Genomic DNA, 57,671 nt, shown 5'->3' with positions numbered 1-57,671 from the left:
GGTCACCGCCAGGCTGTAGTAACCCAGCTCGCGCGTGCCGAGAAAGCGAAGAATGATGAGCCGATCGAGGCTGCGCATCACCAGCGCCGAGCCGAGAAAGAAGAACAGCGGGAAGCCCACGCGCAGGAGGTCGCCGTTTTCGGAGCCGATCAGTGGCCGGAGCGGCGCGAGTTTCCGAGCGTCCCACCGGGTCCAGGCGAACGACACCAGCGTTCCCAGCAGCCAGCCCCACAGCAGGCCCCAGGCTCCCTGCCATGGAATCAGGGCGAGGCCGAGTACCGCGCCCACCATGCCCTGGACGAAGAACCATCGGCTCACCGCGCCGATGTTGCCGTGCGAGCGGAGCAACGTCGTGTGGTAATTGGCCCAATTGATGAGGAGCACGACGGCCATCGCCACCAGCATGCCGGCCCCCGCCCAGAAGGACATGATCCTGCCGTTCGAGCGCGAGAGGTAGACGATGCCCGTCGCGCAGAACAACCCGGTAAGAAGGAGGATATTGGTGAAGCCGGCGCGCTTGATTCGGGCAAGACGCACCGGATCGCCGTCCACGATCGCGCGCGGCACGCGCTGATCGAGGCCCTGCTGAGTTCCGAGCGGGGCAAGAGTGCCGTAGTCCATCATCAGCTGGAGGGCATTCCACGCGCCATAGGCCTGAGGCCCCAGCCAGCGCGCGGCCAGCACCGTGCGCACGATCATCGCGGCGCGGACGATGAACTGCGAGGTGGCGTATCCGATCGAGTCGCGAACCAGCTTTCGGGGGTGCATGGCGCGCTCGGTCAGCGGGACGCGGCGGAAGGCGTTCGAGCCTTCGCCGCCGCGGCGGGCGCGCGCGCGCGCCGTCGCCGCTGGTGAGATTCCGAGCGCTCGCCTAGACTATTTGCCCTGATGCGAACCGGATCCCGAGCCTCGTGAAGACGGCACCGCCGGAGCCCCTGGCCTCGCAGGGAGGACGCCCGGTCCGGGAGCGCTTCCTGCCGCTCGCCATTCCGGCGATCGGGGAGCGCGAGAAGCAGCTGGTGCTCGAGACCCTCGATTCGGGCTGGATCACCACCGGCAAGAAGAGCATCGAGCTGGCCGAGCGGGTCGCGAAGCTCGCCGGTGCTCGACACGGCCTGGCGTTCAACTCGGCCACCGGGGCGCTGCACCTGTCGCTGGTGGCGCTCGGCGTCGGCCACGGGGACGAGGTGATCACCTCGACGTACACCTTCGCGGCGTGCGTGAACGTGATCGAGCACGTCGGCGCTCGCGCGGTGCTGGTGGACGTCGAACCCGACACGCTGTGCATGAACCCCGCGGCGCTCGAGGACGCGCTCACCCCACGTACGCGCGCGGTGCTGCCGGTGGACTACGCCGGGCATCCTTGCGACTACGACCGCATCCTGCCGCTCGCGGAGCGGATCGAGGCTCCGGTGGTGGAGGACGCCGCACACGCGCTGGGCGCGGCCTGGCGCGGAAAACCGATCGGCTCGCTTGCGACCGTCACTGCGTTCTCGTTCTACGCCACCAAGAATCTCACCACCGGCGAAGGCGGGGCGGCCGTGACCGACGACGACGAGCTGGCCGAGCGGCTCGGACTGCTCTCGCTCCACGGCATGAACCGCGACGCCTGGAAGCGTTACACCGACACCGGCTCGTGGTACTACGAGGTCACCGCACCCGGCTACAAGTACAACCTGAGCGATGTGCTGGCGGCGATCGGCCTCGGGCAGCTCGAGCGCTTCGACGAGCTCCAGCGCCTGCGCCGCGAACGGGTGGCGCGCTACGACACGCTGCTGTCGGAGCTGCCCGAGATCCGCCGCCCGGTCACGCGCCCGGGCGCCACGCACGCCTGGCATCTCTACCCGATCGGACTCGAACTGGAGCGGCTGCGCATCGATCGCGCGCGCTTCATCACCGAGCTGCGCGCCGAGAACATCGGCAGCTCGGTGCACTTCATCCCGATCCACCTCCACCCCCACTTCCGCGATTCGCTTGGGGTGCGCGAAGGACAGTTCCCGGTGGCCGAAGACGCCTACCGGCGCGCGATCTCGCTGCCGCTCTTCCCCACCATGACCGAGCGCGACGTCGACGACGTCGCGGCCGCGATTCGGAAGATCGTCGGACACTTCCGGGCGTGAAGCCGGGCTCACGCCGCCGCCTCCTGGGCTTGTCCCAGCGAGCGGAGCGAGAGCCCTTCACGCTGGAGGTAGAACAGCCCCACCCCGGTGACCGGCAGCCACTGGCTCGCCCAGTAGAACCATGAGAATGGCGCCGCCAGATCCTTGCTCACGCCAAACAGAGCGAGGCCGGCGATGCACGCCAGATTGAGCGTTCCGATGTATCCGGGTGCCGCCGGCACCATGATGCCAATGGCGGTGATCACCAGCATGATCAGCCCGGCGTACCAGGGGACCGACAGGCTGAGCGCCCACATGCACACGCTCAGCCCGAGCGCGAAGACGCCGAACATCAGGAACGACAGCGCGAACACCCAGGCCAGCCGCGGCAGATCGCGGAACAGCCCGAGTCCTTCGAAGAAATGGGTGAGCATGGCGCTCACGCGCCGCCGGACCGTCTCCGGCAACGGGCGGGTCAGCCAGTGCACCACCCCGTGCGCCAGGCGTGGCGACCACTCCAGCGCGATGACGAACGCGGTCAGCCCCACGCACATGAATACCAGCACGCCGGCGCCGGCCCGGGTCATCCGTCCGGCTTCGGTACGGGCCGACACCGAAGCGGGGTGCACCAGCAGCGAGATCCCGAGGATGCCGAGCAGGGTCAGCATGTCGACCGCGCGCTCCACCACCACGGTCGCCAGCAGCGTGGTCTTCGACAGCTTTTCTCGGCGGGCGAGCGCCCAGGGGCGAACGAACTCGCCGAGCCGGAAGGGCAGCACGTTGTTGGCCATGAAACCGATCATCGTGGCCGAGAACAGGCTATCGGTCGAGATCGGCCGCGGGGCGGCGATCAGCGAGCGCCAGCGCACCGCGCGAATCCAGAATCCCAGCAGGGTCAGGGCCATCACCGCGGCGAACCCGAGGTAATTGGCATGGCGCAGCGCGTTCCAGACTTCGCTCAATTTCACATCGTGCATCGACACCCAGACGCACACCACCGACACCGCGATGCCGATGATCAGCTTGAGTCGCTGGCTCACGCGTCCCCCGTCCGTTCCGGTGCGCCACGCCGCTCCAGCTCGTGACGCATCAACGCCAGTTCCTGCGTGAGCGCCTGATTCTGCTGCCCGAGCCGTGACATCTTGACCGAGAGGTACAGCAGCATCGCCATCGCGAACGCCAGACCGAAGGCGAACACCGTCGAGGCCGCGCCGAGGATGCCGAGCAGCTGGGTGACCCAGAGCAGCAGCGGCGTGCAGAATCCGAGGATCGCGATGATGCTGGAGGCGATCACCCACAGCAGCGAATACTCCTCGGACAGCCGGCGGCGCCGAACCAGATCGAGGACGTAGAGCGCCATCGCGACCGCTCCCAGAGCTGCGATCAGCTGAGTGCGCGACAGGAACAACATGGTTGCCTCCGATTCATCAGGCCGGGCGTTGCAGCCAGGCCATGAGTGACGCGAGCAGATTCTTGTACGGGTAGTACAATGACTTTCCCAGGGTGTAGAACGATTGTCCGGCGCGACGCTCGCGCATTTCGACCGGCACTTCCAGCAGCCGGAAATGCCGCAGCGCCAGCGCGATCAGGAGCGGCGCGTCCGGGAAATCCGTGGGGAAGTCGTGCTGGCACACCTCCATGACCCTGCGCCCATAGGCGCGAAATCCCGAAGTGGTATCGGCGATCCTCTGATGCAACACGAGACGCACGATTCCGGAGAACATGAGCATGCCGAGCCGGCGCGTCGCCGGAGCACGGTAGCCTGAACGGGCCACGTAGCGCGAGCCAATGCTCAGGTCGCAGCGACCGTCGGCCACCGGGGCGACCAGGTCACGCAGAAACGCGGGATCGTGCTGGCCGTCGGCATCGAGCTGGACTCCGATGTCGTAGCCATGGGCAACGGCATAGCGGAATCCGGTCTGGAGCGCCCCACCCACGCCCAGGTTGACGGCGTGCCGCACCACCGGTATCCCCGCCTCCCTGGCCACCGCCGAGGTGCGGTCGCGCGAGCCGTCATCCACCACCAGCACGTCGCACCAGTCCGCCCGCGCCCGGATCTCGGCCAGGGTCGCCGGCAGGCTGTCCGCCTCGTTGTGTGCGGGGACGATCACCAGTACACGCGGCGCACTCACAGCAGCCTCCGCGGCACCAGCGCGTTCGCGGTGCGCTGAGCGGCTGCGACCACCAGATCGCGCGTCCGCCTCATCCACGTCGATTCCAGCGGGAACGAACTGAGCCGCTCGAAGTCCGCCGGGCGCACCAGGCCGACCGCCAGCGTGAGCGCGAGCGTGGGCGGCACCAGGGCGAGTCGCGCGAGCGTCGAGCCGAGATGGCCGAAGTGATCGCCGATCACGAGACCGAGCAGCAGGAACGGAGCGAAGCAGGCGAGTCCAAGCCAGGTGGTGCGAGTGCGCTCGTCCCGTCCTTCGGGCACCAGTTGATCGAGAAGGATCATCGCCACGATGTAGGACACGATGGCGCCGGCCAGGTTCGCCCAGGCCGCCCCGGCGATGCCCACCGTGGGGACCAGCGCGAAGTAGCAGCCAAACTCGGTTACGAACTTGATGATCGCCAGCACCAGCACGGTTCCGGGCAGGCGCAGCGCCTGGAACAGCATGGTCAGCGGCTGCTGAGCGGTGCGCGCGATCGGGACCAGGGCCATGATGCGAAGCATCGGGATCGCGGGCTCGAACAGTGGGCTTCCGATCACCAGCGTGATCTCGCGTGCGAACACGGCCATGCCGCAGCTCAGCACCAGCGCCACCACCTGAATGATCCGCAACGATTGATCGAACACGAAGCGCAGCCGATCGCGCTCTTCCCGCGCCACCAGATGGGTGAGCGAGGGCAGCAATGACGAGGGAATCGCGAAGATCATCTCGACGAAGCGCTCCACGGTCTGATAGGCGAACGAGAAGAATCCGAGCAGGGTGGTGTCGAAGAGTTTGCCGAGCACGATCTTGCCGAGATTCTGCCCCGAGAGGAAGGTGACCCGTGCGCCGAGCAGCGGCAGGCAATAGCCCAGGATCGCGCGCGTGAGCGGTTTGCCGCTCAGTCCGGGCGGCGCGCCCTCGGGGTCGCGCGCGCGGCGCAGCATCCACATGGGAATCGCGGCGCTGACCGCGCCCTGCAGCACCGCCAGCGTGGTGAGCCCGATCGCGAGCGCCGGCAGACCCTGCTTGAGCCACCACAGGAGCCCCACCATGATGGTCTTCGCGATGTGGAACGCGAGCGCCACCACGCTCATCCAGCGGAACTGCTGGAGTCCGTACAGCGTCGCGCGCCCGGTGGACGCGAAGCCCTCGAGCAGCACCATCAGGCTCAGCATCGGCAGGAGGTAGGACAGCTCGGGGGTGTGGAATTGGACGGCGATGAAGGGCGCGCCAAGGACCAGGACCAGACTGGCCACCGCGCCGAGCGCCAGCTTGAGTCCCATGGCATGGAATTGCGCGCGGCGCAGCGTGCGCAGCCGGCCGTGCGCCTGGTACTCGGCGGCGTAGCGCTCGAGGAACACCTCGAAGTTCCCGTTCATCATGGTGGCTAGTCCGGCGAACGACAGTGCCAGCGTCATGATTCCGTACTTGGTCGGGCCGAGCCAGCGGAGCAGCAACGCGAAGTAGGCGACGCCCGAGAACAGCGCCGCGGCCTTCTCGAGGGTCAGGTAGAACGCGCCGCGTGAAACGGTGTGTGCGATCTCGCCGCGCCTCACGCCGAGGCCTCCAGCGCCTCGAGCTCCGATTCGAGGAACGCGCGCACATCGGTGAGATGCCGCACCGATTCGGGAATCGGCCGGTTCGACCACAGCAGCGCCGCCATGTCGGGATGGGCGGGATCGTAGCCGTGCATGGCCGCGAGTGGCCCGCGCCCCATGAATGACGGCACCATCAGCACGCCGGGATCGAGCAGGAACACGTCTTCGCCCCAGGCCCGGAAGTCCGGGGGAGTGCGTTGCGCTGCGCGCTCCTCGCGAGTGAGCCAGCGGCCGCCTCCCAGCGCATTCAGGGCGCGAACCACCGGCTCGCGCGCGGCGGGCGAGCGCCACCAGAACCGCGCCATGGTCGAGTCGAAGAACGCCAGGTAGTCCGCAGGCCATCGGACCGCGAGGCCTTGCAGCGCCCCCATCACATCGCGCGTCTCCCCCACGTCCACCATGCCATGGTCGGAGAGCAGGTAGAGCCAGAGCCGCTCACCTCGCGCCTCGGCTTTCTCGGCGAGACTGCTGAGCCAGCCGTCGTAACGCGCCATGCGCTCGCGAACCGCCCCGGCTCGCGAACCGTCCCGATGGAGCAGCGCATCGAGGTCGGCCGTGTAGCAGAACAGCAGCCGCTCGTCCCCCATCGCGGCGCGCGCGGCCAGCGCCTCGAGATTGCCACTTTCGGACGTGCGCCAATTCCAGCCGCGCCAGGAAATGCGACGGCGCTCAAGGGTGTCCCACAGCGAATCCATCGGCAGCGAACCGGGAGCGAAGATGTCTTCCCGCTCGGGCAGATCGAACCGCTCGAGCAGCTCGCGCGGCACCTCGTAAAGGTGGAAGTAACCATGCACCCCGCGCCGCTCGACCTCGCGCCTGAGCCAGCTTCCAAGCCGGTGGCTGCCGCGCAGCCGCGCGGGCAGCAGAGCCAGCGCGCCGAATCCCCGAAAGGGAGTCGAGCCGTTCGCCCGCCGGTACATGAGCCAGCGGCCGTGCTGATCGGGAGTACGGCCGGTGAACAGCGTGGGGAGCGCCCCCGAGGAAAATCCGAGGATGGTCTCGAGGCGCCGGCGATGAACGAGTCCGGTCGCGAATCCCGGGCTCTCGCTGGCGAGCCGCCAGCCGAGCGCGTCCACCAGCAGCACCACCATGCGCCCCTTCACGAGCCGGCTCCCGTTTCGCGCGGAACCTCGAGGATCCAGCTCTCCCAGGCGGCGATCAGCCCGCGTGCGGCGCGACCGACCTCGAGACCGGCCGGGACCACGCCGAGCCGCGCAAGGACGCGAGCCAGTCGCCGTTCGATCTCAGCTCGCCGCGCCGATGACGTATCGAGTTCCACCAGCGCCGCGAGCAGCGCCGCTGCCGAGGCATTCAGCCGATGCTGGGGTGTGCCCGGAACCGCAAAGCGCAGGCGGGACACCGCCGGGGCTCGGCGTCCGGCGCGCGGCCCGGGTCGCAGCGCGAGCCGAAGGCGGCGCCGCAAGCGGGCCCGCCGCGCCGCGCGAAGCGCGATCTCGTCGAACTCGAGCCCCTGCGCCGTCCCGACGGCGGTGGAGCGCCATTCCCGAACCCAGGCTCGCGAGGTCCGCCACCAGTCGCGTTCCGCTTCGTCGTCGTCGGGAACCACGCCTCGCCGCCAGGCGAGCGCCGAGTCCCACGGCGGTTCCTCGACCGCGCGAGACGCCAGATCCCGGGCGACTCGCACGCGCGCCTCGGCGCCGTCTTCCCAGCGACCCGAGCGCAGGTCCGCAACCGCGGCCAGATCGAGCGCCGTCTTGTAGACCGAATGCCGGCGGCGCAGGGCCGCGAAAGGATCATCGGAGCGCAGCGGCCAACGCGCCTTGAGCAGCTCGAACCCCCGATTCTCGAGCAGCAGCAGGATTTCCTCGGCGGGCACGTCGCCAGGCCGGTAGTCCGGCAGCCACTCGCGCGCGGACTCGTCGCCGTGGATCACCCGGCCATGGCGCCTGAGCTCCAGCGTCGCGGGCCGCGCGGGAAGACGTTCCCATTCGCTCCGCGTGTGCAACCCGAGTTCGAGCGGCCCGAGGAATCCAAGCTGCGCGAGCCGCAGCTCCAAGCCGGGCATCGCAGAGGCGGCACGATCGGCGCTGGCGGCCCGCTCCGGCTCGGCGGCGAACACCGCGTAGAGATCGATGTCCGAGAGGCACACCTCGCCCCTGACGGTACGAATCCAGACCGCCTCGCCCGAGGCGTGGCTCCCGCCCAATACCATGGCCAAGGAATCCGGAAGCCAGGACGCGGCATGTTCCAGCGCTTCGGCCAGCCGGCCGTCGATTGCCATCGATGCGGAAAGGGCAGCCGAGTTCCCCGCTCGCCGGCGGACGGTCGTCGGCATGAGCGATTAGATCCGGCGGTAGATGAAGTCCGGAATCTCCAGACGCCGGCGATTGAGCACCGTGCCCACCACGTTGGCGCCGGAGCGGCGAAGCAGATCGGTGGCCCGCACCAGCACCGGGCGCTTGGTCCTGCCCGCCTGCACCACCACCACCACCGCGTCGAACTGTGCTGCGAGCGGCGCGGTGTCCGGCGATTCGAGCAGGGCCGGCGAATCCACCAGTACCCAGTCGTAGCCGGCGCTCACGGTCTCGAGCAGGTCGCGGATCGCGGCCACATTCATTGGCCCGAAACGACGCACGCAATCCGAGAGCGAGAGGAGGTCCATCGCGGCCCGGCCGCGTCCCTCGCCGGCCCGCATCGCGTCAATGGCCGCCTCGTAGAAGGGTGAACGCAAGCGCGGGTTGGCGTCGAGGATGAGGACGCGGTGCGCGGCCTCGGCGACCAGGGTCTGTGCGAACTGAAGCGTGACCGTGGTCGTGCCCTCCCCCGCCTGAGAACTGGTGAGCATGACCGAGCGGGGAAGGCGCTCGGTGAGCGAGCTCTCGAGGATGACGCGGAGCGTGGACATCTCGCGCGCGACGGTCTCGTCCATCGGCGCGACCGGTCCGATGGGTATCAGGTCCGCGCGGTCGAATGAGTGGCGTGCCGCCGAGACGGCGGCCGCACCGCGATTCATGACGGCGTGGATCGAGGAGGAATGTGCGGGCGCGGCCGGCGGCATGACCTCGGTCGGGGCGCCTCCGCCGCGAGCCTTCTTGAGGGCGTCGAAGATCCGGGTCATGCGGCGGGCGTCTCCAGAGTGAGTTCGCGAGAGCCGCGGCGCCGGCGCTTTCGTTCGGTCAGCGTCGCGAGCACCGGCAGATCGATCGCCTCCTCGGCATGGTTCGGGGTGCGGACCGTCAGATCGAGGCCGTCGACGAAGAAGGCGAGTCCGACTCCGACGACGACGCTGAACACGGGCGCCAGCGCGAGGCGCACGTAGTCGCGCGCGTTCCGTGGCGTGGCGGGGCCGGCGTCGCTGAGCAGGACGACGCTTCTGGATGGCGTCGTGTTCTGGGTGATGAGCGCCTCATCGCTGTTGGTGGACATCTCGCTGTAGCGTGCCTTGAGCATGTCGATCTTGTGATCCATCTCGGCAAGGGTGCGTTCCTTGTCGGGCATCTCCGCAAGCATGCGGTCAATTTCATTGATGTCGCGCTGGACCACCGCGAGTCGCGCATTCAGCACGTCCACTCGCGCCTTGCTCATGGCCACGCGCGCGTCCACCTCGCGCCGCATCATGGTGCGCAGGGTGTCGAGCGTGGTCATGGCCGCCAGCACCTCGGGCGAATCGTCGCGGAGGGTCTCGCGAAGCTTGGCCACGACCAACTCCTGGTCCACCACGCGTTTCTTGATGTCCACGAGCGCCGTTTCGTTGCTGTACAGCGAGGTGAAGGTGGGAAGGTCGATGTTCTGGCGGTCGCGCAGCTCCGTGGTCTTCTGCAACATCATGTTGGCTTCGGCGAGATCGGCTTCGACCTCGTCCTTGCGCTGCCGGAGCACGCCCTGCTGGTCGATATAGCTGCTCTTCTGATGCTCGAGGTCTACGACTCCCGAGGTGTTCGAGAAGCTGCGGCGCATTTCGATCCAGTAGTCGAGGTCCTTCTGCGCCTGCTTCATCTCGCCTTCGAAGAAGTTGGACGGGTAGACGAGTCGATAGTCGGCCTCGCGGAACTCCACATAGGCACGCACCACCGCGCTGCACACCTGCCGTGCCACCTCCGGATCACGATCCACGTAGCCGATCGCCACGACGTTCGTGCGTCCCGTCACCTCGACGTCGACACTCTTCAGATCCACTCTTGGCGACGACCGGCCCGCCCCAGCCTCCTGCTTGAGAATCTCCGTCGCGCGCTGGAGCACCGGGTGGCTCTTCACCACCTCGACCTCGCTTCCCATGTCCTCTTCCCAGTCGCCGGTCATGCGGGTGGAGGGCGAGAGCAGGCTCTCCTTGGCCCCCCGCTTGACCAGAACGCGGCCCGCCGAGATGAATTCGGTGGGCGTGGTCAGCGCCAAGACCAGGACGGTCGCGGTGGTGATCGAGAACAGCCCGAGAATCAGCGCGCGGCGCCGGAAGAGAATGGCGACGAATTCGCGCGCGGTGGATTGCCGCGGGGCGGAGATCGGAGCTTCCTGAATCGGAGCATTCATCAGTGACTCGTATTGCCGATGAAGAAGACGCGGTCGAGGTGGAAGAGTTCCCAGCCCAGGATCGAGGTGTTGAACGCGACGCCAGCGTCACCGAAGAACTGACGCAGGAAGATGTCGATGTTGCCGATCGCCGAGCGCGGCACGATCACGAGGTCGAACCGGGAGAGCTGGAGATCCTCGCCGAAGGCGGCCTGGCGGATGATGCGATCCATGCGGATGCGCGCCACCAGCACGGTATGCGCTCCATCGCGATGCACCAGCAGGATGCTGTTGCGTGCCGCGTCATCCGCGAATCCCCCGGCGGCGGCGATCGCCTGGCTGACCGTCATGAAGGGCTGCACCGGATAGGAGCCCGGCGACTTGACCTGTCCCATCACATGGACCTTGTTGCCGGCGACGTCGGCCAGCTCGATCGACACCCGCGGGTTCTTGTACTCGGCCGCCATCATGTTGAGGACCGCGGTCTGCAGCTCCTGCACGGTGCGGCCCGCGGCCAGCACCTCGCCCACCGGGTAGACCGAGATGCGCCCGTCGGGCCGGACCCGGGCCTCGCGAAGGAGATCCTGATAGTTGAACAGCAACGGTCCGAAATTGAAGCGCAGCAGGTCGCCGGGAACGATGCGGTACTCGGGCACGCGGCTCCAGTCCATCGAAGTGGAGTCGGCCGAGCCGAGGTCCGCAAGCGCGGGCGCCGCCAAGGAGAGGACGAGCACCAGCGGTAGGAACGAACGCGAGATGAATCTGGAGATCAAGTCGACTCCCGAACGCTTGCGGCCCGTCGTGCTTCGCGAGGGAACGACCGAGCCCGCCCTGTCGAGGGACGGGTCGAAGCGGTCACCGGACGCGAAGCCTGGGGGCGTGTTACCCACCCAGAGGAAGGGTCAAATCACTCAGAACCCGTCCCAGGAAGTAGCAAATGGCGTCTCGGGAGACCTCCGACCGCAATCGGGAACTGCCGTAAATCGAGGGAATTGCAGGCGGAAGTATAGGTCGGGCCTCTCGGGACTGTCAATGCTCGATGGGCGTTGGGGGCTCGGCACGCCCTGAGTTCGCAAGCCATGTGCCGGGCGCGCCCTGGGATGGGCAAATCAAGGCTGCGGGGCCGCCAGTGCGTCCAGAACCGCAGCCGAGAACAGCGGCACCAGGATCTCGTGATGGCCGGTCAGAGCGATCCCCCGGCTCCCCTCGCCCCGGGTCGGGCGTTCGACCACGTTGACGCGTGGGCGGTAGTGCTGGATCTGGTCGAAGTTGACGGTGGTGAGACCGGAGAGGTCTGCGCCCAGATTGCGAGCCACCGCCAGAGCCTTGAGATAGACCTCGGGCAGGATCACCGCCGAGCCGATATTGAGCGCCACCGATCCGCGGGCTTCGGCGAGCGAGGCGGCGAGAATGCGAAAGTCGCGAAGCGAACCTTCCCCGAGCGCCGCGCCGTCGGCCCTGGGGTGATGGTGAATCGTGTCGGTCCCGATCGCGACGTGGACGGTGACCGGCACGCCGAGCTGCCAGGCGCGCCCGAGCAGGCTGGCGCGCAGATGGGGTGCCGAGGCTTCGACCAGCGCCCGCCCCCAGCATTCGCCGAGGCCCTCCCGGCGCGAGCGCCCTTCGAGCGCCGCGGCATTCATGAAGTCGCCGGTCTCGTCCACCATGCCAAAGGTGCCGGAGTGCAGATGCGCCTCGACGTCCTCCGAGGTCGCGCCGTCCCGGGCGATCTCCACATCGTGGATCGCCGCGGCGCCGTTGAGTGCGAGGTGGGTGACCACGCGGCGCTCCATCAGCTCGATGAGGCAGGGCGAAACCCCGACCTTGACCACGTGCCCACCGCACATCGCCAGCACCGGCCGGGCGGCGCGATGCGCAGCGACCATGCGTTCAACCGCCTCGCGCAGGGCGCGCGCCGCCAGCTGATCGGGCAACGCCGCGAGCAGCGCGGCCGCGGCGCCGCTCGGCAACGGCTTCGCGAATTGTTCGACTTTCACGCGCGTCGGCCGTTGTCGGACCGAGCCGACCTTGAGGCGCGAGAGATCGGCCTCCGGATAGCGGCTCATCCGGATCCGTTCCGGATTTCCTGGAGCACGACGCTGATCGAGCCCATCAGCACGCGGCTCTTCATCAGCACCGGCATGCGGCGTTCATCGTCGGTGAGCCAGATCACGAGGCGGCCCTTGTTCTTGAAGATGCCGCCGGCGCGCAGCAGCGGTTCGACCATCACGCATTCGAAAGTGCCGGCCGGCGTGTCCACTCGGTCGCGCCCGATGACGCGGACTTCGAGCGGTTGACTCTTGTGGCTCGCATGATAGTCGAACACGACGCTGCCGCCGAGCGGGAGCGGCTGATAACGCGTGAAGTAGAACGCCGAGAGCGCGTCCTGGACGTTGGGCGGGATCGGCAGCGTGTCGCCGTTGGAGTAGATGGCCTCGTGCCGGTTGGGATCGAAGCGGATTTCGGTCCTGGTCTTGTACTTCCCTTCGTGGCGATCTTCGCTGTAGCGCCAGCTGAACCGGCCATCGCGATCCCACAGCGACTCGATCCGATTCCGGACCTTGTAGAAATGACTGAAGAACGAGTTCGACTCGGCGCGCGCCGTGAGCTGGAATCCCGGCCGCCCGTCGGGCATGGTCGCGCTCGCGACCTCCAGCCACGCCGATCCGGCGTGGATGATGCCGTACTGGACCGAGAATCGCAGCGATTCCCCGGCTCGGAACGGCTGGCTCACCGCCGGAAGGACCTGTCCCGAGTCGGGCGAGGTCAGCACCACGCTCGGCAGAGCGTCGATGGTGTCGGGAGCGACGCCGAGCGAATCCTCGTCGGCAAAGGTGGGACATGCGGCCAGCAGGAACAGGCCGCCCAACGCGATCAGCGCTAGCTTCGCCGGTCGCGATCGCAACATTGGTGGGTGGGCGGGCAGTGGCTTACAATCAACGGACATCCGCATGAATTGGGTCTTGCTCCGAAGATTGCGGTTGGCCAGCGGAAGTCCATGCCATTCCGTCGGTTTCGGCAACGACCGCCGAGAACCCGGGCACGGCCTTGTGGCCTAAAGCGCAGCCACCCCCCAGCTGCAATCTTCGGAGCACCACCCATGATTGAACAGCGTTCACGCAATTCCGATGCCGCGCGGAGGACTCGCGGCCGGAGGCAATATGTCGGCGAGCCAATCCCCTGTCAACGCTCTGCTTGCACCGTCGGACCGCTTGCTGAACGTGCCGCCCTACGCGCTCGCCAAGGTGTTCCAGGATCGCGACGCCAAGATCCGCCAGGGCGTCGACGTGATCGACCTGGGGGTCGGCAACCCCGACCTGCGCCCGCCGCAGCGCGCGATCGACGCCCTGATCGAGGCGCTCAACGACCCACGGGTCCAGAACCACCGCTATCCATCGTTCAACGGGCTGCCGGAGTTCCGCGCCGGCGTGTCGCAGTGGTATCGCACGCGATTCGGCGTGCCGGTCGATCCCGAGCGCGAGACCCTGGCGTTGGTGGGCTCCAAGGAAGGCATCGCCAAGTTCATGTTCGCTCACGTGAACCCGGGCGACACGTTGCTGCTCTGCACGCCCTGCTATCCCGCGTACCTGGGAGTGGCGGCGCTCACCCAGGCCGATCTGGTCGAGGTGCCGCTGCTCGAGAGCCGGCAGTTCCTTCCCGATCTCACCGCGATTCCGACCGACAAGGCGCGGCGCGCGAAGATCCTGTGCGTGAATTTCCCGAACAATCCGACCGGTGCGGTCGAGACCGACGCGTTCTATCACGACCTGCTCCGCTTCGCGCGCGACTTCGACCTGTTCGTGGTTTCGGACATCGCCTACTGCGATCTGTCCCTCGATCCTTCCTATCGGGCGAAATCCTTCCTCAACTTCGACAAGGAGAAGGAGCGCACGATCGAGTTCCATTCCTTCTCGAAGTCCTACTCGATGCAGGGCTGGCGCATAGGCTTCGCCTCGGGCAACGCCGAGGCGGTGGCGCGGTTGACGCAGATCAAGTCCAACATGGATTTCGGGGTGTTCATGGCGATCCAGCGTGCGGCGCTCGCGGTGCTCACCGGCCCCCAGGACTACTGTAGCGAAGCGGCGGCGACCTACCGCCGCCGCCGTGACAGTTTCCTCGAAGGCATGCGGGCCCTGGGCTATCCGGTGCACACCCCGAAGGCCACCCTCTACGTGTGGCTGCCCATTCCGCGGCGATTCTCCAATTCGCTCGAATTCACCGCCGAGCTGCTGGACAAGACCGGCGTGGTGGTCTCTCCGGGCAGCGGCTTCGGGCAGGCCGGCGAAGGCTACGTTCGCGTCGCGCTCTGCGTTTCGGAGGATCGCCTGCGCGAAGCCGCGAGGCGGATGAATGAAGCCGGGATGAGCTACTAGGCGGCGTCGATCCGCCAGTCCTGTTCGCTGAGCGGCGCCCCCGCGGCCGGACCGAGCGCGGTCAGCGCGAATCCGCCCGGCGGCAGAAATCGAGCCGCCACGGCGCGCACCTGGGCCGGCGTCACGGCGCGGATCCTCGCCACCTGCTCTTCGGGCGGCGTGTAGTGCCCGCGGTAGATCTCCTCGTGCGCCAGGTGATACATCCGGTTCGACACGCTCTCCTGCCCCATCAGCACGCTTCCGCAGAGCTGGGCGATCGCGGCGTCCACTTCCTCTTCGGTCGGCCCGTCGCTCACCAGCGCGGTCAGCTCGTGGCGAACCCGCGCCAGCGCTTCACGGCCGCGATCGGGGGCCACCCCGAGCTGGATGCCGAACAAACCGCCATCGCGGTGGAAGTCCACCGTCGAATACACGGAGTAGGCGAGCCCGGCCTCCTCACGCACGCTCTGGAACAGTCGCGAGCTCATGCCGCCGCCGAGCAGCGCGTTGAGGGCGACCAGCGGATAGCGCTCGGCATCGGTGTAGGCGAGCCCGCGCGTCCCGAGCGTCAGATAGAGCTGCTGCAAGTCGTCGCGCACTTCGTGCCGCACCGAGGCCGAGAACCCGAGCGGCGGCGGCGAGAGCGGCAGGGGTTCCCCTTCGGGCGGATCGAAGTGTTTCGTGATCAGCTCGAGCAACTGATCGTGCTGAATCGCGCCGGTTGCGGTGATCACCAGATGATCGGCCCGGTAGCGGCGCTGGAAGTAGTCGCTGAGCGCCGGCCGCGTCAGCGCGTCGACGGTCTCGACGCGGCCGAGGATCGGGCGGCCGAGCGGGTGATCTCCCCAGATCTGCTCGGCGTGGAGATCGTTGACCTTGTCTTCGGGATTGTCCTCGCATGAGAAGATCTCTTCGCGCACCACCGACTTCTCACGCTCGAGCTCGTGCTCGGCGAAGCGCGAGTGGCAGACGATGTCGGCCAGCACGTCCACCGCGGTCGGCAGGTGCTCGACCAGGCAGCGCGCGTAGTAGCACACCTGCTCGCGCCCGGTGAACGCGTCGAGGTGGCCGCCCACCGATTCGAGGCTGCGGGCGATGGCCCGGGCGTCGCGACGGGCGGTGCCCTTGAACATCATGTGTTCGAGGAAATGCGTGATGCCGAGGCGCTCGACGGGCTCGTCGCGCGCGCCGGTGCGCAACCACACGCCGATCGCGACCGACCGCCGGTGCGGCATGGTTTCGCTGACCAGGGTGAGCCCTGAGGTCATGCGACTCTTGCGATAGCTCTCTTCCAGAATCCGCTCCCTCGCGGCTCCAAACGGCGAGTGGCAGGTCGCCCTGCCACCCGGATGTCGCTGAGACGATGTTCCGCAGCGCGGCCTTCGGTCAGCGGCGGCCGCGCGGGTTCACCGCCGCCGGCCGCGGTCGCGATCCCGATCGCGCCCTCGATCCCGGTCGCGGTCCCGGCCCCGATCGTGGTGCTCGCGATCACCGGCCCCGACCGTCACGCCCTCGGGAACCGGCAACAGCGCCTTGCGCGACAGGCGAATCTTGCCGTCGCGATCCACGTCGATGACCTTGACCATCACCAGATCGCCGACGTTCAGCACGTCTTCGGTCTTGGCGACGCGATGATGATCGATCTCCGAGATGTGTAGCAGGCCGTCGCGGCCCGGGACGATCTCGACGAAGGCCCCGAACGTGACCACGCTGCGCACCCGGCCCTGATAGACGCGACCAACCTCGGGATCCTCGGTGATGTTGCGGATCATTTCCTCGGCGCGACGGCCACCTTCGCCGTTCACCGCCGCGATCCGCACCTCGCCGCTGTCCTCGATGTCGATCTGAGTGCCGGTCTCTTCGGTGATGCGCTTGATGATCTTGCCGCCCGGCCCGATGACCTCGCGGATCTTGTCGGGATGGATGTGCATGATGATGATGCGCGGCGCGAACGGCGACATCTCGGCGCGCGGCGCCGGCAGCGTCGCCTCCATCTTGCCGAGGATGTGGAGCCGCCCCTGCCGCGCGCGCTCGAGGGCGTCGGTCATCACCTGGAACGAGATGCCGCCGATCTTGGTGTCCATCTGGAAGGCGGTGACGCCGTCGTGCGTGCCGGTCACCTTGAAGTCCATGTCGCCGAGGTGGTCCTCGACGCCCAGGATGTCGGTGAGCACCGCGATCTTCTCGCCCTCCTTGATCAGCCCCATCGCGATGCCGGCGACCGGCGCCTTGATCGGCACGCCGGCGTCCATCAGCGCCATCGAGCCGCCGCACACCGACGCCATCGACGATGACCCGTTGGACTCGAGGATGTCGCTGACCACGCGGATGGTGTAGGGGAAGTTGGCATCGGTCGGGATCACCGGCTCGATCGAGCGCTCGGCCAGCGCGCCGTGGCCGATTTCGCGCCGGCCGGGGCCGCGGATCGGACGCACCTCGCCGACGCTGAAGGGCGGGAAGTTGTAATGCAGCATGTACGACTTCCATGACTGGCCTTCGAGCTCCTCGATGCGCTGTTCGTCGCTCTTGGTGCCGAGCGTGGTCACCACCAACGCCTGGGTCTCGCCGCGCGTGAACAGGCAGGAGCCGTGGGTGCGGGGCAGCACCCCGACCTCGATCGTGATCGGGCGGATCTGGTCCGGCCCGCGGCCGTCGGCACGCACCCCTTCGTCGAGGATCATGGCGCGCAGCAGGTCGCGCTCGAGGTCGTGCAGGATCTTGCCGATGAAGACCGCCTGGTCACCGTATTTCTCGGTGAGGCTGGCCGTGGCCTCGGTGCCGATCGTGTCGATCTCCTCCTGGCGCATTTCCTTGCCCGGGATGCGGATCGCCGCCTTCAGCCGCTCGTTGTAGCGCGACTTGAGCTCGCTCTCCAGCTCGGAGACGTCGACCTTCTCGACCAGCGGCCGCTTCGCCTTGGCGCGCCCGGCCAGCAGCTGGTGCTGCAGGTTGACGATGTCGCGAATGTGCTTCATCGCAAACTGGAGCGCCTCGACCAGCACGCTCTCGGGGATCTCGCGGCATCCGCCCTCGACCATGATGATGTTGTCGGCGGTGCCGGCCACCACCATGTCGAGGTCGCTCTCGCCCAGCTGCGAGAAGGTGGGATTGACGGTCAGCTCGCCATTGACGCGGCCGACCCGCACGCCCGCCAGGGGCTCTGGAAAGGGAATGTCGGAGAGCGTCAGCGCGGCCGAGGCGCCGATCAGCGCCAGTACGTCGGCGTCATTCTCCTGATCCGACGAGACCACCGTCGCCATGATCTGGGTCTCGTAGGGAAACTGCTTCGAGAAGAGCGGCCGGACCGGCCGGTCGATCAGGCGCGAGCTGAGCGTCTCCTTCTCGGTGGGGCGGCCTTCGCGCTTGAAAAATCCCCCGGGGATCTTGCCGGCGGCATAGGTGCGCTCGCGGTAGTCCACGGTCAGGGGTACGAAATCCAATCCGGGCTTGGCGTTCTTGGCCGCGCTCGCGGCCACCAGCACCACGGTGCCTCCGAGCTGCACGACGGCCGAGCCGCCGGCCAGCTTCGCCCACTTTCCAGTGCTGAGGGTGAGCGTCTGCCCGCCCAGTTCCAACGAAACTCGCTGTTCCATTCGAAGTGTCCTGTCCTCTCGCCTTCAGGCCCGGCACCCGCCGGACCCACTCCGCGCACGCCGGCCAAGCGAAGGGCCGGTGGGCGGCTGCGGGAACGCACGATCCCGCGCGCTGGAGCGCGACGCCCCCCGTGTGGGGGCTTCCCTGGCGCTCCTCATCGCGGACCGCGCCTAGCGGCGCAGTCCGAGTTCCTTGACGACCTTGCGGTACCGATCGACCTTGGTGGCCTTCAGGTAATCCAGCAGCCTCCGGCGCTGGCCCACCATCCTCAGCAGACCGCGACGCGAAGCGTGATCGCGCTTGTGAACCTTGAAGTGCTCGGTGAGGTAGTGAATTTTCTCGGTGAGCAGCGCGATCTGGACTTCCGGGGAACCCGAATCCCCCTCGTGAATCTTGTACTTACCGATGATCCCCTGCTTCTGCTCCTTGGAGAGCGTCACAGAAGTCACCTCCTGCATGGTGGGTCAACTGCGGGCCCGGGCCACCGAGTGCAAGCTCTCGGGTGGCGGAGCGTGATCAGGTGCACCCATGTTCAGGGCGAGCCGGCACTGTAACACCCGACGACGATGCCCGACAAGCGGGCCAGCCGGACCGGTCCGTTCAGCGCCGTGAGGTCTGGGCATCGAGCAGCCGGCGAGTCGCGGCGACGTCGCGCGCCATCGCTTCCGACAGGGCCGCGGGCGAGTCGAACCGCTGCTCGGGCCTCAGCCAGTGGGCGAACTCCACGTCCAGGTCGCGGCCCCCGAGGTCGCCATCCCAGTCGAGCAGGAACACCTCGAGCGTCCGCTCGCTTTCGCCGAACGTCGGGCGAACGCCGATGCTCATCGCGCCCATCGACGGCTCGCGCTCGCCCTCGGGGCGCGCCCACACCGCATAGATCCCATGAGCGGGAACGAGCTTCTCGGCGTGGAGCTGCAGGTTGGCGGTGGGAAAGCCGAGCGTTCGTCCCACCGAGCGGCCCTTCACCACGCGTCCGGACAGCGAATAGCGGCGTCCCAGCAACCGGGCGGCGTCCGCGACGCGCCCTTCGGCCAGCAGGCCGCGAATGCGCGTGCTGGTGACCGGCGCTCCTTCCAGTTCGAGCAACGGCACGGCTTCGACCTCGAAGCCCTCGCGCGCGCCATGCTCGCGCAGCCAGCCGACGTTGCCGGCGCGGCCCTTGCCGAGCGCGAAGTTCTCCCCCACCACCAGCGCGCGCATTCCGTGAGGCGAGATCAGGTATTCGGCGACGAAGCGCTCGGGCGGCAGCGCCGCCAGCTCGCGGGTGAAGGGGATGACGTCGAGCGTATCCACGCCCATGGCGTTCAGCCGGGCGCGCTTCTCCGCCAGCGGTGTCAGGGGCGGCTCGGCATGGAAGTGTTTGGAGAGCACCAGATCGGGATGCGGATCGAAGCTCACCACCACGCAGCGATCGCCACGCCGTCGCGCCAGGGCCCGCTCAAGGATCTGGCGATGCCCGAGATGAAGGCCATCGAACACGCCGACGGTCACGACGGCGCTCACGCGCGTCCCGCCTTCGGAGGTCCCTCCCGCACCGCCCAGGGAAAGACCAGGTCGGGCTGCACCCAGCCGAGTCGGGAGTCGTGGGGATCGGAGCGTGCGGCGGCCAGCGCCAGCGGCATGCCGGAGGCGTCGCAGAGCAAGAGGCTCAGGCGTTCTCCGGGCTCGGCGATGGCGATCCCGGGACGGAGAACTGGATTGCCATGTCCGACTCGCGTCGCTTCCTCGGCGGTGAGCGAGAGCGAGGGCAAGTGCGCGAGCGACTCGGTGAGCGGAATGCCGGCGCGTTCCCAGATGGCCTGAGTGTCGAGCGAGCGCAGCTCGTCGATCGTCACCGCTCGAGACAAGTCGAACGGCTCGCTCGCGAGCCGGCGAAGAGCCGCGATCGCCGCGCCGCAGCCGAGCTTCTGGCCGAGATCGTGCGCCAGCGTCCTCACGTAGGTGCCGCCCGAGCAGCGAATGCGGCAGCGCGCGGTGGCGGCCGAGAATTCGAGCCAGCTCCAATCCTCCACGCGGACCCGGCGCGCGCGCCGCTCGGCAGTGCGCCCCTCGCGGGCCAGCTCGTGCAGCCGGCGGCCGCCCACCTTGACCGCCGAGACCATCGGCGGCAGCTGCTCCAGGTCGCCCACGAACTCGCGTGAGGCCGCGCGGATCGCGGCCTCGTCGGGAATCGATCCGCCGCGCGCGATCACCTCGCCGCCGAGATCCTGGGTCGAGGTCTCGAGCCCGAAGCGGATCGCCGCCTCGTAGGTCTTGAGCCCGCGCTGCCAGACCGGCACGCAGCGGGTCGCCGCCCCGACCGCCACCAGCAGCAGGCCGGTGGCGGCGGGATCGAGCGTGCCGACGTGCCCCGCCCCCGGCGCGCGCAGGCGCCGGCGCACCAGCTCCACTACATCGTGCGAGGTCGGTCCGGCGGGCTTGTCCACCACCAGCAGTCCCGAGGTCAGGGGGCTCGCCGAGCGATCGGCGGCCGGGACTCGCGGCGCCGCCACGGTCACGACTCCTCCTCCTCGTCCTGGATGTTCTCACCCTTCGACAGGCGCCGCAGCAGATCCTCCACGCGCGCGCCGCGCTCACTCGAGGTATCGAGCAGGAATCGAAGTTCGGGCACTTCGCGCAATCCGAGTCGCGGCGCCAGCTCGCGCCGGACGAACCCCGCGGCGTTCTGCAGGCCCTCGAGCACTCGGTCGCGCTGCTGATCCTGCGGCAGGATGCTCACGAAAACGCGCGCGAACGAGAGGTCGGGGGTGACCTCGACGTCGGTCACGCTCACCATCGCGCCGAGCCGCGGATCGCGGAGCTTGTTCGCCAGGATGTCGGCGATCTCGCGCTGCATCATGTGACCGACGCGTTCGGGTCGAATTCTCATGCTTCCTGCTCCTGCCACTCGATCAACTCTGCGCCGTGGGTGGCTTCCACCAATCGCCGCACGGAGTCGAGCAACTCGTGAAGGTGATGCGCATCGCCCGACACGACCGCGACGCCGAGCGCCGCGCGCTGCCAGAGATCCTGATGGTCCACCTCGGCCACCGCAGCCGAGACGCGCGAACGAATCCGGTCCTTGAGCCCCCGCACGATCGAACGCTTGTCCTTGAGCGACTGGCTGCCGGGGAGGTGCAGTTCGATTCGGACGATGCCGACGTACATGGCGACGACGGGGACGGAGCCGGGCCGAACGGGGCCGACCACCTCGAGGGGGATCAGCCGAGCGTCCGGGCCATCTCCTCGATGGTGAACGCCTCGATCACGTCGCCCACCTTGAGATCCTGCCAGCCCTCGAGGGTGATGCCACACTCGAAGCCGCTGGACACCTCGCGCACGTCGTCCTTGAAGCGGCGCAATGCCTGAATACGGCCGGTCCACACCGTTTCGCCGCCGCGGATCAGCCGGACCTTTCCGGTGCGCGGAATCGTGCCCGAAGTCACCATCGAGCCGGCCACGGTGCCGGACTTGGACAGCTTGAACACCTGGCGCACCTCGGCCGCTCCCAGCACGACTTCCTTGAGTTCGGGCTTGAGCAGGCCTTCGAGCGCCTGCTTCACCTCGTCCACGGCCTTGTAGATGATGTCGTAGAACCGGATCTCGACGCGTTCGCGCTCGGCGAGCTCGCGCGCCCGCGCGTCGGGCCGCGTATGGAAGCCGACGATGATCGCCGACGAGGCGGCGGCCAGCAGCACGTCCGATTCGCTGATCTGCCCGACTGCCTGGCGGATGATGCGCACCGAGACCTCGGAGGTGCTGAGGCGGGTGAGCGCCTCGGACAGCGCCTCGACCGAGCCGTCCACGTCGCCCTTGATCACCAGCTTGAGCTCGTTGGTCTCGCCCTGGGCCATGCGCGAGTGGAATTCCGTCAGCGAAATCGCCTTGGCCGCGCGGAACTCCTGCTCGCGATGCAGCGCCTGTCGTTTGGCGGCGATTTCGCGCGCCTCGCGCTCGTCGAGGAAGGCCACGAACGTGTCGCCGGCCGCGGGCGTCCCGCTCCAGCCCAGCACCTCGACCGGCGTCGAGGGCCCCGCCTGCTTCACCGTGCGGCCGCGCTCGTCGAACATCGCGCGCACGCGACCGGAGTGCTGGCCGGCGACGAAGGCGTCGCCGACGCGCAGCGTTCCCTGCTGCACCAGCACGCTGGTCACCACGCCGCGGCCCTGTTCGACCCGGGCCTCGAGCACCACGCCCTTCGCCCGCCGCACGGGATCGGCCTTGAGATCGAGCAGCTCGGCCTGCAGCAGGATCAGCTCGAGCAGCTTGTCCACGTTGGTGCCGCGCTTGGCGGAGATGTCGGCGGCCACGGTCTTGCCGCCATAGGCTTCGACCACCACGCCGTGGGTCGCCAGCTCCTGCCTCACCAGATCGGGCTTGGCGGTCGGCAGATCGATCTTGTTGATCGCCACCACGATCGGAACGTTGGCGGCCTTGGCATGATCGATGGCCTCGATGGTCTGCGGCATCACGCGATCGTCGGCCGCCACCACCAGCACCACCACGTCGGTCACCTGCGCGCCGCGTGCGCGCATCGCGGTGAACGCCTCGTGGCCGGGCGTGTCGAGGAAGGTGATCTTGTGGCCATCCTGGAGCTCGACCTCGTAGGCGCCGATGTGCTGGGTGATGCCGCCGGCCTCGCCCGCGATCACGTTGGTCTTGCGGATGTAGTCGAGCAGCGAGGTCTTGCCGTGATCCACGTGGCCCATGATCGTGACCACCGGCGCCCGGGGCAGCCGCTCGCCCTCTTCGACCTCGGCGGGCGCTTCGGATTCGACCGTGCCGTACTCGGCCTCGAACTCGACACCGTAGCCGAACTCATCGGCCACCGCTTCGATGGTGTCTTTGTCGAGCCGCTTGTTCATGGTGGCCATCACGCCCATCCGCATGGCGGTGGTGATGACTTCCTGCGGCTTCACTTCCATCAGGTTCGCGAGCTCGGCCACGGTGATGAACTCGGTGGCGTGGATGACGCGCGCCGCCTCGGCGCCGGCTCCCTCGCCTTCCTCGTCACGACGGCGATGACGCCGGCGCGCCTGTCCGGTATCGAGGCTGGCGAGGGTCTTGCGAACGCTCTCGATGACGAGCTTCTCGTCGACCACTTTCTTCTTCTTGCGATCGCGCCGGCGAAAGCCGCGGGGCTCGAGCGGCCGCGGCGCGGGACCGGTGGGTCGCGCGGGCAGGGTCGGCGCCGGCCGGAGCGGAGCCGGGCGCGCCGGCGCGGCGGGCGCGGCGGCCGCCTGCGCGGCGACGGCGGCGGCGGCCTGCGCGGCGGCGCGGGCACGCTCCTCGCGGGCGCGCTGCAGCTCCTGCTCGTGCTTGCGCGCCTGCTCTTCGCGCACCGCGGTGCGTTCGTGAGCCATCTCCGCCTGCACCTTCTCGACCGCCTCGGTGCTGAGCGTGCTCATGTGATTCTTCACCTCGACGCCCATGCGCCGCACGATCTGCAGTACGGCCTCGCTGGACATGCCGAGGTCTTTGGCGACTTCGTAGACCCGCTGCTTCTTGGGAGGGGTGGCGCTAGGCACTCGGTTCTCCGTGATTCAATCCGGCCGTCTCGGCCGCGGCCGCCTCTTCCGTGGTTGCCGGGGGGGCTGCATCGGGCGCCGCTTCCATCTCCGGCGTGAATTCCATGTCCTGCTTCGGCGCCTCCGGCGGTGCCGGCGGATGTGCGGCCAGATACTCCTGCGCGGTCGCGATCAGCTTTTCGGCGGTCTTCTCGCCAATGCCCGGAATCTCGACCAGCGTCTCGAGCGGTTTGGCGAGCAGCTCCTGGACCGTTTCGATGCCCGCCGAGATCAGCTTCTCGGTGGTGGCTTCGCCCAGCTCGAGCTTTTCGATCTCGACGCGACTCGCGCGTTCCAGCTCGAGCCGCTTCTTCTCCTCGCTCTTCGAGATCAGGTCGATCTTCCAGCCGGTGAGCCGCGCGGCCAGTCGAGCGTTCTGTCCGCCCTTGCCAATGGCGAGCGACAGCTGATCGTCGGCGACCACCACGATCATGCGCTTCTCGGCCTCGCGCACCTTGACGTCCATCACCTTGGCCGGCGCCAGCGCGCGCGACACGAACACCGCAGGATCCTGGGACCACGGCACGATGTCGATGCGCTCGCCGCCCAGCTCGCGCACGATGCTCTGAACGCGCGAACCCTTGAGCCCCACGCACGAACCGACCGCGTCCACTCGCGGATCGTGCGAATACACGGAGATCTTGGAACGGGCGCCGGCCTCCCGCGCCACCGCCTTGATCTCGACGATGGCGTCGGCGATCTCGGGCACCTCGGACTCGAACAGGCGGCGCAGGAAATCCGGCTGCGTGCGCGACAGGATCACCTGCGGACCTTTGGCCAGCTTGTCCACACTGTGCACCACCGCGCGCACGTAATCGCCCTGGCGGTGGTACGAGCGGGGAATCTGCTCGCGCGCCGGCAGGAACCCCTCGGAATGATCGAGCTTGACGATCACGTTGCCGCGGTCCACCTGCTGGACCACGCCGCGCACCAGCGTGCCGATCTTGTCGGAGTACTCGCGATACACGCGCTCGCGCTCGGCCTCGCGCACGCGCTGAATCAACACCTGCTTGGCGGCGAGAATCGCGTTGCGCCCGAACTCGGCGATCGGCAGAGGAATCACGATCACGTCGCCGACCGCGGCGGCAGGCCGATTGGCCCTTGCCTCCTCGAGCGTCATCTGCAGGGCCGGATCCTCGACGGTCTCGGCGACGGTCTTCTTGATCGCCACCGTGATCGAGCCGGTGTCATTCGAGAACTTGACCTCGACGTCGGCGGTCGCACCGTGCTTCTTGCGCACGGCGCTGGCCAGCCCGGCCTCGAGCGTCTCGATCAGAAGCGCCCGATCCACGCTCTTTTCGCGCGTGATCTGACTGAGCGCCTCAAGAATTTCGTTGTTCATCGGCGTCCCCTCTGCGAACGCTTGCCTTCCCAGGGATCCACCACCAGCCGGGCGGACTTCACGTCCGCCCATGCGAACCAGTGCTCGACTGCATCCTCGGTACGCACGCCCGCACGCCCGTCCTTCGCGACCAGCAACGCGCCATCCCAGTGGCGCCGTCCGTCGTGCGGCTCGTGCGTGGTCAGCGTGACGTGCCGTCCCGCGAATCGCGCCGCCGCCTCCAGCGTACGAATCGGCCGGTCGATTCCCGGGGAGCTCACCTCCAGGTGATAGCTCCCGGAAACGGTCTGGTTCATTTCCAGACTGTCACCGAGTCGGCGGCTGAACGCGGCACACTCCCCCACCGTGATGCCGCCTGGCTTGTCGAGCAGCACACGCAGCACTCTGGCTCGTCCGAGCACGAGCGCTTCGACGTCCACCAGCTCGTAGCCAAGCTCCTCGGCGAGGGGCTGACTCAACTGGCGAACTTCTTCTCGGACTTCCAATTCGGCTCCCGGGAGGGGAAAAAAACGGAGTGGTCGCGCCTGCCCCACTCCTCAGGCGGCACAGTAACTCATGGCCGCGGGATCGGCAAGCGGCCCCCTCGGGCGGGGATGGGAAGCCGGGCCAGCGTCTTGGTTGTGCGGCGCAGACTGTTGATGGGGGGAATCGGGCCGCTAAGTCCTTGAAAATTCGATCCGGCTTCTCCCGAGTTCGGGCCCGCGGCAGGCGATCAACATTCTCCGCCTCACAACCTAAGGTCCCGAGAGGGGGCTGCGATAGACGAGCCAGGCCGCCACCCGGGAAACCTCGGCCAGGCTGGCCGGGGCGACCTGATCGGGCAGGTCCAGGTGCGTGTGCCAGACCGGGTAGTCGAAGTCGATCAGGTCGACGGCCGGCAGCCCGGCGTCGAGAAGCGGCAGGTGGTCGTCGACGATCGTATAGCGAATTTCGTCGTGGAAAGCCCTGGAGCCGGTGGCCCGGGCGCCGTCCAGTACCAGCGCGACGAGATTGGCCGCGCGTTGATAGGAGTTGGATTCAACCGGGATGTCGAGATCACGATCGCCGACCATGTCGAAAAGAAAGGCGGCGACCGGCCGCCGCGGATCGCCGGTCGCAGGCAGGCGACGGGCGTACTCCTTCGCGCCGATCGAGAATTCATCCGGCCGAGTCGAGCGGCCCATGTCCTCGGCGTCGAAGAACACCAGATCCACCCCCACCGGCGCGCGTTCCCGCGACAGGCACTCGGCCACTTCGAACAGCACCGCCACCCCCGAGCCGCCGTCGTTGGCGCCCGGGCAGGGCAGCCGGCGCGAGGCCGTGTCGGGGTCCTCGTCGCTCCACGGCCGCGAATCCCAGTGCGCGCACAGCATCACGCGGCGGGTGACGCCGGGGTGGGCCGGCGGATAGCGGCCGATGACGTTGCAGAGCGACATCCGCTTGCCGAGCGTGGAATCGACGAAGGTCTGCTCCTCGACGTCGGCTCCGAGCCGGCGCAGCTCCGCCACCAGCCACGCGCGCATCGCCTGGTGGCCCGGGGTTCCGGGGATGCGCGGGCCGAACGCGACCTGCTTCGCGACGCGATCGTGCGCGCGTCCGCCGTCGATCGGGGGGGTGAAGCGGGCCGCGCACGAGAGCAGCGCGAGCGGCACCAGCATCGCCAGCACGCGCGGCCGGATCATCAGAAGGTGAAAGCGGCGCGCACTTCGACGCGAATGTTCTGAGAGATGATGTCGCGTTGAATGTCGCGGTTCAGGCCGTAGCCCAGGGTGAGATTGCCGGTCACGTTGTTGCTGAAGGAATACGAGCCGTTGCCGGTGAGCGACAGCCGGTCGCGGTCCACCGGCAGCTGGGGCTGGCTGTAACCCGCCTGGCGGGTCTCGCCGCTCTCTTTCGAGTAGACCATCGCCAGCGACAGGTTGACGTTGCTGCGCACCGTGCTCTCGCGGCCGAGCACCGAGATCTTCTGGCCCTTGCTGTAGGCGCGACTCAAGTTGAGATTGACGTCGGTGTTGCGACTGGTGGTGATGGAATTGACCAACTGGAAGTTCTCGCGCTCGCTCACGCGACGCTCGATTCTGAGTTCGGCTCGCGTCTGGTTCTTGAAGGTGCCGCTGACGCTGACCAGCGGCGACCACTGACTGCTGATGCTGCGCCCGGTCGGAATCGTCGAGATGCCGAGGAAGTCGGTCTGAACCGACCGGGTGTAGGACGTGCGCAGGGTGGGATTCTCCAGGAAGTGCGTCAAGTGGGTGATCTGGGCGAGCCGGCCGTAGTCCAGGTCGAAGTCCGGGAACTTGGTGGCGATCGACCGCGTGAGCAGCCCGTTCACGTTGTTCTTCGAGTTGTTGTACTCGGCGCGCACCGACATGTAGACATCGGCTCCCAGCGCCAGCCGGGTTCGTCCCGCCGTCCGCCAGTTGAACGATTGACTCGAGGAGTTGCCGAATTGAGGTGTCACCCCGTGCCCCGGCACCAGGCTGAATCCCGGCTGGCTGGTGATGCCGACCAGGTACGGAATGCTCGGGACGCCGGCGAGCCTCGAGTACGAGCTCGACTGGTTCACGCTCGCGTCGGCCGAGAAGCTCCCCAGTCTGGAGAGCAGGGACCCCACCGAGAAGCGCGGCCCTCGGTGCGTGCTGTCGGGAAGGGCGGACTGGCTTCGCCCCAGCCGATCGAAGGGCAGCGCCCAGCTTCCCGAGATCCCCTGGCCGTTGTTGATCGCGCGCACCGACATGTCCGGCGATAGATCCGGGCGATTGTCCTGGTTGTAGTTCGAGTTCCACGAGAAGCTCGGCGAGAGCCAGGGTCCGCGCGTCATGGCGTATCGCGAGTCGAAGCTCTGCCGCCACTGCGTCACGCGTCCCAGATTGATGAAGCCGATGCGCTCGAGGAGGTTGTCCGGCAGGGTCAGGCTTCGCACCGCGTCGAAATGGTGATGCAGGATGTCGAGCGGGCGCGTATCCGCGCCAAAGGTGATCGCGGCGCTGCGCGCGGCGATATTGGTCTGGGGCAGGACCGTCCCGTCGCGAAGCACGACAAAGCTCTGGCTGTTGGTGGTGGACACTCCGTAGTTCCAGAAGAGGTGCTCGGGCAGCGGGAACAGGTTGATCCGGGTGTGCGGAATCGGGAGCCGCAACAGGTTGCGCGGGCTGATGCCGTACGAGACGGTCGCGCTGCGGGTCTCTCCGTTGCTCAGCGAGGTCGGTCCGTGCCCGTCGCTGGTCGAATAGGTGTAGCTGCCGGTGATGCCACCGAGCGTGTAGCGAAGAAACGGGTTCGAACGGTCGCTCCACGACCGGCTGTAGCTGGCGCTCAGGCTCTTGGACTCGCTGCCGGTCTCGCTGTTGGCCTGCAGGGCGCCGGTGCGCACCACGTCATCGCCGGCCGTGAACATCGGCTGCGACGTATTGCGCGAATAGGTGCCGGAGAGCGGGATGACGATCCCGGTGCCCTCGAAGAAGCGATAGATGTCGAGCCCGCCCCCCAGCGTCAGGTCCGAGGTGCTGTTGCCCGAGCCGCGCGACTCGCCGACCGAGACGAAGTTGGCGTCGCGCGCGTTGTAGGCCAGGTTGTAGCGGAAGAGGTTCGCGAACTTGCCGTCCATCTGGAGGCGGCTCGCGTGGCCGACATCCTTGGCGACGTCGGTGGCGCGCAGCTCGTCGTACCAGAGCTGCCCCGAGTCATAGATCTTGTTCGAGGCGTTGACGAGTCCCACCGAGATGCGTCGCAATCGGGTGAACGAGGGCCGGCCGTTCACGATCAGCGAATCCCCCGGCTGGCTGCCGGCGGCCGAGTAATGGATGGGATCGTTGATCGGGAAATCCGGACGAAGCTTGAGATTCGAGAGATCGGTGAGCGGCAAGTGCACGGTCTGCCAGCCGCCCGAGGTGCCATTGTAGCGCGGCAGGCGCGTCCGGTACTCGTAATAGCTCTGGCCGAGCTCATCCGACGAGAAGCGGACGAAATAGTAGAGGGCGGTGTCGGTGGCGGCGCTGAAGCCGGAAACGTTGAAGCCGGTGGCGAACCAGTCGAGCGCCTTGTAGCGGCTGTAGTCCTCTTCGACCGAAAAGGTCTTGAACGCTTCCAGCGTCTGTCCGGGCATCAGCTGCGTGAACTCGAGCGACAGCGACTGCTCTCGCCGCGCAACGCTCTGGCTGCCGGCCAGCGTCTCGCCGGGATCGAACGGCGCGACGTAGTAGGGATTGTCGATGGTGTTGACACTGTTGAGCGTCAGGGTCGTGCCGTTCACCTGCGCGGCGCTGTCGAGGATCGCGGTCTGCCAGCGGCTGCCGACGATGTCGAGCCCACCCAGCACGATCAGCGGCCGCACCGGCTGCCCGCTGGACAGAGAATCCGCCGGCGGATCGGGGCGCATGATGCCCTCCATCCACAGCCGAAGATGCCGGGCCAGGGTGAGATCGGGGGAGCCGAACACCCGGCGCAGCGAGTCCGAGAGCGGAATGCGGTAGCGCCTCCAGCCATTGAGCGAGTCGGTGACCGCGCGGCCCGGATAGTCGCGCTGCACGTCCGTCACCAGGTACGGGTTGTTCCGCTGCCCCAGCTCGATCGTGTACTCGAAATAGTTCTCGCTGGTGTCGATGTTGTTGTTGAGATTCAGGTCTTCGGTGTCGGGGAATGGCAGCAGGTTCTTGTTGGCTTCGGTGCCGTTGGTGCCAAAGAAACGGCGGGTGTCGATCGGGTCCTTGTAATTCTCGTTGACGGTGTGGAAGTCGTCGCCTCCGGGGTCGGCCGCGCTCGCCGTCGTCAGGTCGCGCCAGAAATTCGGATCGGGATTGCCGAAGCCCGGCTCGTCCTTGTCCTTCAGGCCATCGACTCCGGTGTCTTCATCCTGTCCACCCGTGACGCTCAGCACGTTGTCGCGTGGCACCAGGTCCTCGGTGTCGAGCTTTCCGTTGGGTGGTTCGTCGGGGGAGCGCATCTGGTCCTCGCTCACCACACCCAGATCGAGATGCAACTTGACGTTCAGCCCCCGCACGCGTGGCTCCGCGTTCGGCCAGTTGTGATGATCGTTGAAATCGTTGACCCAGATGTCGATGAATTGGGCGCGGGACAGATCGAGCCCCACCTTGTCCAGCGAATAGGTGAGGCCGGCCCAGAGGGTGTCCGGCGACCCGAGCGAATTGTCGATGTTCCTGGTCGGCCGCCGCGGAATCGACAGCGCCAGCACCTGGCGCGAGTTGTCGGAGCCCTGCGCCTGGGTGAGGTCGGGATTCAATTCCTTCTCCTTCACCGCCGAGGGCGGCGAGTACCACTGGATCTCGGCGTTGTGCTGCTTGGCCAGCGCCAGGAGCGGCGTGCTGATCCCATTGACCAGACGGCTCGGCACGCTCGAGTGGAGCCAGTGCTCGGCGGTCATGGAGAGCGACACGGCGTCCTTCACGCCCTCCATGTCGTCGAGATAGACGACGTTCTTGGTGTTGGGATTGGGCAGCGACAGGCCCATTTCGGCCTGAACGTGGAAATCCGACTGGGTGGTCGTGCGGATGCCGGGCAGCCGATCCACCAGATGCGTGATCCAGTCCGGATGCAGCGTGAACTCGGTGTTCAAGTCGCCGATGATGCTGCGCGACGGCTCCTCGCCCAGACGCGGGCGGATGTCCTGGGCGCCGGTGCTTTCGTACATGAGCGCCGCGCCGACCCGCTTGTCACGGCCCTCGATGCGGAAGTCGCTGCCGATCAGCGTGCGTCCGGCCTGCGCGAACAGCGGGGCGTAGGAGTAGTTCACGTTGAGCTGGTCGGCGGGGCCGAGCTGGCGCTTGAGGGTGACGCGACCGATGTCGTAGTCGATCGAGTAGTCGCGGTCGCGCACCAGCTGGTCGCCGTTGATGGTGATGACCTCCGATCCCTCGAGGATGTTGCCGCGACCCAGCGAGATGTCGCCCACCGCCCGCGCCGCGGTGAAGTCCAGGTTGATGTAGTAGCGGACGTCGAGGTCCCGCCGCGGGTTGTACTTGTCGTAGATAAACGGGTTCGCCCCGTCCGCGCTGTCGGGATTGGCGGTTAGCGAATCGCGCCGAAACACGAAGTGACTGCTCACGAATTGCTCGAACGGCTTCGCGTCGGGGCCGGCCAGGCGCGGAGCGAACGGCCGGATGTCCGGGAAGAACAGGATGCCGTTCTCGTAGTCGATGAATGCCCGGCTGTCCGTGCTGACGAGCGAGCCGTCCACCTTGGCGTCGTGGCCGGGAAGCGGCTGGCCGGTGGTCTCATCGACGTTGTCGAGCCCGAGCGCCTCGATATAGGGAACCGGAGTGTGAGCGGCGTCCTTGAGGTTGAGGAACGTGACCGGCGGCTGGTCCACGCCCCGCTGGATGGCCATGGTGAAGGTCGTCGGATCGATCCGCTGGCCAGGGAGCTGGTAGAAATTGTGCAGCTCGAGGTCGCGCACGCGCGTGAATACGTTGGTGGTGTCGTAGTTGCCGGCGGCGTCCTGGCTCAGCTGGCTCTGGGGCGGGCGCAACAGCTTCATGCGCAACGCGTGCGCGGTGTCGGGTGCGGCGTCCACCTCGTACTCGCCGCCGATGTCCACCAGTGCGCCGCCCGGCGGATAGAGCTGGGAGCCGTCCTTGGCCAACGCTCGCGCCTGATAGGTGATGCCCAGCCGCTGCTCGCCGCTCACCTGCTTCACCAGGCGCAGGACCTTGAAGAACGGGCCGTAGACGTTGCGCAGGATCTCGTAGTCGGCATTCGCGCCCGGATTGAGCAGCGCGAACGACCCGCGCACCGCCGAAGAGTCCGCCACCGACGTGCCGCGATCCTCGGGATTGATTAGGGCCTTGCCGCGCACCACGTTGATGTCGTTGCCGTAGTTGTAGTCGTCGAGATAGACCTTGATCGAGGTCTCAGGAATGTCGATGCCCGCAAAATTGGGGTCCGCCGCCACGCTCGGCGGCAGCCAGCTCGGGAGCGTGTTGGGATCGTAGAGCAAGTAGAAGACACCACGGATGTAGTCCATGTCGGCGAGCGTGCCGGTCTGGTGCGAGGCCCCGCCGGTGTAGGTGGCGCGCTCGCTGCGGCCCTCCTGCTTGCTGGCCAGGAGGGTGAAGTCGGCGGGCCCGAAGCGCAGGGCCGACTTGATGCCGAACAGACCGTCGTTCTTGCCGCTGTAGGAGACGTATTGGGTGCCGGGCAGCGAGAGATCGGTGTTGCCGAGCGCCAGCTGCTGCACCATGTCGTCTTCTTCGCCCTTGTAGTTGATGTAGATCCGATTGGCGAGCGGCACCTGGTTGGCCGAGTTCTGCAACAGGTTGACCTTGATCCGATCCGAGAGCTGGCCTTCGAGTCGGATGTCGAGGTCCTGCTGCATGTCGAGCGAAGGGAACAGCGAGCGCTTCTGCCCCAGCGGTCCAATCTGTTGATTGGTCCAGTTGCTCTGGCCCGAAAAGCGGATGTTCTCCGAACCCGCCACGTTGATCGCCGGTCCGCCCGGACCGAGCAGGCTCTGGACCTGTTTGGGGAGCGGCGAGGGCAGCTTGAACGACAGCCCCCCGGTACCGGTGGTGGGCCCGGCTACCGCCGCTCGGGTGTTGATGGACTCGACGGATTTCTTGACCCACAAGCGCTGAAAATTGTCGCGCGACATCTGATCGGCATAGCTGTCGAAGGTCAGGCGCAGCGGCGGACCCACCGGAACCGTGTTCACCAGCGGCCCGGCGCTCACGGTGCCCGAATCGGGGTCGACGTTGACCCGCAGCGTGCGCGGGTCGAAGGTCAGCTTCAGCGCCACCCAGTTGTCCACGATCGGGGGCAGCGCGGCGGTCACGAAGTCGTTTTCGAGCGTCAGGCGGCTGACCGGTCGCCAGGGAGGCGGCAGGGTGTCCGCAGGGGCCGGCTTGGCCTTGTGAAGGCCAAACCCCGGGAAACCCTTGAGAGAGATTAGAAATGCCAGTGCTGGCAGGGTGGGCGCAATCGGCATTCATGCCCCGAAACACTCGCGCCACCTGCGGGGGAGGCGCAGCGGCGGACCGTCGCGACCGCGGCGAAATGGGCTAAGTCATGCCGCGGCAAATCCATTCGCTCCTCTTACGGCCCGTGGGGTAGGCTCCGCCCCCGTGGGTATCCTTCGTTCCTACATTCTCCGGCAGCACCTGGTTCCCTTTCTTCTCGGCTTCGGGGTCGTCACCTTCATCCTCGAGATGGACGCCCTGATCCAGTACATGGACCTGATCGTCAACCGGGGGGTCCCGGTACTGGTCGTCGGCCAGATCTTCGTGCTCTCCCTGGGCTTCGTGCTGGCCATGTCGTTGCCCTGCGCGGTCCTGGTGGCGGTCCTCATGACCTTCGGGCGGCTCTCGCAGGACAACGAGATCACCGCCATGAGGGCCGGCGGAGTGAACGTGGCCCAGGCCCTGGTCGCCCCGCTCGGGGCTTCGGTAGTCCTGGCCATCCTGATGACGCTGTTCAACAACCACGTGCTGCCCGACGCCAACCATGCATTTTTCAACCTCATGGTGGATATCGGCCGCATGCGGCCCACGGTCAAGCTGCAGGAGGGGGTGTTCATCACCGATTTCCCGGGCTACAACCTGCTGGTCCAGTCGGTGAACGGCCGAACCAACGAGATGAGCGGCGTGACGATCTACCAGCTGCGCGCCGGCGGACCTCCGACCACGATCTTCGCCAAGAAAGGCATGCTCTCCTACTCGCCCGACGGCCACACCGCGGTGCTGGAACTGAAGGACGGCGAGATCCACGACATTCCCCCCGACGAGGAGGGCGCGCGTCACTATCGCCGTCTGGTGTTCAAGACCCACACCATCAATATTCCCGGAGCCGGCGCGTTCCTCGAGCGCACGGTGCGCGATTCGCGCACCGATCGCGAGATGAGCGCGAAGGAGCTGATCGCCGTGCGTGACAGCATCACGCGTCAGTACCGGGACGCGGTGTTCGATCGCCGGCTGCGACTTCGCGGGCTCGGCGCCAGTCAGGCGGACCTCGCCGCGCTGACTCCCGAGCGCCAGCCGTGGCCCGCCCGGCTGACGGGCTGGCTGGCGCGCGTGATCCTCCACCGGCAGGAGTTCGAGGATGTCGCGCGGAACTCGCCGGTGGTGCGCGCCGAGTTCGACATGTGGAGACTGGAACGGGAGGCGCTGCTCAAGCGCATTGCCGGCCTGTCGGTCGAGATCCACAAGAAGTTCTCGCTGCCGACCGCCTGCGTGGTGTTCGTGCTGCTCGGCGCGCCGCTCGGCATGAGGGTGCGGCGCACCGGTCCGGCGGTCGCGTTCCTGTCGGTGCCGCTGTTCCTGTTCTATTACATGTGTCTGGTTGGCGGCGAAGAGCTGGCGGACCGGCTGCTGATCGCGCCGTGGCTGTCGATGTGGCTTCCGAATCTGGTGCTCGGACTCTGGGGAATCATCGCCACCTGGAAGGCCTGCGATCTGCCGTGGCCGACGATGCGATCGTCGGCGCAGCCGCGGGCCCGGCTGGCGCCCCGGAGCGCCGCGGCGTGAAGATTCTCGATCGCTACCTGCTGCGCGAATTCTCCGGTTATCTGGCGCTCGGCGTCACCGGCTTCGTGGTCATCCTGCTGGTGGTCGAGCTGTTCCAGCGCATCGACGTCTTCCTCGACCAGCACGCGCCGCCCCAGACCGTGGCGCGCTACCTGCTGCTCCAGGCCCCGCAGACCATCGTCCAGATCCTGCCGATTGCGATGCTACTGGCCACCTTTCTCGCGCTCGGCCAGCTGAACAAGTTCGGCGAGCTGGCCGCGATGCGCGCCGCCGGCCTCTCGCTGCTCCGCATCCTGCGCCCGATCATGGCGCTGTCGGTGCTGGTGACGCTCGGGGCGTTCCTGATCGACGAGCTGATCGTGCCGGGCGCGAACCGGGTGCGTGACGAGGTGCTCCACGAGCAGATCGAGCGCGTTCGCACCGAGCAGCCGACCGAGCGCGCCGACGTCACCTATCTCGGCGAGGGCGGGCGGATCTACATCATGCGGCTCTACCTGATCAAGGAGCGCCGCATGCACGAGGTCTCGCTGCAGGAATTCCACAACGGCGCGCTGGTGCGCCGCATCGACGCCGACGAGGCGAGCTGGAACGGCAGCGGCTGGACCTTCAGCTCGGGCGTGGTGCGCACCTTCGTGGGCGGGCAGGAGCAGGCACGCCCCTTCGATCGCATGACGGTGGGCGGGATTCGCGAGCGGCCCGAGGATTTCGCCCGCGAAACCCGCAATCCCGACGAGATGAGCTACGCTGAGCTGCGCAACTACGTCGAGCGTCTCCGCGCGAGCGGGGCGCGCGTGGCCGGCCATCTCGTCGATCTGCACCTCAAGCTGGCCCTGCCGCTGGTCAACCTGATCGTGATCATGATCGGCGCCTCGGTCGCGACCCGCCTGCGCTCGCAGAGCACCGCGCTCGGCTTCGGCCTGTCGATCGCGATCGCGATCGCCTACTACGCCTTCGTGCGGATGGGCCAGGCGTTCGGGCACAACGGTGCGCTGCCCCCCTACCTGGCGGCGTGGTCGGGGAATCTGGTGTTCGGCGGCGCAGGCGCCGTCATGCTCTGGCAGGCGCAGCAGCGCTAGGCGGTCGCTACACCTCGAACGCCGAGCCGATCGCGTCCACCCGGGCGCAGAATTCCACGTCGCGGGCGAAACCGGCGCCAAGGGAGCGCAGGTAACGGCCGTGCGAGCAACCTTCGAGCAGCGCGCGCACCGCGGCCGCATCCGGCGGCGCCAGCGCCTCCGCGATTCGCGCCCCGGGACCGGCGGCGTCGAATCCGCGCGCTCGCAGCGAACGCATCAGCCAGCCCGCGCATGCCGCGTCTTCGAGCGCAAAGCGCCCCAGCTTGCCGGCCGCCACCAGCCACACTTCTTCCGCGTTCGCCAGCCGCTCGGCGGTCGCGGTCACGTTGACGAACGCGGCGAGCAGGCGGCGATCGGCGCCCACCGCATGGCGCAGCGCCTGCGAACCGTTGGTGGAAGCGAACAGCAGAGTCCTGCCCGCGACGACCTCGCGCGAGTACTCGAACGGCGAGTTGCCGAGATCGAAGCCGGGCACTTTCTTTCCTTCTCGCTCGCCGCACAGCAGCGCGCCCGGATGCTGGTCGCGGAGCCGGAATCCTTCCGCGACGGTGCCGGCCGGGAGCACGCGCGCCGCGCCGTTCGAGAACGCCACCGAGAGCGAAGTGGTGGCGCGCAGCACGTCGATCGCGACCGCGACCGCGCCGCGGCCGGGCGCCGGACCGGGGGCAACCGCGCCAACGCTCCGCTCGAGCGGCAGGTGCAGATAATCGCGCGAGTCTCGCCGGGCCTCGACGTCGGCCGCCGCCGGGGCGGCGAGCACGACCCGCACGCGCTTCACGTCCGGCCCTTCGCCCGCTTCAGCGGGCGGCGACCGGCTCGCGATTCGCGAGCAGCTTCTCGACGAAGTGGGTGTCGAGGTCGCCGCGCCGGAACCGCTCGTCGCGCAGTGCGATCAGGTGGAAGGGAATCGTGGTCTTGATGCCCTCGACGATCATTTCCTCGAGGGCGATCTCCATGCGCCGAAGCGCTTCGCGCCGGTCCTTGCCGTAGGCGATCAGCTTGCCGATCATCGAGTCGTAATAGGGAGGAACCGAGTAGCCGGCGTAGACGTGGCTGTCCACCCGCAGGCCCGGGCCGCCGGGCTTGTAGAAGTAGGTGATCTTGCCGGGGCTCGGCCGGAAACCGTGCTCGAAATCCTCGGCATTGATGCGGCACTCGATGGCGTGGCCGGTCCACTCGATCTGCTCCTGAGTGAACGAGAGCTTCTCTCCCGCCGCCACCAGGATCTGCTCCTTCACCAGGTCGAGCTTGGTGACCTCCTCGGTCACCGGATGCTCCACCTGAATGCGCGTGTTCATTTCCATGAAGTAGAACGAGCCGTCCTGATCGAACAGGAATTCCATGGTGCCGGCGTTCACATAGCCGATGGATTGCGCGCCCCGCACCGCCATCGAGCCCACCTTGCGCCGCTGCTCCGAACTCAGGAATGGACTCGGCGATTCCTCGATGAGCTTCTGGTGATTGCGCTGCACCGAGCATTCACGCTCGCCGAGATGAACCAGGGTGCCGTGGGTGTCGCCGAACAGCTGGAACTCGATATGGCGCGGCCGGCCGATGTATTTCTCGAGATAGACCGCGCTGTTGTTGAAGGCTGCGCCGGCCTCGGCCTGGGCGATGCCAAACCCGGCGCGCAATTGTTTCTCGTCGTGAGCCACGCGCATGCCGCGACCGCCGCCGCCGGCCGCCGCCTTGATGATGACCGGAAATCCGATCTGCCGGGCCAGCTCGAGCGCCGAGTCGGCGTCGTCCAGCACGCCTTCGCTGCCGGGAACCACCGGGAGCCCGGCGTCCTTCATGGTCCGCCGCGCGACCGCCTTGTCGCCCATCTTGCGGATCATCTCGGGGGTCGGGCCGATGAAGCGGAACCCGCACGAGGCACAAACCTCGGCGAAATGGGCGTTCTCGGACAGGAAACCGTAGCCGGGGTGGATGGCGTCCACGCCGGTCACTTCCGCGGCGGAGATCAGTCGCGCGATGTAGTTGTAGGACTGGGCGGGGGGCGGCGGGCCGATGCACACCGACTCGTCGGCGAGTCGGACGTGCAGGCTGTCCCGGTCGGCTTCGCTGAACACCGCCACGGTGGCGATGTTGAGCTCGCGGCACGCGCGGATGATCCGCAATGCGATTTCGCCACGATTGGCCACCAGGACCTTGCGGAACATCCTCCTCCTACTGGCTCATCCAGCCGGGACGATTGCCTCCACCGGTCTGCCCGGGCGGCTGCGAGCCGACGGGCGCCGAGCCCCCCATGCTCGCCCCGAAGCCACCGCCGCTCTCTTCCGCGGCATCCACCGCCTGCCAGGTGCGGTCCGAGGTCGCCGAGATTCCCTTGAGCTTGAGACTCAGTTCGTTGGGGTTGGAGCTGTTCCGCAGGGCCTCCTCCTCGGAGATCACGCCATCGCGCAGCAAGCTGAGGATCGACTGATCGAAAGTCTGCATGCCGTACTGAGTCACTCCCTCCGCCACCACCTGGCGGAGCAACGGCGTCTTTTCCTGGTCCATGATGTATTCGCGCACCGTGGGCGTGGAGACCATGATCTCGGCCGAGGGCACGCGACCTGCGCCGTCTTTCCTCGGAATCAGTCGCTGCGAGATGACGGCGCGCAGGTTGGTGGCGATCGAGAGGCGCACTTCGTCGTGCTGGTGCGGTGGATAGAACGAGATGATGCGCTGGATGGTCTGCATGACGTCGGTGGTGTGCAGCGTCGACAGCACCAGGTGGCCGGTGTCGGCCGCCATCAGCGCGGTGCTCATGGTGTCGAGGTCGCGGATTTCGCCGACCAGGATGATGTCGGGGTCCTGGCGCAGCACGTACTTGAGGCCGTCGTGGAACGAGCGGGTGTCCAGCCCGACCTCGCGCTGGTGGATGTACGAGAGCCGGTCCCGGTGAAGGAACTCGATGGGGTCCTCGACGGTGATCACGTTGCGCGAAGTCACCTTGTTGATCGAATCGATCATCGCCGCGAGCGTGGTGGACTTGCCCGAGCCGGTACGCCCGGTCACCAGGATCAGTCCGCGCGGCGAGAACGCCAGCTCGCGCACCACCGGAGGCAGCGTGAGATCGTCGATGCTCGGCACCTCGACCGGCACGTGCCGGAGGGCGAGCGCCGGGGTGCCGCGCTGCATGAAGATGTTGGCGCGGAACCGGGCGAGCCCCGACACGCCGAAGGCGAAGTCGATCTCGCTGTGGGTCGAGAAGTAGAGGCGCTGCTCCTCGTTGAGCAGCTGGTTGCTCACCTCGCGCAGCTCGGTGGCGCTGGGCGGCGGCTCGTCGAGCGTGTAGAGCACGCCGTCGACGCGCACCACGGGCGGGGTTCCCGCCTTGAGATGAAGGTCGCTCGCTCGCGCGGCGATCATCTTATCGAGCACGGTGCGGATGTTCATGGCGCTCCTTCGCCCACGGCGTCGTTCAGGCCGGCTCGATCAAGAAGAGCTTCTGACCGAACTCCACCGGATGGCTGTTCTCGACCAGAATCTGGACCACCCGCCCGCGCACTTCCGATTCGATCTCGTTCATCAGCTTCATGGCCTCGACGATGCACACCGTCTGCCCCACCTCGACCATGTCGCCCACCTCGACGTACGGATCGGCGTCCGGCGCCGGCGCGCGATAGAACGTCCCCACCATCGGAGAGGTGATCGCCACCGATTTGTCGGCAACCGCCGTCTCGGCCGCCTTCGCGTCCGAGGACGATCGTGCCGACGGCGTCGGCGCGGCCGCGAAGGCCTCCCCCGGTGACGGCGCCTGCCGCATCACGCCTGCCGCCGAAATGCGAATGGTGCGCCCGCCGGAGGTGACCTCGAGCTCGCCGATGCCGGTGCGCTGAACCAGACGGATGAGCTGGCGGATGTCCGCGAGCGGCACCCTTCCGGACGGCGCACCGCCGGAGTTATCGGCGCCCGCCGAGGCGGACTTCACGTCGCGCGCGGCCCCGGAGCGCTTCGCTTCCTTGCGCGGGCGCGCAGCGACGGGCCTACGCGATCGCGGCACGGTCGAGGACCCCGGCGAGAGCGCGAAGCGCCAGCGAGTAGCTGTCGGCGCCGAATCCCTGCACCACTCCCACCGCTTTTCCGGCGGTCAGCGATTGGCGGCGGAAGCTCTCGCGCGCCTGCGGGTTCGAGAGATGGACTTCGACCACCGGGACCGCGCACGCCGCCACCGCGTCGCGCAGCGCGACGCTGGTGTGTGTGAGGCCGCCGGGGTTCAGGACGATGCCGTCGAAGGAACGCCCGGCGAGCGCGGGCAGGCTTAAGTAGATCGCGTCGATCAGCACACCCTCGTGGTTGCTCTGAAGGGATTCGACCTCGCAACCGAGCTGACTTCCCAGCTGGCGCAGCCCCGCGTCGATCTGGTCGAGAGTCGCGGCGCCGTACACCTCGGGCTCACGCGTCCCGAGCGCCTGAAGGTTGGGGCCGTGCAGGACCAGGATGCGTCGCATCGGGCCTCCATGGCCTCCGCCTGACGGTGCCCGGCGCCTCAATTCCCGGCGCCGGCTTCCTTCAGGGCCGCCTTCACCCGACGGCCCTCAATTGAACGCGGGACGCTAGCAAAGCCCAATCGGGGCGTCAATACCCAGCGCACTTCCCGACCGCGTCTTTTCTTGTCGACGCGCATCGCGCGTTCGAGCCGCGAGATTCGAAGCGGCGGCAGCCGGCTCGGGAGCGCCAGCGCGTCGAGCAACGCTTCGAGTCGGGCGCGATCCGCATCGGGCAGCCCGACCTCGCGCACCGAGAGCCGCGCGGCCACCCGCATGCCCAGTGCGATCGCCTCGCCGTGGAGAAGTCTTCGATATCCCAGCGCGGCCTCGATCGCGTGGCCGAGCGTGTGGCCGAAGTTGAGCGCGGTCCGCGCCCCGGCCTCGCGCTCGTCGGCGAGCACGATGCGCGCCTTGGCCCGAACCGCGAGCTCTCCGGCACGGGCCAGGGCGGCGGGCTCGGCGCCCGCCAGCGCCGAACGGTGCGCTTCGCACCATCGAAACAACCGGGCGTCGACTGCGAATCCCATCTTCACGACCTCGGCGAGTCCCGCGCGAAGCTGCCGCGCCGGAAGGGTGCCAAGCGTCGCGGCGTCGATCAGCACTCCGGCCGGCTGGTGGAAAGCGCCGACCAGGTTCTTGCCTTCCGGGAGGTCGATGGCGGTCTTGCCGCCGACGCCGCTGTCCACCTGGGCGAGCAGCGTGGTGGGAACGGCGATCCACGGCACGCCGCGCAACCAGCTGGCCGCGGCGAATCCCGCGAGGTCACCGACCACGCCACCACCGAGCGCCACCACCAGGTCCGCGCGGCTGAACTCGAGCCTGGCGAGCTCACGCCAGAGTCGCTCGAGCTGATCCGCGTTCTTCGAACGCTCCCCGGCCGGAATGGCGAACGAGGCGACCTCGATCCCGGCGCGACGCAGCGAGGAGCGTGTCGCGCGGCCGTAGAGCGCGCCCACCCGCGTGTCGGTGACGAGCAGCGCGCGTCGCGCGCCGGTGATCCGGCGGGCGAATGCTCCGACGCGCGCGAGACCGCCGGAGTCGAACCGGACCCGAGTGCGCGACGAAGCTCCCGGATAGAGAAGTCCGAACTCTTTCACTCGCGGCGCGGAGCTTGACTCTGACCCTTGAGCTGCTCGAGCTGCCGGTTGAGCTCCTGAATCTGGCGCTCGAGATCCGAGATGCGATCCGGGGAGGTGGAGTTGGAACGCGCCGACGACGTCGCGGCAGCGGATGCGGTGAGCGCCCAGCTCGGTGCCACGTCGGGCGATTCGCCGAGCAACGCGCTTCCGACCTTCTGCAGGTCCTGGCGGACCCACACCAGGCCCACCGCGGTTCCCGGCGGGGTGGCGGCCACCCATCGCGCCAGCTGGCCGGGATACTCGACGCGCTCGCCATCGAATCCGACGATCAGATCGCCGCGCTGCAATCCGAGCTTCGCCGCCGGGCCACCGGGAATCACGCTCTCGACCAGGGCGCCGATCGGCACCTGGCTTCCGCGCTCGGTCTCGCTCGGCACCGACGCGCCGCTGGTGGTGACGCCGAGATAGCCGTGGCGCACGCGGCCGTCGCGGCGCAGCGCGTCGTAGACGCGCGACAGGGTCTCGACCGGCAGCACGAAGCTCATGCCGGTCGGGCGGCGCTCGCCGTCGGAAGTGGCGCCGATATCGGGCGAGCCGAGCTCGCCCTGAACGATGCCGATCAGCTCGCCGCGGGCATTGACGGCCGCGCCGCCGCTGTTGCCGGGCGACACCGTGTTCGAGAGCTGGAGCAGCGAAAGGCGCGGCTCGCTGTAGAACGCGTTGATCGTGCCCACCGATTCGGTGAGCTGGAAGCGGTAGGAGGCGCCCTCCGTCAGAACCCAGTCGCCGATTTGAGGGGGCCGTTCGGTCGCGAGGTGCAGGACGGGCAGGCGGACCCCGGGCACACGCAACAGCGCGACGTTGAACACCGGATCCACGCCGGCGATGCTCGCGTCGAGCTGCAGGCCGTTGGCGGTGCGCACCACCACCCGGTCGGCTCGCAGCACAACGCTGGCGGTGGTGAGGATCGCGCTCTCCTCGACCGCGACCCCCGAGCCGACGCGGGTGTGAACTCCCGAGACGGTTCTCCCGGTCCGATGATCGCGATGCTCTTCGTTGCTGAGCGAGACCACCACGACCACCGAGCCGCGCACCCGCTTCGACATCGACGCGACGTCGGTCTGGAGCGCCGAGAGGTCGGACTGGGGAAAGGCAGGCGTCGCGGAGCACAGCAACGCCACGAGCGAGACCAGGGCGAGCGCCCTGTAGCGCTGGTCCCGCGGCCCGGCTCCGGCGAATCTCATCCCGGTACTCCTAGAAAGTGATGACCGCCCTCTCGCCCTGAGTGGCGCCGGAGGAGTGAGTCACCGAGGCACGCCCGCGATGGAGCGTCACCGGATCGAGGATGAATTCCACGTCGGCCGAATGGTCGAACAGGCTGTCGGGCAGCGGCGCGTTGGCGGCGAGATTGGCCGGCAGACGCGAATCGATCGCACGGGCCGCCCCGTGCGACGGGGCCGCCGGCGAATGGACCAGGACCGGCTCCGTCACCGACTGACCGACGGGGGCACGCTGGGCAACCCGTGGGGAGCGCGAGCCGGACAGCCACGGCCCCAGCACCGTCAGCGTGAGCAGCAGCACGGCAGCCGCTCCGGCCGTGATCGGCACCCACTGCGGGCGGAGCTGTGGGAGTCGGTCGGGAGCGGTCTCCGACCGTCTCGCCCGTTGCAGGGCGCGCTCGGCCAGATCGGGTGAGGCCTCGATGCGCGGGAGCGATCCCAGCAGCTCGAGGGTTCGGGCGTACTGCTCGTAGTCGCGCCGGCACGCCGGGCAGGAGGCGAAGTGTCCCTCGAGCCATTCGCGCTCGGCTTGCGTCGTTTCGTCGTCCCAGAAGGCTGCGAACAACCTGCGGGCATGGGTGCAGTTCATGAGTCGCCTTCGTCGCGCAGTAGCGGTTGGAGCTTGCGCTTCAGCATGGTCCGGGCCCGGTTGATGCGCGAACGCACCGTCCCGCCGGGGATGCCGAGCACTTGTGCGATCTCCTCGTACGGAAGTCCTTCGAGATCTCTCAAAACCACGGCCAGTCGGTACTTCTCAGGGACGGTGCCGATCGCGCGCGCCATCGCCTCCTGCAGCTGCTCGCGTTCCATCGAGCGCTCCGAACCCTCCGTCGGGTCGGCGAGAATCGGCGCGCTGTCCTTGAGCAGATCCTGCAGGGCGTCGAGGCTGAACCAGTGCCGTTTGCGGACCCGTCGCCGGATCTCGTTCTTGGCCAGGTTCGCCGCGATCGTGAACAGCCAGGTGGAGAACTTCGAGCCTCGCCGGTAGTTTCGCCGGTGCACGTAAACCCGGACGAAGACTTCCTGCGCGAGGTCGTCCGCGCTCTCCCGGTCGTTCAGGACCCTGCTGATGAGATTGATCACGCGGCCTTGAAAGCGCCGGACCAGCTCCGTGAATGCCCGCTCCTCGTCCTCGGAGACCCGGGCCATCAGGTCTTCGTCCGAGAGGCGGACAATGGGAGGAGGAACCGGATCGCGATCAGGCGCCACGTGCACTCTCACCCGGAGGTGTTACCCCTGGCCGGCCGGGCCGGTTCCCGGGGAACTAGCGGGTGGCCTCCAATTTGGAACGGACCCGCTGGTTGGTGCTGTCGGAAGCCAGGCTCTTCCGGTACTGCTCGCGGGCCAGTTCGGGCAGCTTCAGGTCCCGGTAGACGTCCCCCAGGTGCTCCCGCACCACCGGGTCCCCGCCGGTGAGCCGGACCGCCCGCTCGAGCTGCTCCCGGGCCTCCTTGAGCCTTCCCAGCCGGTAGTAGACCCACCCCAGCGAGTCGATGAAGGCCCCGTTATCGGGCTCCTGGGCCACGGCCTTCTGGATCAGCTCGCTGGCCTCGGCCAGATCCCGGTTGTGGTCGGCGAGCAGGTAGCCGAGGAAGTTGAGCACGTCGGGCTGGCTCGGGGCCATGGACAGGGCCTGCCGGGCCACGGCGACGCTCCCGTCCACATCCCCCATCTGCTCCTTGCAGAAGGCCAGATCGAGCAGGATCCCCGGCTGATCGGGGTGCTCCTGGCGCAATTTCTCCCAGACCTCGGCGGCCTCGCTCCAGTGCTTGGCCTGCTGCGAGACCCTCCCGAGCAGCACCCGTGCGGCCAGGGAGTCGGGGGCGAGCGAGACTGCCTCGCGAGCGTGGGCCAGCGCCCGGTCGAAGTCATTGTTGAGTGATTCGGCCCGTGCGAGGAGCATGGGGCCGCGCCAGTCGCCGGGGTGGGCCTTCTCCCAGTCCCCGGCCAGCCTCACGCCTTCGGCCGCGCGCTGGTGCCGGGACAGCACGACCGCCGAACGCCACACCCATTGAGGATCGTTGGAGTCGAGCGCGCGCAGCGCGCGCAGCCGTTCCTCGCCGGCCTGTGGCTGGCCGGCGTGAAAGGCCAGATCCGCCTCGGTCTCGAGCGCCTCCGGGTCGGAAGGCCGCGCCTCGCGCACCCGCTTCGCCTCGCGATAGGCCTCGTCCCAGCGCTGGCGACCGGCGAGCAGCGACACCAGGCGCTGGCGCGTCGCGGTGTCGTCCGGGTGCACCGAGAGGTGGTGCTTGTACATCTCGATCGCGCTGTCGTCGTTGCCCAGCCCCTCGTCGATCCAGGCCTGCAGGAAGTCGGTTCCCGGCCGGAGCGGGTTCAAGTCCTTCGACTGGGCGAGCGCCGAATCCGCGCCGGCGAAGTCGCCGAGCCGGGCGCGCGCGCCGGCCAGCTGGAACCAGGCCTCGGCGTCGCCGTCTTCGAGGTCGACGGTTTCCTCGTAAGCGTGCTCCACGAGATCGAGGCGATTCTCTCGCTCGGCGACACGGCCCAGCGTGCGCCAGTACTCGGCCTGCTCCGAGTCGGCGGCGACGCACTTCTGAAGGGAGGCCAGCGCCTCGGTCGATCGACCCAGATTGAATAGCGCAGAGCCCTTGAGCCAGAGCGAGCGAGCGTCGTTGGGCGCCACCACCAGCGCGCGCTCGGCGAACTCAAGCGATCGGTTGAGATCCCCTCGCTGGGCGCACAAGTCACTGATCCGACGCATCGCCTCGAGCGAACGCGGATCGCTGGTGAGCACGTGGTAGTACTCGCCGAGCGCGCCGTCGATGTCGCCCTCTTCTTCGAGCAGGCGGCCCTGCGTGTAGCGCTGGAGCGCCTCGGCGCTCGGATAGGAGGTCGAATCGCGGGTGGAAACCGGCGCGGCGGCCAGCGCCAGCAGAAGGATGCCGAGAATCATGTCATGAGCCTAGCATGCGGCCCCGAGTGGTCGGTGATCGCGTCCACCGATTCACCTGCGACCGCGCCGCCGGCCGAAGCTTCGCGAGGGTTGCGAGGCAGACCTGGCGGGCCCCGCCGGAGCACGCTCGCGGGTTGGCTCGACGGATTCCGGTCCGTGCTCCGCCTCGCGCCGTGGCTCGTCCCCGCTCACGCGGACCGGCCGCTCCTCGATTTCGAGCTCGGGCTCCGGCTCGGGTTCGGGTGCCACCTCGTGCCGTTCCTCCTCGGCCTCGAACTCCCGAAGCGGCTCGGCCGGGCTCGTGGAGGATCCTTCGAACCCCGAGGGCTCGACGTGGAACACGTGGTCGGGCCCCTCGGGTCGGCCCACCTCTTCGTGCTCATCGTCGTATTCGAAGCGCGGGGGCGGCTCGATCTCGGGTCGCTCTTCGGTCTCCGCCTCGGACTCGGCCGGCTCGATCGAGGGCAGCCGGCGACTCGGCGTGGCCAGCCGTCCGCTCTCCGTCTCGACCGGCGCTTCGGCCGCGCCCGGGGCGGGCGTGACGCCTTCCCCGCGACGGCGGCCGCGACCACCCCGGCGGCCACGGCGACGGCGGCGAGCTCCCGATAGCTCGTCGGACTCGAGCTCCCCGTCCTCGGCCAGATCGGGCGCCGCGGCGGGCGGGCTCGGGTAGGCCCCTTCCGTGGGCGTGGTCCTCGCGCCCCCGCGCTCTTCGACTTCGCGCCGGAGCTCAGCGGAGGGCCGGCGCCGCTCGGTGTCGCGTTCGGGTCGGGTCGCCCTCCCCGCATCGCGCGGGGCCCCGGCTCTTTCGAGGGCGTCACGGGCCGCGGCCTGTTCGGCCTCCTTCTTGTTGCGCCCGCGCCCTTCCCCGAGATTGCGCTTGCCGACCATCACCTCGACCAGGAAGTGCTTCGAGTGATCGGGGCCCATCTCGCTGCGAATGCGATAGACGGGATGCGTGCGCCAGGTGCTCTGCACGTACTCCTGCAGGTGACTCTTGTAGTTGGTGTGACGCTTGTCGGCCACGATCTCGCCGGCCTCGCGCAGCAACCAGCGATGGATGAACTCGCGCGCCGCCTCGAATCCCTGATCGAAATAGATCGCTCCGATCACCGCCTCGAACGCGTCGGCGAGGATCGAGAGGCGCTGGCGGCCGCCCGATTCCACTTCCGAGTGGCTCATCAGCACGAACCGGCCGAGGCCCATGGCCAGCGCGCGCCGCGAGAGAATCGCCTTCGAGACCAGCAGCGACTTGTTCTTGGTGAGCTCGCCCTCGTGCTCGTCGGGGTGGAGCCGGTACAGGAATTCGCTGGTCACCAGCCCGAGCACCGAGTCGCCGAGGAATTCGAGGCGCTCGTTGGAGGCGCGCGGCCCCTGCCCGGTCACGCTCAGGTAGGAACGGTGGGTCAGGGCCAGCTTGAGCAGATCGAGATTCGCGAATTGAAGTTGGAAGTGCCGCTGGAATTCCTCGAGCGTGCGGACTTCCTGTTGTGAACGGCTGGCGCCCGGCGCCGGTTGAGGTTCGCCGCCGAACAGCCGCTTGATCCAGCCGAGCAGGCCGGCCGGTGGGGGTGGCGGCGGCGAGGGACGGCGCGAGCGCGAGCGACCGCGGCCGCCTCGGCGGCGCGGTCGTCCTTTCAGCTCGCGGCTCTCATCGCCAGCGTCACGTTGTGTCCTCCGAACCCGAACGAGTTCGAGATTGCGGCCTTCACTGGAATCGTTCGGGCCTGTTGGGGAACGAAATCGAGATCGCATTTGGGATCCGGCTTCTCCAGATTGATGGTGGGTGGCACGATCCCCCGCGTGATGGTCAGTGCGGTCACGACCGCCTCGAGTCCGCCGGCCGCACCCAGCAGGTGCCCGGTCATGGACTTGGTCGAGCTCATCATCAGCCGGCGCGCATGTTCGCCGAACACGTCCTTCACCGCGGCGACCTCGATGGGGTCGCCTGCCGGCGTGGAGGTGCCGTGGGCGTTGATGTACTGGACCTCGTTGGGCGACATGCCGCCATCCTGCAGCGCGCGCCTCATCGCGCGCGCCGCGCCGTTCCCATCTTCGCTGGGAGCGGTCATGTGGTAGGCGTCTCCGGAGGCCCCGTAGCCGACAAGCTCGCAGAGGATCGATGCGCCGCGACGCCGTGCGTGTTCCTCGGTTTCGAGAATCAGCACGCCCGCGCCTTCACCGACCACGAATCCGTCCCGATCCTGGTCCCAGGGACGGCTCGCGCGTTGGGGTTCGTCGTTGCGCGTGGAAAGCGCTCGCATGTTGCCGAAACCCGCCACCGCCATGGGCGTGATCGTGGCTTCGGCACCACCCGCGAGCATCATGTCGGCGTCCCCTGCGCGCAACAGTCTCAGGGCTTCGCCGATCGCGTGCGCCCCGGAGGCGCACGCGGACACCGTGCAGAAATTCGGACCGCGCAGGCCGAATTGAATCGAGACCTGTCCGGCGGCCATGTCGGAAATCATCATCGGAATGAAAAACGGGCTGACGCGTCCCGGTCCCTTCTCGAGCAGGGCGCGATGTTGCGACTCGAAGGTCTCCATGCCGCCGATCCCGGAGCCGATCAGGACTCCGAATCGATCGAGATTCACCTTCGACCGGTCGATTCCGGAGCGCTCGAGCGCTTCGTGGCTGGCCATGACCGCGAACTGGACGAAGCGATCCATGCGCTTCGCCTCCTTGCGATCGAGCACCGGCTCCACCGAGAAGTCCTTCACCTCGCAGGCGAAGCGCGTCTCGTAGGCGCTGGTATCGAACCGCGTGATCGGGCCCGCGCCCGACTTCCCGGCGATCAGCTCGCTCCAGAATCGCTCCATGTCGTTCCCGATCGGCGAAATGACTCCCGCCCCGGTCACGAACACCCGGGATCCTGTTTCCGACATCGGCACCTCGATCAATGAGTTTGACGGCGAAACGACAGCGGCGCGTCGCGCGCGCCCGGCCACTCTCCCGGCCTTTGGCGCGCGCCTTCGCCAACGCTCAGGCCTTCCCGGCGGTCTGAGTCTTGAGGTAGTTCAGCGCGTCGCCCACCGTCCGGAGCTTGTCCGCGTCCTCGTCGGGAATATCGATGCCGAATTCCTCTTCGAGAGCCATCACCAGTTCGACGATGTCGAGCGAGTCGGCGCCCAGGTCCTCGATGAACTTGGCCTCGGGCGACAACTGCTTGGCGTCCACCTCGAGTTCCTTGGCGATGATCTCCTTCACCCGGTCTTCGCTGAAAGCTGCCACGTTGCTCACCTCCTGTGGTTATGGATCCGTTTCGAATTCACGACATGACCATGCCGCCGTCCACCGTGAACACCTGTCCGGTGATGTAGGCGGCACGGGGTGAGGCCAGGAACGCCACCAGTTCGGCCACCTCCTCGGGGCGGCCGAGCCTGCCCAGCGGAATCTGGGCGAGCAGCGCCGTGCGCGCCGCCTCGGGCAGGTTCGCGGTCATGTCGGTCTCGATGTAGCCCGGACAGACCGCGTTCACCGTGATGTTGCGGCTCGACAACTCGCGCGCCAGAGCGCGCGTCAGACCCAGCAGGCCGGCCTTCGAGGCGGCGTAGTTGGCCTGGCCGGCATTCCCGATCAAGCCCACCACCGACGAGATGTTCAGGATGCGGCCGCTGCGCGCCTTCATCATCGAGCGCACCACCGCGCGCGTGCAGCGGAACGCTCCCGCCAGATTGGTGTTGATCACTTCCTCCCACTGCGCGTCGGTCATGCGCAGGAACACTCCGTCCCGGGTGACGCCGGCGTTGTTGACCAGCACGTCCACGCGGCCCAGCGACTCGAGCGCCGCGCCGAATGCCGCCTCGATCGAGCGCGTGTCGGCCACGTCGGCCGGAAACGCATCGGCGCGACCGCCCGCCTCGCGCACTGCCGCGACCGCGGCACGCGCCTTGTCCTCGTTGCGATTGAAGATCGCCACCGCCGCGCCGCGGGCGGCCAGCGCCGTGCTGATCGCGAGCCCGATGCCGGTCGCGCCCCCGGTCACGAACGCGACCTGACCCGCCAGCTCCCTGGATTCGGAACCCGTCACCGCTCCCGCCGTCTGGGTCATGGCTCAGGCTCCGGCCGCGCCGACGCGACCGACGCCGAGCGCATCGAGAGTTCCGTTGAGGCTCTCGGGATCCTCGACATTCCAGGATGCCGCCTGCTTGTCGAGCGTGCGCAGCAGCCCGCGCAGGACCTTGCCGGTTCCCACCTCGAGGAAGCCTTCCACGCCGGAGATCAACATGCCGCGCATGGTCTCTTCCCAGCGCACCGCGCCGAGCAGCTGCGCCTTGAGCGCGGCCCGGATCTCGTCCGGCTTCTGAACCGGCTGCGCCGACACGTTGGCGATCACCGGCACGCGCGCCGCCTCGACCGGCGTTTCGTCGATGGCTCGCGCCAGCCCCTCGGCGGCCGGGCCCATCAGCGGCGAATGGAACGCGCCGCTCACCTCGAGCCGGATCGCGCGGCGTGCGCCGCGCGCCCTGGCGTGCTCGCAGGCGGCGTCCACCGCGGCCGGGTCGCCCGAGATCACGATCTGCCCGGGAGCGTTGAGGTTGGCCGGGACCGCGACGCCGGCCGAAACCGCCTCGCGGCAGGCGGCGTCCACGTCGGCGAGCGACAGGCCGAGAATGGCCGCCATCGCGCCCGGCCGATCGAGCCCGGCCTGATACATGAGCTCGCCACGGCGCCTCACCAGCCGGAGCGCGTGCTCGAAGCACAGTGAGCCGGCGGCAACCAGCGCCGAATACTCGCCGAGGCTGTGGCCCGCGACCCGATCGGGCTGGACTCCCGCAGCGCTCAACAATCGATGAGCCGCGATGCTGTGCGTGAGCAGCGCGGGCTGCGCATGGATGGTCTTGCGCAACTCCTCCTCGGGGCCCTCCCAGCACAGCTTCGAGAAGCCCTCGCCGAGCACCGCGTCGGCAATCGCGAAGGTTTCTCGCGCCGCGGGGTAGGCCTCGGCCAGGGCGCGGCCCATGCCCACCGCCTGCGACCCCTGCCCCGGGAAGAGGAAGGCGAGTCTCACGCCGCCCCTTCGCGCGCGCTCGCCACCGCGACCTCGCGGGCGGAAGCGATCGGAGCCGGTTGCGTCCACTTCATGATCGAAGCCCCCCAGGTCACGCCGCCCCCGAAGGCCACGAAGCCGATCCGATCGCCGACCTTGATCCGGCCGCCGCGCAGCGCTTCGTCGAGGCTGATGGGGATCGAGGCCGACGAGGTGTTGCCGTACCGCTGGATGTTGACCAACACCTTGTCAGGCGAAACGCCGAGCCGCTCGCGCACCGCGTCGATGATGCGGAGGTTGGCCTGGTGCGGGATGAGCAGATCGATGTCGGCGGCGGTGAGTCCGGCCTCACTCATGGCCTCGCGCGTGCTCTCGTCCATGGCGCGCACCGCCACCCTGAACAGCTCCTTGCCCTTCATCTTGATGTACTGGCCGTGGGCCGCGAGGGTTTCGGCGCTGGAAGGCATCCTCGAGCCACCGGCCGGGATCTCGAGGATTTCTCCAAGGTCGCCGTCGCTCCTTATCGAGATCGAGAGCACGCCGTCGCCAGGCGCGCACGGCCGCAACACCACCGCTCCGGCGCCATCTCCGAACAGCACGCAGGTGTTGCGATCGGTGTAGTCCACGATGCGTGACAGCACCTCGACGCCGATCAGCAGAACGTTCTCGGCCAGCCCGGTGCCGATCAGGCCGCGCCCGAGCGCCAGGCCGTAGATGAATCCGGTGCACGCCGCGGACACGTCGTAGGCGGCGGCATGCTTGCAGCCGAGCCTGGCCTGCACGGTGCACGCGCACGATGGCAGGAAGCGATCGGGCGTGGTGGTGACGACGATGATCTGGTCGACTTCCTGGCTGGTGATCCCGGCGCTCTCCAGCGCGCGCTGAGCGGCGATCACGGCCAGATCCGAGGCCGCCTGATCGGGGCGCGCGATCCGGCGCTCCTCGATGCCGGTCCGCTCACGAATCCACTGATCCGAGGTGTCCACCATCTTCTCGAGATCGAAGTTGGTCAGCACTCGATCCGGCACGTACATGCCGGTTCCGGTGATGGTGACGCCGCGAATCGCCTCAGGCCGCGCTGTCATGATCCGCTTGGATCTCCTCGCGAATGTGCTCGTTCACCTTCTGTTCCACGAATCGAACCATGGTTCGAATCGCGCTGCGGAAAGCCCTGGCGCGACTGCTGCCATGACCGATGAAACATACGCCATCCACGCCGAGCAGCGGCGCGGCCCCGAACTCTTCCCAGTCGATTTCGGACCGCAGGCGGCGCAGCGCCCGAGCCATGAACAGCGCACCGAATCTGGCGAGCGGATCGCGTTCGACTTCAGCACGCACCATGTGGGTGAGCAGTCCCGCCAGGCTCTCGGCGGTCTTCAACACCACGTTGCCGGTGAAGCCATCCGTGACCACCACGTCGCAGGTGTCTTTGAACAGATCCCGCCCCTCCACGTTGCCGATGAAGTTGAGATGCCGGGCGCGCCGCATGAGCGGCTGGGTTTCGAACACCAGCGCGTTGCCCTTGCTCTCCTCCTCTCCAATCGAGAGCAACCCGACCCGAGGGTTCTCCCGCCCGTGAAGATAGCGCGCGTATACCGATCCCATGTGCGCGAATTGCACCAGGTAGGAGGGTTTGCATTCGGCGTTGGCCCCGACATCGAGCACCACCGTGCCGCCCGCGGGATTCGGGAAGAACGCAGTGAGCGCGGGCCGCGAGACCGATTCCAGCCGTCCCAGCCCGAGCAGCGCGGTCGCGACCACCGCGCCGGTGTTGCCGGCACTGAAGATGGCGTCGACTTGTCCATCCTTGTGGAGCTGGGTCAGGACGCCGAGGGAGGAGCCGCTGCGACGGGCGGCCATCGCCGCCTTATCGGCCATTTCGACCTTTTCGGCGGCATGCACCACCTTGACCGGGAGCTCTCCGAGATGGGCGCGTTCGAGGAGCGGCGTGATCTCGGCCTCGTCGCCCACCAGCGTGACCTGGAAGCGGCCCGGCATTTCTCGGGCGGCGAGCGCCACGCCTTCGACCACGACCGAAGGGCCGTAGTCTCCCCCCATCGCGTCAATCCCGATCTGCGGGATCGAGGGCATCAGGGCGTACTCGAGCGCCTAGTCTTCGCGAGGCAGAACGATCTCTTCCCCGTCGTAGAATCCGCAGCTGGGGCAGATCCGATGGGGTTGACGGGGGCTTCCACAGTGGCTGCACGTATTGAGGCCGGGGCGCTTGAGCTTCCAGTGCGTGCGCCGTTTGCGGCCGCGCGTGCTCGAATGACGTCGCTTGGGAACCGCCATGTGACCCGACTCCTTCCTACGGTCGCGCGTCGCCGCCGCTCAAACGGCCGGCGGCGCGCACCCGCATGGACCCAGATTTAGATTCGCCCCGCACCGCGCACACAGACCCCGACAATCGGGGCGGCACCGCGGTGTCATGGGCACCTCGAGCAGCAGCGTCTCGCGCACCTGCTCGCGCAAATCCAGCCGCCGCCCATCGTGAAACATCATGTAGTCGTCCCGCTCCAGCGCCTCGTCGAGCCCCGCGTGGCGGCCGCTGGGCCGTTCGGCGAAGACCTGGAACGGGACGCGAAGCGGCATGTCGAACGGCTCGAGACAGCCCACGCACTCCAGGTGCGTCACGGCCTCGAGTTCGCCCCGGACCGAGACCTGTTCCCCGCTCTTCTCGACGCGAAGACGGCCCCACACCTTCCCGGCCCAAGCCCCGGCCTCGAGCCCGACCTGATCGGGTCGGGCCTCGACCACCACCTGGCTCGCTCCGGCCGGAAGCGTTGCGAGATCGAGGGTAAACGCATCCATGGTGTCTTGGACCGGCCGAGGGGCACGACCCTAAAGACGCGGCACGCTAGCACAGCGCGCCAAACGCCGTCCAGCCTGAGGTGCGCGACTGCACGCGCGGGCAGCGAGCCGGGAGGCGCCTTCCACGCCGGGCCTACCGCGCGAGTGCCGCGACTCCGAAGAACAGCTTGACCTCGCGCTCCGCGCTGGCCGGGCTGTCGGAGGCGTGAACCGAGTTTCGGCCCTTGCTCTCGGCGTAGAGCTTGCGGATGGTGCCGGGTGCCGCCTGCGCGGGATCGGTCGCGCCGATCACATCGCGCAGCTCGGCGACGGCGTTGTCGCGCTCGAGGCAGCAGACCATCACCGGGCCCGAGGTCATGAAGTCCACCAGCTCGGCGTAAAACGGCTTGCCGACGTGCTCGGCGTAGAACTCCTGGCACTGCTCGCGGGTCAGCTGGGTGAAGCGCGCTTCGACGATGCGGAAGCCCTTCCCCTCGACGTGCGCGAGAATCTTGCCGGTCAGATTGCGGCGGGTGGCGTCGGGTTTGACGATGAACAGGGTGCGTTCGATGGCCAAGCGGATCTCCTGGAAGTGAGTGATGGGTTAGCGGCGGGTGCCCCGGGCGGGCTTGCCGCCTCGGCGGCTGGCGGAAGTCTTCTTTCGGCGAGTGCGGCCGGGAGCGGCGCCGCGAGCCCTCTTCATCTCGCGGTTTCCATTGCGAGAGCCGTTCTTCGAGTTGGCGCGCGAGCGGGAACGCCGGCGCTCGAGCTGCTCGGCCATCAGCTCGGGAATCTCGGAGGGAATGCGCGCCACCGGCACGCCCGCGGCCTCGAATGCCGCGATCTTCTCGGCGGCGGTGCCGGTGCCTCCCGAGATGATCGCGCCGGCGTGGCCCATGCGCTTGCCGGGCGGCGCGGTCTGACCGGCGACGAACGCCACCACCGGCTTGCTGAGGTGGCGCTTGATGAACTGCGCGGCCTCCTCCTCGTCACTGCCGCCGATCTCGCCCATGAGCACGATGCCTTCGGTCTTGCCGTCGGCCTCGAACATGGTCAGCGCGTCGATGAAGTGGGTGCCGATCACCGGATCGCCGCCGACTCCGAGGCAGGTGGTCTGACCGAGACCCCGGTCGCTGAGCTGCTTCACCACCTCGTAGGTGAGCGTGCCGCTCTTCGACACCACCCCGACCGGGCCGGGTTTCACGATCTGTCCGGGCAGGATACCGACCTTGCTCTGGCCGGGCGTGATGAGCCCCGGGCAATTGGGCCCCACCAGCCGCGGGCGGCCCAGCGGATTCGACGCGCCGCGCAACGCCAGCACCTTGTGATACGCGGCGAGCGTGTCGCGCACCGGCACGCCCTCGGTGATGCATACGATCAGCGACACGCCGGCGTCCGCGGCCTCGTGGATCGCGTCGGCGGCGAACGGCGCCGGCACGTAGATCACCGAGGTGTTGGCTCGCGTCGCCTCCATCGCCTCGGCCACGCTGTCGAATACCGGCACGCCGTGCACGGTCTCGCCGCCCTTGCCAGGCGTCACGCCCGCCACCACCCGCGTGCCGTACTTCAGCATCTGCTCGGTGTGGAACGCACCGTCGCGGCCGGTGATGCCCTGAACGATCAGTCGCGTGTTCTTGTCGATCAGGATGCTCACACCGTCACCTCCTGGGCGCGGGCCACCACCATTTGCACCGCCTCGTCCATCTTGGTGGTGGCACTGAGCCCGAACTCCTTGAGGATCTCGCGCGCCTTTTCCTCGTTGGTGCCGGTGAGCCGGATCACCAGCGGAATCTCGAGCGGCGACTCCCTCAGCGATTTCACGATGCCGTTGGCGACGTCGTCGCAGCGCGTGATGCCGCCGAAGATGTTGAACAGGATGGCGCGAATGCGCGAACGCCCGCTGGCATCGCGGCCGCTGTCGGTGGTGATGATCTTGAGTGCGGCGGTGACCTTCTCGGGATTGGACGAGCCGCCGATGTCGAGGAAGTTGGCGGGCTCGCCGCCGTAGTACTTGATGAGGTCCATGGTCGCCATCGCCAGCCCTGCACCGTTCACCACGCAGCCGATGTCGCCGTCGAGCTTGACGTACGAGAGGCCCTTCTCGCGCGCCAGTCGGGCCGCCGCGGTCTCGTCACCCGAATCGCGCCATGTCTCCCATTCGCGATGCCGGAAGTCGGCGTTGTCGTCCAGCGACACCTTGGCGTCGAGCGCCAGCACCTTGCCCTCGGGCGTCACCGCCAGCGGGTTGATCTCGGCCAGCGAGCAATCGCCCTCGGTGAAGACGCGATAGAGCTTCATGAGCACGTCGGCGGCCTGCTGCACCTGCGGCCAGTTCGGGAACACGTGCTTCATCAGCGCGCGCGCCTGATAGACGCGCAGGCCTTCCATGCCGATCGGCTGGCGCAGGATGCGATCCGGATGGGTGCGCGCCACCTCCTCGATGTCGACGCCGCCCTCCGACGACAGGATGATGAGCGGCAGCTTGCGCTGGCGGTCGATCACGATCGAGAGGTAGTACTCCTTCTGGATCTCGGCGGCCTGGGCGACCAGCACCTTGCGCACCGGGAAGCCCTTGATGGTGAGCGCCAGGATGTCGCGCGCCTTCTCGAAGGCGTCTTCAGGGGTGTGCGCGAGCCTGACGCCCCCGGCCTTGCCGCGGCCACCCACCTGCACCTGAGCCTTGATCACGACGGTGCCGCCGATCGAGGCGGCGACGTCGCGCGCCTCCTCCGGTGTCGCCGCCACCTGACCCGGGGTCACCGGCAGGCCGAAGCGCGCGAACAGCTCCTTGGCCTGGTATTCATGAAGGTTCATGAAGGCTCCGTCGAGCGTTCGCGCCGCGGTCGGCGCGCGAGGCTCAGTTGTTGTCGATCTGCGCGCGCTGCAGGCGCCCGCTGAAATCCACGTACACGCTCTTCCACTCCGTGAACGGGTCGAGCATGGTGTGTCCCGCCTCGCGATGGCCGTTGCCGGTGCCCCGGGTTCCCCCGAAAGGAAGATGCGTCTCGGCGCCGGTGGTGCCGTGGTTGACGTAGACGATGCCGGTGTCGAGATCGCGCATCGCGGCGAAGGCGCGATTCACGTCCTGGGTGAAGATCGAAGACGAGAGTCCATAGGCCGAGGCGTTGTTGATCGCGACCGCCTCTTCCAGCGACTGGATCTTCACCAACGCCAGCACCGGGCCGAAGATCTCCTCGGTGGCGACGCGCGCGGTGGACTTGACGTCGGCGAACAGGGTGGGCTGAAAGAAGTGCCCGCGCGCGAGCGCGCCGTCGGTGGCGCGCGCTCCACCCGCCACCAGCTGGCCCTCGTTCCGGCCGATCGCGACGTACTTCTCGACCGTCTTCACCTGCGACTCGTTGACCAGCGGGCCCATCTGGGTCTCGGGCTCGAGCCCGTCACCGAGCTTGAGGGCGCGCGCACGCTCGGCCAGCCGGCGCGCCAGCTCGTCGTGAACTTGAGCGTGCACCATGACTCGACTGCAGGCGGTGCAGCGCTGGCCGGTGGTGCCGTAGGCGCTCCACAGAATCGCCTCGACCGCGAGATCGAGCTGGGCGTCGTCCATCACGATGACCGCGTTCTTGCCGCCCATCTCGAGCGACACGCGTTTGCCGAGCTTGCCGGCGGTGGCGTTGATGCCCAGTCCGACCTCGGTCGAGCCGGTGAACGAGATCACCTGGACGCGCGGATGCTCGACCATCGGCTGTCCGACCTGCGCGCCCGAGCCGAACACCAGGTTCAGCACCCCCGGCGGGAGCCCGGCTTCTTCGAAGATGCGGGTGAAGTGCCAGGCCATTTCCGGGGTGTCGCCGGCCGGCTTGAAGACCGCGGTGTTGCCGGCGACCAGCGCCGGCATCAGCTTCCAGGACGGAATCGCGAATGGGAAATTCCAGGGCGTGATCACGCCGGCCACTCCCACCGGGCAGCGCACCGACATTGCCCACTTGTTGGGCATCTCGCTGGGGGTGGTGACCCCGTACATGCGCCGACCCTCGCCGCCGGCGAGGTAGGCCATGTCGATGCCCTCCTGCACGTCGCCGCGAGTCTCGGCCAGGACCTTCCCCATTTCGCGCGTCATCGCGCGCGCCAGATCCTCCTTGCGCTCGCGAATGATCTCGCCGGCGCGGAACACGATCTCCGCGCGCTTGGGCGCGGGCGTCAGGCGCCAGCTGCGATAGGCCGACGCGGCCGCCAACACCGCCTCGTCGAGGTCTTCGGAGCTCGAGGCCGGATACTCGCCGAGGATCTCGCCGGTCGCCGGGTTGTGATTGAAGAAAGTGCGTCCCGAGCGGGCCGGGACCCACCGGCCACCGATGAAATTCTGGTAGAGGCTGGACATGATGGCTCTCCGTGCCGGGCGCGGCCGGAACGACGCGGACTCGAGAGCGGGCGGAGGCCCATCCGAGATGCGCCCGGCAAAAGGACGGGAGAGACTAAGGCGACCGAAGCGGGGAAGCAAGC

Annotated in this window: 50 protein-coding genes (1 of these 50 running past the window's edge); 4 read left to right on the top strand and 46 right to left on the bottom strand. The window is 67.9% G+C overall.

The annotated features are described in order from the left end of the window. Positions 1–768 carry the 5' portion of a lipopolysaccharide biosynthesis protein gene (locus VMJ70_13160; GenBank protein ID HTO92075.1) on the bottom strand. The gene continues 762 nt to the left of window position 1, outside the view, so the window shows 768 of its 1,530 coding nt (coding positions 1–768); the start codon lies at positions 766–768; its stop codon lies off the left edge, out of view. Between the two features lie 143 nt (positions 769–911). Here VMJ70_13160 and VMJ70_13155 point away from each other — a divergent pair, with 143 nt between their 5' ends. After that, a complete protein-coding gene (locus tag VMJ70_13155; protein HTO92074.1) occupies positions 912–2,120 on the top strand; it encodes a DegT/DnrJ/EryC1/StrS aminotransferase family protein in 1,209 nt (402 codons plus the stop codon). An 8-nt stretch (positions 2,121–2,128) separates the two neighbouring features. On the opposite strand, the gene VMJ70_13150 is transcribed toward VMJ70_13155, so the two are convergent. The 11 genes from VMJ70_13150 to VMJ70_13100 all read right to left on the bottom strand — a co-directional run bounded on the left by VMJ70_13150 (position 2,129) and on the right by VMJ70_13100 (position 13,186). Continuing rightward, positions 2,129–3,139: a lysylphosphatidylglycerol synthase transmembrane domain-containing protein gene (locus VMJ70_13150; protein HTO92073.1), complete on the bottom strand. Its 1,011-nt coding sequence runs from the start codon at positions 3,137–3,139 to the stop codon at positions 2,129–2,131. Beyond that, positions 3,136–3,510: a DUF2304 domain-containing protein gene (locus tag VMJ70_13145; GenBank protein ID HTO92072.1), complete on the bottom strand. Its 375-nt coding sequence runs from the start codon at positions 3,508–3,510 to the stop codon at positions 3,136–3,138. The genes VMJ70_13150 and VMJ70_13145 overlap by 4 nt, the downstream gene beginning before the upstream one ends. A 16-nt stretch (positions 3,511–3,526) precedes the next feature. Next, a complete protein-coding gene (locus VMJ70_13140; GenBank protein ID HTO92071.1) occupies positions 3,527–4,231 on the bottom strand; it encodes a glycosyltransferase family 2 protein in 705 nt (234 codons plus the stop codon). After that, positions 4,228–5,808, bottom strand: coding sequence for an oligosaccharide flippase family protein (locus tag VMJ70_13135; GenBank protein ID HTO92070.1), 1,581 nt, complete (start codon positions 5,806–5,808; stop codon positions 4,228–4,230). Before VMJ70_13135 ends, VMJ70_13140 begins: the two co-directional genes overlap by 4 nt. Beyond that, complete coding sequence (locus VMJ70_13130; GenBank protein ID HTO92069.1) at positions 5,805–6,953, bottom strand: alkaline phosphatase family protein; 1,149 nt, start codon at positions 6,951–6,953, stop codon at positions 5,805–5,807. Before VMJ70_13130 ends, VMJ70_13135 begins: the two co-directional genes overlap by 4 nt. Beyond that, positions 6,950–8,023 carry a hypothetical protein gene (locus tag VMJ70_13125; protein HTO92068.1) on the bottom strand — a complete coding sequence of 358 codons (1,074 nt, stop codon included), beginning with the start codon at positions 8,021–8,023 and terminating at the stop codon, positions 6,950–6,952. The genes VMJ70_13130 and VMJ70_13125 overlap by 4 nt, the downstream gene beginning before the upstream one ends. 129 nt (positions 8,024–8,152) lie before the next feature. Then, entirely contained in the window at positions 8,153–8,929 is a 777-nt protein-coding gene (locus VMJ70_13120) for a hypothetical protein (GenBank protein ID HTO92067.1), read from the bottom strand. Next, positions 8,926–10,338, bottom strand: a complete 1,413-nt coding sequence (locus tag VMJ70_13115) for a hypothetical protein (GenBank protein HTO92066.1) — start codon at positions 10,336–10,338, stop codon at positions 8,926–8,928. The genes VMJ70_13120 and VMJ70_13115 overlap by 4 nt, the downstream gene beginning before the upstream one ends. Continuing rightward, positions 10,338–11,090 carry an SLBB domain-containing protein gene (locus VMJ70_13110; GenBank protein ID HTO92065.1) on the bottom strand — a complete coding sequence of 251 codons (753 nt, stop codon included), beginning with the start codon at positions 11,088–11,090 and terminating at the stop codon, positions 10,338–10,340. Before VMJ70_13110 ends, VMJ70_13115 begins: the two co-directional genes overlap by 1 nt. A 336-nt stretch (positions 11,091–11,426) precedes the next feature. Next, positions 11,427–12,383 carry a hypothetical protein gene (locus tag VMJ70_13105; GenBank protein HTO92064.1) on the bottom strand — a complete coding sequence of 319 codons (957 nt, stop codon included), beginning with the start codon at positions 12,381–12,383 and terminating at the stop codon, positions 11,427–11,429. Next, the gene (locus tag VMJ70_13100) at positions 12,380–13,186 is read right to left on the bottom strand and encodes a DUF3108 domain-containing protein (GenBank protein ID HTO92063.1); all 807 of its coding nucleotides are present in this window, start codon (positions 13,184–13,186) and stop codon (positions 12,380–12,382) included. The genes VMJ70_13105 and VMJ70_13100 overlap by 4 nt, the downstream gene beginning before the upstream one ends. Positions 13,187–13,478: 292 nt before the next feature. Between VMJ70_13100 and VMJ70_13095 the strand changes: the two genes are divergently transcribed. Next, complete coding sequence (locus VMJ70_13095; protein ID HTO92062.1) at positions 13,479–14,690, top strand: aminotransferase class I/II-fold pyridoxal phosphate-dependent enzyme; 1,212 nt, start codon at positions 13,479–13,481, stop codon at positions 14,688–14,690. On the opposite strand, the gene VMJ70_13090 is transcribed toward VMJ70_13095, so the two are convergent. The 12 genes from VMJ70_13090 to sprA all read right to left on the bottom strand — a co-directional run bounded on the left by VMJ70_13090 (position 14,687) and on the right by sprA (position 33,069). Continuing rightward, the gene (locus VMJ70_13090) at positions 14,687–15,937 is read right to left on the bottom strand and encodes a pitrilysin family protein (protein HTO92061.1); all 1,251 of its coding nucleotides are present in this window, start codon (positions 15,935–15,937) and stop codon (positions 14,687–14,689) included. The genes VMJ70_13095 and VMJ70_13090 overlap by 4 nt on opposite strands. A gap of 138 nt (positions 15,938–16,075) precedes the next feature. After that, positions 16,076–18,262, bottom strand: coding sequence for a polyribonucleotide nucleotidyltransferase (gene pnp / locus VMJ70_13085; protein ID HTO92060.1), 2,187 nt, complete (start codon positions 18,260–18,262; stop codon positions 16,076–16,078). A gap of 171 nt (positions 18,263–18,433) precedes the next feature. Continuing rightward, positions 18,434–18,703, bottom strand: coding sequence for a 30S ribosomal protein S15 (gene rpsO / locus VMJ70_13080; GenBank protein HTO92059.1), 270 nt, complete (start codon positions 18,701–18,703; stop codon positions 18,434–18,436). Between the two features lie 160 nt (positions 18,704–18,863). Beyond that, positions 18,864–19,766 carry a bifunctional riboflavin kinase/FAD synthetase gene (locus VMJ70_13075; GenBank protein HTO92058.1) on the bottom strand — a complete coding sequence of 301 codons (903 nt, stop codon included), beginning with the start codon at positions 19,764–19,766 and terminating at the stop codon, positions 18,864–18,866. Next, positions 19,763–20,761 (bottom strand): tRNA pseudouridine(55) synthase TruB, encoded by a 999-nt coding sequence (truB, locus tag VMJ70_13070; protein HTO92057.1) that lies wholly within the window; start codon positions 20,759–20,761, stop codon positions 19,763–19,765. The genes VMJ70_13075 and truB overlap by 4 nt, the downstream gene beginning before the upstream one ends. After that, a complete protein-coding gene (rbfA, locus tag VMJ70_13065) occupies positions 20,758–21,132 on the bottom strand; it encodes a 30S ribosome-binding factor RbfA (protein ID HTO92056.1) in 375 nt (124 codons plus the stop codon). The genes truB and rbfA overlap by 4 nt, the downstream gene beginning before the upstream one ends. After that, positions 21,129–21,410, bottom strand: a complete 282-nt coding sequence (locus tag VMJ70_13060) for a DUF503 domain-containing protein (GenBank protein ID HTO92055.1) — start codon at positions 21,408–21,410, stop codon at positions 21,129–21,131. Before VMJ70_13060 ends, rbfA begins: the two co-directional genes overlap by 4 nt. Before the next feature lie 53 nt (positions 21,411–21,463). Next, positions 21,464–23,770, bottom strand: a complete 2,307-nt coding sequence (gene infB, locus VMJ70_13055) for a translation initiation factor IF-2 (protein HTO92054.1) — start codon at positions 23,768–23,770, stop codon at positions 21,464–21,466. Further along, positions 23,763–25,151 carry a transcription termination factor NusA gene (gene nusA / locus VMJ70_13050; GenBank protein ID HTO92053.1) on the bottom strand — a complete coding sequence of 463 codons (1,389 nt, stop codon included), beginning with the start codon at positions 25,149–25,151 and terminating at the stop codon, positions 23,763–23,765. Before nusA ends, infB begins: the two co-directional genes overlap by 8 nt. Continuing rightward, positions 25,148–25,609 carry a ribosome maturation factor RimP gene (locus VMJ70_13045; GenBank protein HTO92052.1) on the bottom strand — a complete coding sequence of 154 codons (462 nt, stop codon included), beginning with the start codon at positions 25,607–25,609 and terminating at the stop codon, positions 25,148–25,150. Before VMJ70_13045 ends, nusA begins: the two co-directional genes overlap by 4 nt. Positions 25,610–25,885: 276 nt before the next feature. Then, on the bottom strand, positions 25,886–26,812 hold the full coding sequence (locus tag VMJ70_13040) for a M28 family peptidase (protein HTO92051.1): 927 nt from the start codon (positions 26,810–26,812) through the stop codon (positions 25,886–25,888). Beyond that, positions 26,812–33,069 carry a cell surface protein SprA gene (gene sprA, locus VMJ70_13035; GenBank protein ID HTO92050.1) on the bottom strand — a complete coding sequence of 2,086 codons (6,258 nt, stop codon included), beginning with the start codon at positions 33,067–33,069 and terminating at the stop codon, positions 26,812–26,814. The genes VMJ70_13040 and sprA overlap by 1 nt, the downstream gene beginning before the upstream one ends. A gap of 136 nt (positions 33,070–33,205) precedes the next feature. Between sprA and VMJ70_13030 the strand changes: the two genes are divergently transcribed. After that, a complete protein-coding gene (locus tag VMJ70_13030) occupies positions 33,206–34,603 on the top strand; it encodes an LptF/LptG family permease (protein ID HTO92049.1) in 1,398 nt (465 codons plus the stop codon). After that, a complete protein-coding gene (locus VMJ70_13025) occupies positions 34,600–35,679 on the top strand; it encodes an LptF/LptG family permease (protein ID HTO92048.1) in 1,080 nt (359 codons plus the stop codon). The genes VMJ70_13030 and VMJ70_13025 overlap by 4 nt, the downstream gene beginning before the upstream one ends. Before the next feature lie 7 nt (positions 35,680–35,686). Here VMJ70_13025 and VMJ70_13020 read toward each other — a convergent pair whose 3' ends face one another. The 22 genes from VMJ70_13020 to VMJ70_12915 all read right to left on the bottom strand — a co-directional run bounded on the left by VMJ70_13020 (position 35,687) and on the right by VMJ70_12915 (position 57,549). After that, positions 35,687–36,457, bottom strand: a complete 771-nt coding sequence (locus VMJ70_13020) for a 2-phosphosulfolactate phosphatase (GenBank protein HTO92047.1) — start codon at positions 36,455–36,457, stop codon at positions 35,687–35,689. Between the two features lie 19 nt (positions 36,458–36,476). Continuing rightward, positions 36,477–37,841, bottom strand: a complete 1,365-nt coding sequence (gene accC, locus VMJ70_13015) for an acetyl-CoA carboxylase biotin carboxylase subunit (protein ID HTO92046.1) — start codon at positions 37,839–37,841, stop codon at positions 36,477–36,479. Between the two features lie 7 nt (positions 37,842–37,848). Continuing rightward, entirely contained in the window at positions 37,849–39,063 is a 1,215-nt protein-coding gene (locus tag VMJ70_13010) for a type IV pilus twitching motility protein PilT (protein ID HTO92045.1), read from the bottom strand. Between the two features lie 25 nt (positions 39,064–39,088). Continuing rightward, positions 39,089–39,598, bottom strand: coding sequence for an acetyl-CoA carboxylase biotin carboxyl carrier protein (gene accB, locus VMJ70_13005; protein ID HTO92044.1), 510 nt, complete (start codon positions 39,596–39,598; stop codon positions 39,089–39,091). Positions 39,599–39,653: 55 nt separating this feature from the next. Next, positions 39,654–40,118 (bottom strand): type II 3-dehydroquinate dehydratase, encoded by a 465-nt coding sequence (aroQ, locus tag VMJ70_13000; protein ID HTO92043.1) that lies wholly within the window; start codon positions 40,116–40,118, stop codon positions 39,654–39,656. Positions 40,119–40,156: 38 nt separating this feature from the next. Further along, entirely contained in the window at positions 40,157–41,254 is a 1,098-nt protein-coding gene (gene aroB, locus VMJ70_12995) for a 3-dehydroquinate synthase (GenBank protein HTO92042.1), read from the bottom strand. Further along, positions 41,251–42,480 carry a S1C family serine protease gene (locus VMJ70_12990; protein ID HTO92041.1) on the bottom strand — a complete coding sequence of 410 codons (1,230 nt, stop codon included), beginning with the start codon at positions 42,478–42,480 and terminating at the stop codon, positions 41,251–41,253. The genes aroB and VMJ70_12990 overlap by 4 nt, the downstream gene beginning before the upstream one ends. 10 nt (positions 42,481–42,490) lie before the next feature. After that, a complete protein-coding gene (locus tag VMJ70_12985; protein ID HTO92040.1) occupies positions 42,491–43,105 on the bottom strand; it encodes an anti-sigma factor in 615 nt (204 codons plus the stop codon). Next, positions 43,102–43,725, bottom strand: a complete 624-nt coding sequence (locus VMJ70_12980) for a sigma-70 family RNA polymerase sigma factor (protein HTO92039.1) — start codon at positions 43,723–43,725, stop codon at positions 43,102–43,104. The genes VMJ70_12985 and VMJ70_12980 overlap by 4 nt, the downstream gene beginning before the upstream one ends. A 55-nt stretch (positions 43,726–43,780) precedes the next feature. Further along, positions 43,781–45,430 (bottom strand): tetratricopeptide repeat protein, encoded by a 1,650-nt coding sequence (locus VMJ70_12975; protein HTO92038.1) that lies wholly within the window; start codon positions 45,428–45,430, stop codon positions 43,781–43,783. Positions 45,431–45,481: 51 nt separating this feature from the next. Further along, positions 45,482–47,185: a ribonuclease III gene (gene rnc, locus VMJ70_12970; protein HTO92037.1), complete on the bottom strand. Its 1,704-nt coding sequence runs from the start codon at positions 47,183–47,185 to the stop codon at positions 45,482–45,484. After that, positions 47,068–48,315 carry a beta-ketoacyl-ACP synthase II gene (gene fabF, locus VMJ70_12965; protein ID HTO92036.1) on the bottom strand — a complete coding sequence of 416 codons (1,248 nt, stop codon included), beginning with the start codon at positions 48,313–48,315 and terminating at the stop codon, positions 47,068–47,070. Before fabF ends, rnc begins: the two co-directional genes overlap by 118 nt. A gap of 97 nt (positions 48,316–48,412) precedes the next feature. Next, positions 48,413–48,661 (bottom strand): acyl carrier protein, encoded by a 249-nt coding sequence (gene acpP / locus VMJ70_12960; GenBank protein HTO92035.1) that lies wholly within the window; start codon positions 48,659–48,661, stop codon positions 48,413–48,415. Positions 48,662–48,698: 37 nt separating this feature from the next. After that, positions 48,699–49,481 carry a 3-oxoacyl-[acyl-carrier-protein] reductase gene (gene fabG / locus VMJ70_12955; protein ID HTO92034.1) on the bottom strand — a complete coding sequence of 261 codons (783 nt, stop codon included), beginning with the start codon at positions 49,479–49,481 and terminating at the stop codon, positions 48,699–48,701. 3 nt (positions 49,482–49,484) lie between these two features. After that, the gene (fabD, locus tag VMJ70_12950; GenBank protein HTO92033.1) at positions 49,485–50,441 is read right to left on the bottom strand and encodes an ACP S-malonyltransferase; all 957 of its coding nucleotides are present in this window, start codon (positions 50,439–50,441) and stop codon (positions 49,485–49,487) included. Continuing rightward, positions 50,438–51,505 (bottom strand): beta-ketoacyl-ACP synthase III, encoded by a 1,068-nt coding sequence (locus tag VMJ70_12945; protein ID HTO92032.1) that lies wholly within the window; start codon positions 51,503–51,505, stop codon positions 50,438–50,440. The genes fabD and VMJ70_12945 overlap by 4 nt, the downstream gene beginning before the upstream one ends. Continuing rightward, complete coding sequence (gene plsX, locus VMJ70_12940) at positions 51,489–52,511, bottom strand: phosphate acyltransferase PlsX (protein HTO92031.1); 1,023 nt, start codon at positions 52,509–52,511, stop codon at positions 51,489–51,491. Before plsX ends, VMJ70_12945 begins: the two co-directional genes overlap by 17 nt. A gap of 240 nt (positions 52,512–52,751) precedes the next feature. Then, positions 52,752–53,231: a DUF177 domain-containing protein gene (locus tag VMJ70_12935; GenBank protein ID HTO92030.1), complete on the bottom strand. Its 480-nt coding sequence runs from the start codon at positions 53,229–53,231 to the stop codon at positions 52,752–52,754. 133 nt (positions 53,232–53,364) lie between these two features. After that, positions 53,365–53,787, bottom strand: coding sequence for a nucleoside-diphosphate kinase (ndk, locus tag VMJ70_12930; protein ID HTO92029.1), 423 nt, complete (start codon positions 53,785–53,787; stop codon positions 53,365–53,367). 27 nt (positions 53,788–53,814) lie between these two features. Beyond that, positions 53,815–54,864 carry a succinate--CoA ligase subunit alpha gene (gene sucD, locus VMJ70_12925; protein ID HTO92028.1) on the bottom strand — a complete coding sequence of 350 codons (1,050 nt, stop codon included), beginning with the start codon at positions 54,862–54,864 and terminating at the stop codon, positions 53,815–53,817. Then, positions 54,861–56,024 carry an ADP-forming succinate--CoA ligase subunit beta gene (gene sucC / locus VMJ70_12920; GenBank protein ID HTO92027.1) on the bottom strand — a complete coding sequence of 388 codons (1,164 nt, stop codon included), beginning with the start codon at positions 56,022–56,024 and terminating at the stop codon, positions 54,861–54,863. The genes sucD and sucC overlap by 4 nt, the downstream gene beginning before the upstream one ends. A 43-nt stretch (positions 56,025–56,067) precedes the next feature. Continuing rightward, a complete protein-coding gene (locus VMJ70_12915; protein ID HTO92026.1) occupies positions 56,068–57,549 on the bottom strand; it encodes an aldehyde dehydrogenase family protein in 1,482 nt (493 codons plus the stop codon). Positions 57,550–57,671: the final 122 nt, after the last annotated feature.

The sequence above is a fragment of the Candidatus Sulfotelmatobacter sp. genome, assembly GCA_035498555.1.
Lineage (GTDB): Bacteria > Eisenbacteria > RBG-16-71-46 > RBG-16-71-46 > RBG-16-71-46 > DATKAB01.
The sequence above is the reverse complement of the archived record's forward strand: the minus strand, read 5'-3'. Positions and strand labels throughout refer to the sequence as shown.

Bases quoted from the DNA above. Each gene is read 5' to 3' on its own strand.
- VMJ70_13145 (HTO92072.1), bottom strand. From the start codon at position 3,510: ATGTTGTTCCTGTCGCGCACTCAGCTGATCGCAGCTCTGGGAGCGGTC.
- VMJ70_13125 (HTO92068.1), bottom strand. From the start codon at position 8,023: ATGGTATTGGGCGGGAGCCACGCCTCGGGCGAGGCGGTCTGGATTCGT.
- VMJ70_13120 (HTO92067.1), bottom strand. From the start codon at position 8,929: ATGACCCGGATCTTCGACGCCCTCAAGAAGGCTCGCGGCGGAGGCGCC.
- VMJ70_13115 (HTO92066.1), bottom strand. From the start codon at position 10,338: ATGAATGCTCCGATTCAGGAAGCTCCGATCTCCGCCCCGCGGCAATCC.
- VMJ70_13105 (HTO92064.1), bottom strand. From the start codon at position 12,383: ATGAGCCGCTATCCGGAGGCCGATCTCTCGCGCCTCAAGGTCGGCTCG.
- VMJ70_13095 (HTO92062.1), top strand. From the start codon at position 13,479: ATGTCGGCGAGCCAATCCCCTGTCAACGCTCTGCTTGCACCGTCGGAC.
- VMJ70_13090 (HTO92061.1), bottom strand. From the start codon at position 15,937: ATGACCTCAGGGCTCACCCTGGTCAGCGAAACCATGCCGCACCGGCGG.
- pnp (HTO92060.1), bottom strand. From the start codon at position 18,262: ATGGAACAGCGAGTTTCGTTGGAACTGGGCGGGCAGACGCTCACCCTC.
- rbfA (HTO92056.1), bottom strand. From the start codon at position 21,132: ATGAGAATTCGACCCGAACGCGTCGGTCACATGATGCAGCGCGAGATC.
- VMJ70_13060 (HTO92055.1), bottom strand. From the start codon at position 21,410: ATGTACGTCGGCATCGTCCGAATCGAACTGCACCTCCCCGGCAGCCAG.
- nusA (HTO92053.1), bottom strand. From the start codon at position 25,151: ATGAACAACGAAATTCTTGAGGCGCTCAGTCAGATCACGCGCGAAAAG.
- VMJ70_13040 (HTO92051.1), bottom strand. From the start codon at position 26,812: ATGATCCGGCCGCGCGTGCTGGCGATGCTGGTGCCGCTCGCGCTGCTC.
- sprA (HTO92050.1), bottom strand. From the start codon at position 33,069: ATGCCGATTGCGCCCACCCTGCCAGCACTGGCATTTCTAATCTCTCTC.
- accC (HTO92046.1), bottom strand. From the start codon at position 37,841: ATGTTCCGCAAGGTCCTGGTGGCCAATCGTGGCGAAATCGCATTGCGG.
- VMJ70_13010 (HTO92045.1), bottom strand. From the start codon at position 39,063: ATGAACATCCGCACCGTGCTCGATAAGATGATCGCCGCGCGAGCGAGC.
- aroQ (HTO92043.1), bottom strand. From the start codon at position 40,118: ATGCGACGCATCCTGGTCCTGCACGGCCCCAACCTTCAGGCGCTCGGG.
- VMJ70_12990 (HTO92041.1), bottom strand. From the start codon at position 42,480: ATGAGATTCGCCGGAGCCGGGCCGCGGGACCAGCGCTACAGGGCGCTC.
- VMJ70_12985 (HTO92040.1), bottom strand. From the start codon at position 43,105: ATGAACTGCACCCATGCCCGCAGGTTGTTCGCAGCCTTCTGGGACGAC.
- VMJ70_12975 (HTO92038.1), bottom strand. From the start codon at position 45,430: ATGATTCTCGGCATCCTTCTGCTGGCGCTGGCCGCCGCGCCGGTTTCC.
- rnc (HTO92037.1), bottom strand. From the start codon at position 47,185: ATGCGATCTCGATTTCGTTCCCCAACAGGCCCGAACGATTCCAGTGAA.
- fabF (HTO92036.1), bottom strand. From the start codon at position 48,315: ATGTCGGAAACAGGATCCCGGGTGTTCGTGACCGGGGCGGGAGTCATT.
- fabG (HTO92034.1), bottom strand. From the start codon at position 49,481: ATGACCCAGACGGCGGGAGCGGTGACGGGTTCCGAATCCAGGGAGCTG.
- VMJ70_12945 (HTO92032.1), bottom strand. From the start codon at position 51,505: ATGACAGCGCGGCCTGAGGCGATTCGCGGCGTCACCATCACCGGAACC.
- plsX (HTO92031.1), bottom strand. From the start codon at position 52,511: ATGCCCTCGATCCCGCAGATCGGGATTGACGCGATGGGGGGAGACTAC.
- VMJ70_12935 (HTO92030.1), bottom strand. From the start codon at position 53,231: ATGGATGCGTTTACCCTCGATCTCGCAACGCTTCCGGCCGGAGCGAGC.
- sucC (HTO92027.1), bottom strand. From the start codon at position 56,024: ATGAACCTTCATGAATACCAGGCCAAGGAGCTGTTCGCGCGCTTCGGC.
- VMJ70_12915 (HTO92026.1), bottom strand. From the start codon at position 57,549: ATGTCCAGCCTCTACCAGAATTTCATCGGTGGCCGGTGGGTCCCGGCC.